This window comes from Microbacterium sp. NPDC055988, assembly GCF_042269505.1.
Classification (GTDB): Bacteria; Actinomycetota; Actinomycetes; order Actinomycetales; family Microbacteriaceae; genus Microbacterium.
Genome location: NZ_JBHJXY010000001.1, coordinates 1,355,708 through 1,412,356 on the forward strand (window position 1 = coordinate 1,355,708; position 56,649 = coordinate 1,412,356).

The 56,649-nt window shown below is 69.9% G+C and carries 51 protein-coding genes (2 of these 51 only partly in view); 32 read left to right on the forward strand and 19 right to left on the reverse strand.

Going from position 1 to position 56,649, the window contains the following annotated elements; genetic code table 11:
- Window positions 1-695, reverse strand: partial view of a Gfo/Idh/MocA family protein gene (locus ACFC14_RS06650; protein WP_376102033.1) — the 5' portion only. 319 nt of this gene lie to the left of the window's left edge; the window shows 695 of its 1,014 coding nt (coding positions 1-695); the start codon lies at window positions 693-695; the stop codon falls past the left edge of the window.
- Window positions 692-1,888: an ROK family protein gene (locus ACFC14_RS06655; protein WP_376102035.1), complete on the reverse strand. Its 1,197-nt coding sequence runs from the start codon at window positions 1,886-1,888 to the stop codon at window positions 692-694. Before ACFC14_RS06655 ends, ACFC14_RS06650 begins: the two co-directional genes overlap by 4 nt.
- A 189-nt stretch (window positions 1,889-2,077) precedes the next feature.
- On the opposite strand from ACFC14_RS06655, the gene ACFC14_RS06660 reads away from it, so the two are divergent.
- The 8 genes from ACFC14_RS06660 (at window position 2,078) to ACFC14_RS06695 (ending at window position 11,587) form a co-directional block, all read left to right on the forward strand.
- The gene (locus tag ACFC14_RS06660; RefSeq protein ID WP_376102036.1) at window positions 2,078-3,319 is read left to right on the forward strand and encodes an ABC transporter substrate-binding protein; all 1,242 of its coding nucleotides are present in this window, start codon (window positions 2,078-2,080) and stop codon (window positions 3,317-3,319) included.
- A gap of 75 nt (window positions 3,320-3,394) precedes the next feature.
- Window positions 3,395-4,300: a carbohydrate ABC transporter permease gene (locus tag ACFC14_RS06665; RefSeq protein WP_136041780.1), complete on the forward strand. Its 906-nt coding sequence runs from the start codon at window positions 3,395-3,397 to the stop codon at window positions 4,298-4,300.
- On the forward strand, window positions 4,297-5,214 hold the full coding sequence (locus ACFC14_RS06670; protein WP_376102038.1) for a carbohydrate ABC transporter permease: 918 nt from the start codon (window positions 4,297-4,299) through the stop codon (window positions 5,212-5,214). Before ACFC14_RS06665 ends, ACFC14_RS06670 begins: the two co-directional genes overlap by 4 nt.
- Window positions 5,215-5,233: 19 nt before the next feature.
- A complete protein-coding gene (locus tag ACFC14_RS06675; RefSeq protein WP_376102040.1) occupies window positions 5,234-6,268 on the forward strand; it encodes an NAD-dependent epimerase/dehydratase family protein in 1,035 nt (344 codons plus the stop codon).
- A complete protein-coding gene (locus ACFC14_RS06680) occupies window positions 6,268-7,353 on the forward strand; it encodes a dihydrodipicolinate synthase family protein (RefSeq protein ID WP_376102042.1) in 1,086 nt (361 codons plus the stop codon). The genes ACFC14_RS06675 and ACFC14_RS06680 overlap by 1 nt, the downstream gene beginning before the upstream one ends.
- A complete protein-coding gene (locus ACFC14_RS06685; protein ID WP_376102044.1) occupies window positions 7,350-8,363 on the forward strand; it encodes a hydroxyacid dehydrogenase in 1,014 nt (337 codons plus the stop codon). Before ACFC14_RS06680 ends, ACFC14_RS06685 begins: the two co-directional genes overlap by 4 nt.
- Before the next feature lie 37 nt (window positions 8,364-8,400).
- Complete coding sequence (locus tag ACFC14_RS06690; protein ID WP_376102046.1) at window positions 8,401-9,324, forward strand: GNAT family N-acetyltransferase; 924 nt, start codon at window positions 8,401-8,403, stop codon at window positions 9,322-9,324.
- Window positions 9,325-9,433: 109 nt separating this feature from the next.
- Window positions 9,434-11,587 carry a peptidase C14 gene (locus ACFC14_RS06695; RefSeq protein ID WP_376102048.1) on the forward strand — a complete coding sequence of 718 codons (2,154 nt, stop codon included), beginning with the start codon at window positions 9,434-9,436 and terminating at the stop codon, window positions 11,585-11,587.
- A gap of 397 nt (window positions 11,588-11,984) precedes the next feature.
- Here ACFC14_RS06695 and ACFC14_RS06700 read toward each other — a convergent pair whose 3' ends face one another.
- The 3 genes from ACFC14_RS06700 to ACFC14_RS06710 all read right to left on the reverse strand — a co-directional run bounded on the left by ACFC14_RS06700 (window position 11,985) and on the right by ACFC14_RS06710 (window position 15,413).
- On the reverse strand, window positions 11,985-13,427 hold the full coding sequence (locus ACFC14_RS06700) for an APC family permease (protein ID WP_376102051.1): 1,443 nt from the start codon (window positions 13,425-13,427) through the stop codon (window positions 11,985-11,987).
- A gap of 427 nt (window positions 13,428-13,854) precedes the next feature.
- Window positions 13,855-14,697, reverse strand: coding sequence for an SDR family NAD(P)-dependent oxidoreductase (locus tag ACFC14_RS06705; protein ID WP_376102054.1), 843 nt, complete (start codon window positions 14,695-14,697; stop codon window positions 13,855-13,857).
- An 8-nt stretch (window positions 14,698-14,705) separates the two neighbouring features.
- Window positions 14,706-15,413: a GntR family transcriptional regulator gene (locus ACFC14_RS06710; RefSeq protein WP_376102057.1), complete on the reverse strand. Its 708-nt coding sequence runs from the start codon at window positions 15,411-15,413 to the stop codon at window positions 14,706-14,708.
- 168 nt (window positions 15,414-15,581) lie between these two features.
- Between ACFC14_RS06710 and ACFC14_RS06715 the strand changes: the two genes are divergently transcribed.
- The 8 genes from ACFC14_RS06715 to ACFC14_RS06750 are packed head-to-tail and all read left to right on the forward strand — an operon-like array spanning window position 15,582 to window position 26,221.
- Complete coding sequence (locus ACFC14_RS06715) at window positions 15,582-17,120, forward strand: ABC transporter substrate-binding protein (protein ID WP_376102059.1); 1,539 nt, start codon at window positions 15,582-15,584, stop codon at window positions 17,118-17,120.
- A 1-nt stretch (window position 17,121) separates the two neighbouring features.
- Complete coding sequence (locus ACFC14_RS06720; protein WP_376102062.1) at window positions 17,122-18,084, forward strand: ABC transporter permease; 963 nt, start codon at window positions 17,122-17,124, stop codon at window positions 18,082-18,084.
- The gene (locus tag ACFC14_RS06725) at window positions 18,077-18,925 is read left to right on the forward strand and encodes an ABC transporter permease (RefSeq protein ID WP_376102064.1); all 849 of its coding nucleotides are present in this window, start codon (window positions 18,077-18,079) and stop codon (window positions 18,923-18,925) included. Before ACFC14_RS06720 ends, ACFC14_RS06725 begins: the two co-directional genes overlap by 8 nt.
- Entirely contained in the window at window positions 18,922-20,670 is a 1,749-nt protein-coding gene (locus ACFC14_RS06730; RefSeq protein ID WP_376102067.1) for an ABC transporter ATP-binding protein, read from the forward strand. Before ACFC14_RS06725 ends, ACFC14_RS06730 begins: the two co-directional genes overlap by 4 nt.
- Window positions 20,671-20,683: 13 nt before the next feature.
- Window positions 20,684-22,903 carry a peptidase C14 gene (locus tag ACFC14_RS06735; protein WP_376102070.1) on the forward strand — a complete coding sequence of 740 codons (2,220 nt, stop codon included), beginning with the start codon at window positions 20,684-20,686 and terminating at the stop codon, window positions 22,901-22,903.
- Between the two features lie 43 nt (window positions 22,904-22,946).
- Window positions 22,947-24,338, forward strand: a complete 1,392-nt coding sequence (locus ACFC14_RS06740) for a hypothetical protein (RefSeq protein WP_376102072.1) — start codon at window positions 22,947-22,949, stop codon at window positions 24,336-24,338.
- Window positions 24,339-24,392: 54 nt separating this feature from the next.
- The gene (locus ACFC14_RS06745) at window positions 24,393-25,148 is read left to right on the forward strand and encodes an SDR family NAD(P)-dependent oxidoreductase (RefSeq protein ID WP_376102075.1); all 756 of its coding nucleotides are present in this window, start codon (window positions 24,393-24,395) and stop codon (window positions 25,146-25,148) included.
- Window positions 25,145-26,221, forward strand: a complete 1,077-nt coding sequence (locus ACFC14_RS06750; RefSeq protein ID WP_376102078.1) for an enolase C-terminal domain-like protein — start codon at window positions 25,145-25,147, stop codon at window positions 26,219-26,221. Before ACFC14_RS06745 ends, ACFC14_RS06750 begins: the two co-directional genes overlap by 4 nt.
- A gap of 120 nt (window positions 26,222-26,341) precedes the next feature.
- Here the strand turns inward: ACFC14_RS06750 and ACFC14_RS06755 are convergent, their stop codons facing one another.
- The gene (locus ACFC14_RS06755) at window positions 26,342-27,172 is read right to left on the reverse strand and encodes a zinc-ribbon domain-containing protein (protein ID WP_376102081.1); all 831 of its coding nucleotides are present in this window, start codon (window positions 27,170-27,172) and stop codon (window positions 26,342-26,344) included.
- Window positions 27,173-27,274: 102 nt separating this feature from the next.
- On the opposite strand from ACFC14_RS06755, the gene dinB reads away from it, so the two are divergent.
- Window positions 27,275-28,471, forward strand: a complete 1,197-nt coding sequence (dinB, locus tag ACFC14_RS06760; protein ID WP_376102084.1) for a DNA polymerase IV — start codon at window positions 27,275-27,277, stop codon at window positions 28,469-28,471.
- 302 nt (window positions 28,472-28,773) lie between these two features.
- Here the strand turns inward: dinB and ACFC14_RS06765 are convergent, their stop codons facing one another.
- Both ACFC14_RS06765 and ACFC14_RS06770 read right to left on the reverse strand, forming a co-directional pair.
- Complete coding sequence (locus ACFC14_RS06765) at window positions 28,774-29,133, reverse strand: nuclear transport factor 2 family protein (protein ID WP_376102087.1); 360 nt, start codon at window positions 29,131-29,133, stop codon at window positions 28,774-28,776.
- The gene (locus ACFC14_RS06770; protein WP_376102090.1) at window positions 29,126-29,875 is read right to left on the reverse strand and encodes an SDR family NAD(P)-dependent oxidoreductase; all 750 of its coding nucleotides are present in this window, start codon (window positions 29,873-29,875) and stop codon (window positions 29,126-29,128) included. Before ACFC14_RS06770 ends, ACFC14_RS06765 begins: the two co-directional genes overlap by 8 nt.
- 223 nt (window positions 29,876-30,098) lie before the next feature.
- Here ACFC14_RS06770 and ACFC14_RS06775 point away from each other — a divergent pair, with 223 nt between their 5' ends.
- Complete coding sequence (locus tag ACFC14_RS06775) at window positions 30,099-31,073, forward strand: C-terminal binding protein (protein ID WP_376102093.1); 975 nt, start codon at window positions 30,099-30,101, stop codon at window positions 31,071-31,073.
- Window positions 31,074-31,086: 13 nt separating this feature from the next.
- Window positions 31,087-31,941: a fumarylacetoacetate hydrolase family protein gene (locus ACFC14_RS06780; RefSeq protein WP_376102096.1), complete on the forward strand. Its 855-nt coding sequence runs from the start codon at window positions 31,087-31,089 to the stop codon at window positions 31,939-31,941.
- 223 nt (window positions 31,942-32,164) lie between these two features.
- Here the strand turns inward: ACFC14_RS06780 and ACFC14_RS06785 are convergent, their stop codons facing one another.
- The 5 genes from ACFC14_RS06785 to ACFC14_RS06805 form a co-directional block, all read right to left on the reverse strand.
- Window positions 32,165-33,013, reverse strand: a complete 849-nt coding sequence (locus ACFC14_RS06785; RefSeq protein ID WP_376102098.1) for an SMP-30/gluconolactonase/LRE family protein — start codon at window positions 33,011-33,013, stop codon at window positions 32,165-32,167.
- Window positions 33,010-33,873: a hypothetical protein gene (locus ACFC14_RS06790; protein ID WP_376102101.1), complete on the reverse strand. Its 864-nt coding sequence runs from the start codon at window positions 33,871-33,873 to the stop codon at window positions 33,010-33,012. Before ACFC14_RS06790 ends, ACFC14_RS06785 begins: the two co-directional genes overlap by 4 nt.
- Window positions 33,874-33,940: 67 nt before the next feature.
- On the reverse strand, window positions 33,941-35,179 hold the full coding sequence (gene manD, locus ACFC14_RS06795; protein WP_376102104.1) for a D-mannonate dehydratase ManD: 1,239 nt from the start codon (window positions 35,177-35,179) through the stop codon (window positions 33,941-33,943).
- A complete protein-coding gene (locus ACFC14_RS06800; protein WP_376102106.1) occupies window positions 35,176-36,393 on the reverse strand; it encodes an N-acetylglucosamine-6-phosphate deacetylase in 1,218 nt (405 codons plus the stop codon). The genes manD and ACFC14_RS06800 overlap by 4 nt, the downstream gene beginning before the upstream one ends.
- On the reverse strand, window positions 36,390-37,172 hold the full coding sequence (locus tag ACFC14_RS06805; RefSeq protein ID WP_376102109.1) for a 6-phosphogluconolactonase: 783 nt from the start codon (window positions 37,170-37,172) through the stop codon (window positions 36,390-36,392). The genes ACFC14_RS06800 and ACFC14_RS06805 overlap by 4 nt, the downstream gene beginning before the upstream one ends.
- A 138-nt stretch (window positions 37,173-37,310) precedes the next feature.
- Between ACFC14_RS06805 and ACFC14_RS06810 the strand changes: the two genes are divergently transcribed.
- From ACFC14_RS06810 to ACFC14_RS06840, 7 genes are all read left to right on the forward strand, one after another.
- Window positions 37,311-38,327, forward strand: coding sequence for a LacI family DNA-binding transcriptional regulator (locus ACFC14_RS06810; RefSeq protein ID WP_376102112.1), 1,017 nt, complete (start codon window positions 37,311-37,313; stop codon window positions 38,325-38,327).
- Window positions 38,328-38,360: 33 nt separating this feature from the next.
- Complete coding sequence (locus ACFC14_RS06815; RefSeq protein ID WP_376102115.1) at window positions 38,361-39,362, forward strand: Gfo/Idh/MocA family protein; 1,002 nt, start codon at window positions 38,361-38,363, stop codon at window positions 39,360-39,362.
- Between the two features lie 66 nt (window positions 39,363-39,428).
- On the forward strand, window positions 39,429-40,460 hold the full coding sequence (locus ACFC14_RS06820; protein ID WP_376102117.1) for a Gfo/Idh/MocA family protein: 1,032 nt from the start codon (window positions 39,429-39,431) through the stop codon (window positions 40,458-40,460).
- A 15-nt stretch (window positions 40,461-40,475) separates the two neighbouring features.
- Window positions 40,476-41,339, forward strand: a complete 864-nt coding sequence (locus ACFC14_RS06825) for a Gfo/Idh/MocA family protein (protein WP_376102119.1) — start codon at window positions 40,476-40,478, stop codon at window positions 41,337-41,339.
- A 234-nt stretch (window positions 41,340-41,573) separates the two neighbouring features.
- Window positions 41,574-42,851, forward strand: a complete 1,278-nt coding sequence (locus ACFC14_RS06830; protein ID WP_376102122.1) for an extracellular solute-binding protein — start codon at window positions 41,574-41,576, stop codon at window positions 42,849-42,851.
- Entirely contained in the window at window positions 42,851-43,831 is a 981-nt protein-coding gene (locus tag ACFC14_RS06835) for a carbohydrate ABC transporter permease (protein WP_376102124.1), read from the forward strand. The genes ACFC14_RS06830 and ACFC14_RS06835 overlap by 1 nt, the downstream gene beginning before the upstream one ends.
- Window positions 43,828-44,733, forward strand: coding sequence for a carbohydrate ABC transporter permease (locus ACFC14_RS06840; protein WP_376102127.1), 906 nt, complete (start codon window positions 43,828-43,830; stop codon window positions 44,731-44,733). Before ACFC14_RS06835 ends, ACFC14_RS06840 begins: the two co-directional genes overlap by 4 nt.
- A gap of 85 nt (window positions 44,734-44,818) precedes the next feature.
- On the opposite strand, the gene ACFC14_RS06845 is transcribed toward ACFC14_RS06840, so the two are convergent.
- The 3 genes from ACFC14_RS06845 to ACFC14_RS06855 all read right to left on the reverse strand — a co-directional run bounded on the left by ACFC14_RS06845 (window position 44,819) and on the right by ACFC14_RS06855 (window position 49,203).
- A complete protein-coding gene (locus ACFC14_RS06845) occupies window positions 44,819-46,237 on the reverse strand; it encodes a mannitol dehydrogenase family protein (RefSeq protein WP_376102130.1) in 1,419 nt (472 codons plus the stop codon).
- Between the two features lie 105 nt (window positions 46,238-46,342).
- Window positions 46,343-47,989 (reverse strand): integrase, encoded by a 1,647-nt coding sequence (locus ACFC14_RS06850; RefSeq protein WP_376102132.1) that lies wholly within the window; start codon window positions 47,987-47,989, stop codon window positions 46,343-46,345.
- A 92-nt stretch (window positions 47,990-48,081) separates the two neighbouring features.
- Entirely contained in the window at window positions 48,082-49,203 is a 1,122-nt protein-coding gene (locus ACFC14_RS06855; protein WP_376102135.1) for a GntR family transcriptional regulator, read from the reverse strand.
- A gap of 311 nt (window positions 49,204-49,514) precedes the next feature.
- Between ACFC14_RS06855 and ACFC14_RS06860 the strand changes: the two genes are divergently transcribed.
- The 6 genes from ACFC14_RS06860 (at window position 49,515) to ACFC14_RS06885 (ending at window position 55,392) form a co-directional block, all read left to right on the forward strand.
- Window positions 49,515-51,173 carry a hypothetical protein gene (locus ACFC14_RS06860; RefSeq protein ID WP_376102138.1) on the forward strand — a complete coding sequence of 553 codons (1,659 nt, stop codon included), beginning with the start codon at window positions 49,515-49,517 and terminating at the stop codon, window positions 51,171-51,173.
- 138 nt (window positions 51,174-51,311) lie between these two features.
- Complete coding sequence (gene phnD, locus ACFC14_RS06865) at window positions 51,312-52,256, forward strand: phosphate/phosphite/phosphonate ABC transporter substrate-binding protein (protein WP_376102141.1); 945 nt, start codon at window positions 51,312-51,314, stop codon at window positions 52,254-52,256.
- Window positions 52,253-53,164, forward strand: a complete 912-nt coding sequence (locus ACFC14_RS06870) for a phosphonate ABC transporter ATP-binding protein (protein ID WP_376102144.1) — start codon at window positions 52,253-52,255, stop codon at window positions 53,162-53,164. Before phnD ends, ACFC14_RS06870 begins: the two co-directional genes overlap by 4 nt.
- Window positions 53,148-53,999 carry a phosphonate ABC transporter, permease protein PhnE gene (gene phnE, locus ACFC14_RS06875; protein WP_376102147.1) on the forward strand — a complete coding sequence of 284 codons (852 nt, stop codon included), beginning with the start codon at window positions 53,148-53,150 and terminating at the stop codon, window positions 53,997-53,999. Before ACFC14_RS06870 ends, phnE begins: the two co-directional genes overlap by 17 nt.
- Window positions 53,996-54,763: a tyrosine-protein phosphatase gene (locus tag ACFC14_RS06880; protein WP_376102150.1), complete on the forward strand. Its 768-nt coding sequence runs from the start codon at window positions 53,996-53,998 to the stop codon at window positions 54,761-54,763. The genes phnE and ACFC14_RS06880 overlap by 4 nt, the downstream gene beginning before the upstream one ends.
- Entirely contained in the window at window positions 54,760-55,392 is a 633-nt protein-coding gene (locus tag ACFC14_RS06885) for a TetR/AcrR family transcriptional regulator C-terminal ligand-binding domain-containing protein (RefSeq protein WP_376102153.1), read from the forward strand. Before ACFC14_RS06880 ends, ACFC14_RS06885 begins: the two co-directional genes overlap by 4 nt.
- Here the strand turns inward: ACFC14_RS06885 and ACFC14_RS06890 are convergent.
- The 3 genes from ACFC14_RS06890 to ACFC14_RS06900 form a co-directional block, all read right to left on the reverse strand.
- Window positions 55,379-55,816: a VOC family protein gene (locus ACFC14_RS06890; RefSeq protein ID WP_376102155.1), complete on the reverse strand. Its 438-nt coding sequence runs from the start codon at window positions 55,814-55,816 to the stop codon at window positions 55,379-55,381. The two genes, ACFC14_RS06885 and ACFC14_RS06890, sit on opposite strands and share 14 nt — an antisense overlap.
- A gap of 199 nt (window positions 55,817-56,015) precedes the next feature.
- On the reverse strand, window positions 56,016-56,360 hold the full coding sequence (locus ACFC14_RS06895; RefSeq protein ID WP_136041807.1) for a TraR/DksA C4-type zinc finger protein: 345 nt from the start codon (window positions 56,358-56,360) through the stop codon (window positions 56,016-56,018).
- A 112-nt stretch (window positions 56,361-56,472) separates the two neighbouring features.
- On the reverse strand, window positions 56,473-56,649 hold the 3' portion of the coding sequence (locus ACFC14_RS06900; RefSeq protein WP_376102158.1) for an MMPL family transporter. Its footprint extends 2,370 nt past the window's final position; 177 of the gene's 2,547 nt are visible here — the last part of the coding sequence; its start codon lies off the right edge, out of view; the stop codon is at window positions 56,473-56,475.

Consider the following 56,649-nt stretch of genomic DNA (forward strand, 5'->3'; position numbering starts at 1 on the left):
CGGAAAGGCATCCCCGGGGCGACCCAGCTGGCGTGCAGGTGGCTGATCACGCCGCTGCGGTGGGTCAGCACGACGTGCGCGGTGACGGGTGCGGGAACCCGGTCGTCGACGGTCGGCGGATTCTGCACCGCGAAGACCGTGGCCACGGGGCCAGCGAACCAGACCGCCTGATCGATGTCGTGGATCATGAGGTCGCGGATGACCCCGCCGCCCGTGCTCTCGGAGAAGAACCAGGGCGTCTGTGGTGCGGAGCCGGCGCGGCTGAACCGCTGCACTGCGAGCGTGCCGATGCGTCCGGCGTCGATGCCGGCCTTGATCTGCGCGTACTCGCCCATGTACCGGACGACGTGGGCGGGGAAGAGCCGCACGCCGGCATCCTCTGCGGCTCGGGCGACCGTCGCCGCGGCCTCGGCGGTGGCGGCCAGCGGCTTCTCGCAGATGACGTCCCGTCCGCGCCGGATGGCCCGCAGCGCGAAGTCGGCATGGGTGCTGCTGGGGGTCACGATGTCGACGATGTCGACCAGCTCGATGAGCGTGTCGACGTCGGGGACGAGCGCGAAACCGTACTCCTCGGCGATCTCCTCGGCGCCCGCCAGAGAGGTGACGTACCCCTCGGCGCCCAGCGCCCGCCAGGCGTCGGCGTGCACGCGGGAGATGCCGCCGGCTCCGATGAGTCCGACCTTCAACGTGCTCACTGCTTCTCCTCGGTGTTCTCGGCGGTCGTGTTCTCGGCCGTAATCTCCGCCCCGACCGGTTCGACCGGCAGGGGGGTGATCGGCGGGGCCGGCATGTCGTCGATGCCGTAGATCTCGGCGGCGTGCCGCTGGAAGGCGTGCACGACCGCGCCGTGTGCGGCGGCCTCGGCGCCCAGTCGGGCTTCGGCGAGCGGCACCTGGAACGGCAGGCCGAGGTGACCGGGGAGCGCGGCCCGCAGCGGGTCGAGCAGCTGTTCGTGCGCGGCGGAGAGTCCGCCGCCGATGACGATCATCGCCGGGTCGACCGTCATCGTCAGGGTCGCGATGCCGTGGGCGAGCTCGTCGATGAAGCCGTCGAGCTCCTTCTGGGCGGCCGAATCCCCGCCGCGAGCCTTCGCGAAGACCTCGGCGGCGGTCGGGGCGGTGCGCCACGAGATCTGTCCGGTCTCGCTGTTGAGTCCGCGGAAGGCGAGGCGTCCGATGTCGCCGGCGGCGTTGTGGATGCCCCGCCGCGGGCGACCGCCGAGGATGAGCCCCATCGCGATGCGGTTGCCGACCGAGAGGTAGATGACGTCGTCGACGAGCTGGGCGACGCCGAGGTGGTGCTCCGCGACCGCAGCCAGACGCACGCCGTTGTCGACGGCGACGGGACAGTTGAACGCCTGCCGCAGCTGCGAGCCGATGTCGATGCCCGACCATTCGGGGATGACGACCGAGGTGGTCACCCGCCCCGTGTCGTCGACGATGCCGGGGAGTGAGACGCCGACCGCGCGCAGCTTCGATGTGGGGATCGCGACGTCGGACAGGGTGTGGCGCACGTCGTCGATGACCGCGGCGAGCTTGGAGGCGCCGTCGGGCTGCTCGGCGACGCCGGGGTAGCTGCGCTGCACGATCACGGCTCCGGCGAGGTCGGCCAGCACGACCCGCACGCTGGCGACGCCGATGTCGACGCCGACGACGGTGCCGGCGGCGGCATGGAACGAATAGCGCCGGGCGGGGCGACCGGCTCCGCCGCCGTTCTGCGCCGGGGCGTCGACGATCAGCCCGGAGTCGCCCAGGGCGGTCACGGCATTCTCGACCGAGGTGCGCGAGATCTCGAGGGAGCGGGAGAGGTCGTTGACGGTCGCGGGGCCCGCGTCGCGCAGCTGCAGAGCCGATCGCGCGACGATCGAGCGCGGACTGTTCACGGCCATGTGCTGCCCCCTCTTCTTCTCCGTCGTCGGGTGCGATCAAATTAGCACACCGAATTCTCAGATCAAGCTTTGTTGTTTTCGAACGGGAAACACGCCTGAAACAAGCGCCTGAGAACTTGTACTTGACGAATTATCCCATCCCAGTGTCATAATGAACCGTACTCAGCACGGTTCAAGCAAAGGAGCACCATGCGCGTCAGCAAGTTCATCGGCGTCGCCGCGGGAGTCGCGGCCGCCACCCTGTTGGCCGGATGTTCGGCCGGCGGAGGCAACACCGCAGAGGGTGAGCAGGACATCACGGTCTGGCTCTACCCGGTCATCGCCGACGAGGCGGTGCACAAGGACTTCTGGGACTCGACGATCGCCGACTTCGAGAAGAAGAACGAGAACATCAACGTCGACTACGAGATCTTCCCGTGGGCCAACCGCGACGAGGCTCTGCAGACGGCGATCGCGGCCGGCAAGGGTCCCGACGTCGTCTACCTCATCCCCGACCAGCTCGCGGCGTACCAGAAGTCGATCGCACCGCTCAACGACCTGCTGAGCGAAGAGCGCCAGGGCGACCTGCTGCCCAACGTGAAGACCTCGGTCACCCTCGACGGTGACATCCTCGGAGCGCCGCTGCTCACCAGTGCCCAGCCCCTCCTGTGCAACGCGGCCGCGTTCGAGGCCGCCGGCGTCACCGAGTACCCCGAGACGTGGGACGACATCGCCGAGATGGCCCCCAAGTTCACGGAGAAGGGCATGTACGCCCTCAACTACCCGGCATCCGCCGAGAACACCCTGAACCTCACCTACTACCCGCTGCTGTGGCAGGCCGGTGGCGAGGTCTACACGAAGGACGGCGACGTCGGCTTCGACAGCAAGGAAGGCGAGAAGGCGCTCACCTTCCTCACCGACCTGGCCGAGGCCGGAGCGCTCGACCCCGAGGCGCTCACCACCAACGTCCCGCTCGAGCAGACGGCCGTCGCTCAGGGCAAGGTCGCCTGCACGTGGAACAACGCGGTCCCCGAGGTCCTGCCCTTCTGGGGCGAGGAGAACGTCAAGGTCCTCGCACCGCTGACCGAGAAGGAGACCGTGGCCTACGGCACGGTCGGCTCGCTCTCGGTGCTCAAGGGCTCCAAGGCACAGGATGCCGCGGCGAAGTTCGCGGAGTACGCGACCGGCGCCGACGTCATCGAGCCGTACCTCAAGGCGGCCGGATTCTTCTCGGCGCTCAGCACCACCGAGCCGCTGTACGCGGATGACCCGCTGCTCGGCGAGGTCGAGAAGTACGTGCCCGACACCACGGTCGGCGAGCTCAACGCCTCGTCGCGTGCGCTCATGGGCGTGCTCGCGCCCGAGATCCAGGCCGCCCTCCTCGGGGACAAGTCCCCGGAGGACGCCCTGAAGGATGCCGCGACCGCCGCGGCACCGCTCACCAAGAAGTAAGCAGCATCCGGGGGCGTGCGGAGCCCGAACTCCGCACGCCCCCGTTCCCTTCACTCCCCACGTGAGGAATCACTGATGACGACGGCAACCACGGCGAAGAGGCCCGCAGGGCGGGTCGCACGGGTGCTCGCACGGCGAGAGGCGCGCATCGCGTTCCTGTTCGTGCTCCCTGCGTTCCTCCTCTTCATCGCCTTCCGCTTCGGCCCCAGCATCGTCGGCGTCGCCTTGAGCTTCTTCGACTACGACATCACCGGCGAGATCTCCTGGCGCGGGCTCGACCACTTCCAGCGCATGATCGCCGACCCGCTGTTCTGGCGGGCGATGGGCACCACGCTGATCTACACGGTGTTCGCTGTGCCGATCGCGCTCGTGCTCTCCACCGTGATGGCGCTCGGCGTGCGCCGCGCCTTCCGGGGCGCGCGCTTCTTCCGGTCGATCTTCTTCCTCCCCGTCATCACCTCGCTCGTGCTGGCGGGCTCGATCTTCGTCTGGATCTTCTCCGCCAACGGCCCCTGGTCGGCGCTGATGACCCCGCTGGGTCTCGGCGGATCCTGGCTGGGCAGCACCGTGCTCGTCATCCCGGCCATCGTCGTCGTGGGCGTCTGGTCGCGATTCGGCTACGGGATGATGATCCTCATCGCCGCGCTGCAGGACGTGCCGCGCGAGCTCGAAGAGGCGGCCCTGATGGACGGAGCAGGCGCCTGGCAGCGCTTCCGCTACGTCATCCTCCCGGTGCTGCGTCCGACCTTCTTCTTCCTCGCGGTGATCGAGACGACCGCCGCGTTCCAGGTGTTCGACGTCATCTACGTGATGACCCAGGGTGGACCCGCGAACGCCAGCTACTCGCTCGTCTACATGCTGTACGACCAGGGCTTCCGCTACTTCGACTACGGATACGCGGCCGCCATCGGTGTGGCCCTGTTCATCATGACCCTCGTCGTCGCGCTCATCCAGCGCCTGGTGATCGGAAAGCAGAAATGACCGCTCTGTTGCAGCCGCCGACCCAGCCGCCGACGCAGTCGCCGGTGATGCCGCCGAAGACGTCGACCAAGCAGCGCCGCGCGTACCGCGCACTCCAGCCCACCGGCTGGGGGATCGTCGGACGATGGATCTGGCTGAGCCTGGCCGGCATCCTCAGCTTCTTCCCCTTCTACGCGATGGTCGTGCTGAGCCTGAAGCCGGGCATGGTCGTCGAGCTCCCCGGGTCGCTTCTGCCCTTCCAGGACATCTCGTTCGAGGCCTACGAGCAGGTGCTCGCCGGGCAGAACATCCTCGGCTGGCTCGGCAACACGCTCATCTACTCGCTCGTCTCGGTCGTCGCGGTGCTGTTCCTCTCGGCGCTCGCGGGGTACGCCTTCGCCAAGAAGCGCTTCCGCGGCAAGGAGGTGATGTTCTGGTCGTTCCTCGCGATGGTGATGGTCCCGTTCCACGTCACCCTCATCCCGACGTTCATCCTCATGGCGAACCTCGGCGGCGTCGACACGTACTGGGGCCTGATCCTGCCGTCGCTCGCCAACGCGCAGGCCGTGTTCCTGATGCGGCAGTTCATCTCGGGCCTCCCCGACGAGCTGTTCGAGGCCGCCCGCATCGACGGTGCGGGCGAGTTCCGCATCTTCCTGCGGATCGTGCTGCCGCTGTGCAAACCGATCCTCGCGACCCTCGGCATCTTCGTCTTCCTGTGGCACTGGAACGACTTCCTGTGGCCGCTCATCATCGCGAAGTCCAACGCGATGTTCACACTCACCGTCGGCATCTCGTCGCTGCAGCAGCAGAACGTCCCGCTGAGCACCATGCTCGCCGGATCCGTCGTGGCGCTGCTGCCCATCTTCCTCGCGTACCTCATCGCTCAGCGGTACGTGCAGGAGGGCGTGGCCGGTACGGGCATCAAGGGCTGAGAAGAAGGGAAAGCACCACATGACTCAGCACAGTTTCACTTCGGAAGCCGATCTCGAGGAGGCGCTCGCCACCCCGAGCGCCGGCCTGATCGACGACCTCTCGCGCGGGGCGGGCGACCTCGTGATCCTCGGTGCGGGCGGCAAGATGGGCCCGACCCTGGCGATGCTCGCGCGTCGAGGGATGGATGCCGCCGGCCGCAAGGACGACGCGGTCTACGCCGTCTCCCGCTTCGGCGACGCCGCGATCCGCGAGCGCCTCGAGACCGCCGGGGTGAAGGTCGTCTCGTTCGACCTGATCGAGAACGATGACTTCGCATCCCTGCCGGATGCCCCGAACGTGGTGTTCATGGTCGGCGCGAAGTTCGGAGCCGCGACCAACGCCTCCTGGGCGTGGGAGGTCAACGCCGCTCTGCCCGACCGCGTCGCCCGCCGCTACCGCGAGAGCGCCATCTCGGTGCTCTCCACCGGCAACATCTACCCGTTCCTCCCCGCCGCCTCGGGCGGAGCATCCGAAGAGGTGCAGCCCGCACCGATCGGCGAGTACGCGCAGTCGTGCCTCGGCCGGGAACGGGTGTTCGAGTTCGGCGCGCAGGAGCGCGGCACCAAGGTCGCGATCATCCGCCTGAACTACGCCGTCGATCTGCGCTACGGGGTGCTCGCCGACATCGGCAGTGCCGTGCACGCGGGGCAGCCGGTCTCGGTCGCGACCGCCAACGTCAACGTGATCTGGCAGGGCTACGCCAACGAGGTCGTGCTGCGCAGCCTCGTGCACGCCTCGACCGACCCGTTCACGATCAACCTCACCGGCCCCGAACTGCTGAGCGTCGAGTCGATCGCCCGCCGCTTCGGCACGCTGTTCGACCGGGAGGTCGAGATCGTCGACGAGCCGCAGCCGACCGCGCTGCTCAGCGACGCCCGCCGGTGCATGGCGCTGTTCGGCTACCCGGCGGTCTCGGCCGAGACCCTGATCGGCCTGCAGGCGGACTGGATCGAGAAGGAGCTGCCGATGATCGCCAAGCCGACCAAGTGGGCCGTGCGGGACGGGAAGTTCTGATGACGGAGTCCGCCGCACGCACCGCGACCGTGCCGTCACTGCGCCCCGAGGCCGCCGCCACGCTCGCGCGCGGAGCGGTCATCCCGGCGCATCCGCTCGCGCTCACCGCCGACCGTGCGCTCGACGAGCGTCGTCAGCGCGCGCTCTCCCGGTACTACCTTGATGCCGGTGCCGGCGGCCTCGCCGTCGGCGTGCACACGACCCAGTTCGAGATCCGCGATCCGGAGCACGCGCTGTTCGAGCCGGTGCTCGCGCTCGCGGCTGAGGAGATGGATGCCCGCGGCGACGCGAGCCTCGTGCGCATCGCCGGAGTGGCCGGCGACACCGCCCAGGCGGTGGCCGAGGCGGAGCTCGCCCGCTCGCTCGGCTACGACGCCGTGCTGGTGAGTCCCCGCGTCGCGGGCGCCGACGAGCGTGCCCTGCTCGAACGCGCCCGCGCCGTCGGCGAGGTGCTGCCGCTTGTCGGCTTCTACCTGCAGACCGCGATCGGCGGGCCCGTGCTCGACCGCGACTTCTGGCGCGAGTTCGCGTCGATCCCCGCCGTCGTCGCCGTCAAGGCCGCGCCCTTCGACCGGTACCGCACGCTGGAGCTCGTGCGCGGCGTCGCCGCCTCGGGTCGCGCCGACGAGATCGCGCTCTACACGGGCAACGACGACGCGATCGTCGCCGACCTGCTCTCCGAGTTCCACGTGGAGTCGCCGTCGGGTCCGCGCACGCTGCGCTTCGTCGGCGGACTGCTCGGCCAGTGGGCGGTCGGCACACGTGCTGCCGTCGCGCTCCTCGAACGCGCCCAGCGGGCGATGGCCGGCGACGCGGAGGCCTACCGCGAACTCGGTCTCGTCGCCTCCGACATGGTCGACGTCAACCAGGCGGTGTTCGACCCGGGCAACGACTTCCACGGGGTGATCGCCGGCGTGCACGAGATGCTCCGCCAGCAGGGACTGCTCGACGGCATCTGGTGCCTCGACCCCGCAGAGGGGCTCTCGCCCGGGCAGGCCGAGGAGATCGCGCGGGTGCGCCACGCGTACCCCGACCTGAATGACGACGCCTTTATCGCCGAGAACCTCGAGGCCTGGCTGGCATGAGTGCTGGTACGGGTGCGCCGGCCGTGGTCGCGGTCGTCTCCGCGGAACTCTTCGCGGAGTTCTTCTCAGCGGAGGATGCGGAGCGGCTGCGCGTGGTGGCCGCTCGTCTCGGGGGTTCTTTCGTCCGCGTGGATCGGTTGGCCGATGCGGAACTCGCCGAGGCGCGCATCGTCATCACGAGCTGGGGCGTCGGCCCGTTCGACGCGGCGGTGCTCGCATCGCTGCCGAAGCTCGAGCTGATCGCGCACACCGGCGCCACGATCAAGCCCTTCGCGACCGATGCGCTGTTCGACCGAGGCGTCGTCGTGACCCAGGCGGGCGCGGGCATGGCGCGGCCGGTCGCCGAGGTGTCGCTGACGTTCACGCTCGCGCTGCTGCACCGGGTGCCCGAGATGCACAACGCCCTGCGCGCCGGCGACGGCTGGTACGACGCGGATGCCGTCGGCGTGCAGCGCGAGATCCTCGGCATGCCCATCGCCGTGATCGGGGCCTCCCGCACCGGACGCGCGTATCTCGAACTGATCCGAGCGCTCGGGGCCGAACCGCTGCTGGTCGACCCGACTCTCGATGCGGCGACCGCTGCCGTTCTCGGGGCCGAGCTGGTCACCCTCGACGAGGCGCTTCAGCGTGCGCAGATCGTCGCCGTGCACGCACCCACGCTGCCCGAGACCCATCACCTGATCGGTCGCCGTGAGCTCGCACTCATGCGCGACGGCGCGGGGCTCGTGAACACGGCGCGGTCGTGGCTGGTCGACGAGGCCGCGCTGATCGACGAGGTGCAGCGCGGTCGGCTCAGCGCCGCGATCGACGTGTTCGACGAGGAGCCGTTCGCCGTCGACAGCCCGTTCCGCACGCTGCCCGGAGTGCTGGTCACTCCGCACCGGGCGGCCGGCGCGAGCCAGGGGCGGCTGCGTCAGGGGCGGATCGTCGTCGACGAGGTCGAGGCCTTCGCCGCGGGGCGTCCGCTCGCGCACACCATCTCCCGCGACCAGCTGTCTTCGATGGCATGACCGGGTCGGCGGGATCCGCGGCCGTCGTGCGGGCATCATGAGCGCGGTGGCGATCCGTGCCGCCCGGGCCGAGGATCAGCCAGCACTCGCCGCGCTGTGGGCGACCGCGTTCACTCCGCCGCTCGCCCCCGACCAGTGGCTCGTCGACGACGAGCGGCTCGCGCACACGCTGGTGGCCGAAGACGGCGACGGTCTGTGCGGGTCGATCTACGGACTGCCCAAGAGGCTGCGGGAATCCGACGGCGGGATCGCCGAGGTGCACGCCATCGGCAGCGTCGCGGTCGCCGAGCGGGCCCGGGGTCAGGGGCTCGCTCGTCAGTTGGTCGCCGCGACGCTGCAGGCGGGGCGCGACGCCGACTGGGCGCTGCTGTTCACCGGAACCCCCGAGGTGTATCGCTCCAGCGGGTTCGAGACGTTCTCCATGGCGCGCACCCTGGCCGGACCCTGGCGTGCTCCCGCGCCCGCTCCCGTCGAGACCGATGCGCGCGTCGAGCGTGAGACCGTCGGGCTCGGGAGTCTCCGCCCGCTGCACGAGGTCTACGCACGTTCGCGCGAGGGCAGGGTCGTCCTCGCCCCGGTGCGCGGCGACCGCGATCGGGCGATGGCGGAGGTGCGGATGAGGGGCGCCACCCTGTATCGCCGGATGCAGGGATCGACGGTGGTCGGCTACGCGATCGCCGAGCGCCGCGGCGAGGTCGGCGTGCTCCTCGAGAGCGCCGTGCTTCCCGACGCCGACGCGGCGCGCGGCGACCTGCTCGCCGCGGTCGCTGCGGACTGGGCTTCGGCGGGTGTGACCTCGTGCGAGCTCGCCGTGCCCGCTCTGCCGGAAGACGACCTCGTGATGCGCGACTTCGCGCCCGAGGCCGTGCGGCAGGACGACCGCACCGGGATGATCCGCCCGCTCGGGCGTGCGGCCCGACTGCACGGCATCCGCCACTTCACGGCGGGCGACTACTTCTGAGCATCCGCTCGGAGCACGGCACTGGGGACTGGGGATCTATCGGATGATGCGGCTCGGCCGGACGGCCGGACGCCTGACCGCGGTGATGACGCCGCACGGAAGGATGAGCATGACCCCGCAGGAGATGACCCAGACCGAGACGGCCGCGCTGCGCAGCAGGCGCATGCTGCTCGCCGGGTTCGGCGCCGCCGCGATCGGCGGAGTGGCGGCCGTCGGCATGCCCGCGGCCGCACAGGCCGCAGGACCCGTGGCACCCCAGAGCTCGTCGGGTTCGGCGAACGTCGCCAACGGCGGCACCGCGACCGACCTCGCGAAGCGCAAGGGTAAAGACGGCGACCTCGTGCGCACGGTCGGCTACGCAGCGGCCGGAGACGGCGGCGACGGGCTGTACCGGTTCGTGAAGAAGGATGCCCCGGCGGCGAACGGGGGCACCGTGATCGCGGCCCCCAAGGGCGGTGCCTGGCTGCTCGTGCACGACGGGGTCGTCGACTTCCGTCTGTTCGGGGTGATGGACGCGAAGGTCAACGCCGACGACGCCCTCGACGCGATGGTGAACGATGCGAGCATCCACCGGATCGAGGCCCACAGCGACCTGAACTTCGTGCGCCGCCACAAGTTCTCGCGGTCGAACATCGCGTTCGACTTCGGCGGACACCTCATGACGACGGTCGGCATCGAGAACGCCGGCAAGGACGACCCCTTCGCCGCGGTCATGTTCTTCCGCGGAGAGGTGACGGATGCCGTGCACGAGGCGCGGCTGAATGAGGTGGTCCCCGACCTCGGCGACGTCTTCCCGGTCGCCGACTCCTCGTTCTTCGCGGTCGGCGACTGGTACGCCGCCGAGGTGAACGCGTTGGCCGGCCGCTGGGAGCGCGAGCTGCAGCGGCTCGTGCAGGTCACGCAGATCGTCGACGGCACGCACATCCGCATCAATTACAAGAACGGCTGGCCGCTCGGCAAGGAGCGCACGATGACGTGGCGCCGAGTGGTGCCGGTGCAGGACGTGACCGTGTCGAACCTGAAGTTCCTCGGCACGGGGAAGGACGAGTACACGGGCTCGCACCCGCTCGCCTTCGAGTACGCGGTGCGCTGCGACGTCGACCACATCGACGGCACGGGAACCTTCTGGCCGCTGATCCAGCGCCGGTGGAACACCTACTTCTCGACCGTCAGCTGCACGCTGAAGAACCCCACCTCGGTGACGTGGGGTGGCGCCGGCTACCTGACGCAGCAGATCTACTGCCTGTACGGGTACGTCGCCAACTGCCACACCGCCAACTCGCGGCACCTGAACGACTTCACCGCGAGCGCCTACTGCCTCGTCGAGAACTGCCACGGCGACGGCGACGACCAGGGTCCGTTCGTCACGCACGGCCAGTACGAGCACGACCTCACCTACACCGGCAACTCCGGGCTGATGACGTTCGCGAACTCGGGGGCGGCCTGGGGATCGGCGGCCAAGCGCATCACGGTGCGCAAGCACGTGTGCTCGTGGTTCGTCGCCCGCGTGCGCATCACCGACCTCACCCTCGAAGACGTGCAGGTGATCGGCAAGCCCTCGCTCGCCGGCTCCGGGATGCTGTGGATCAACGCCGACGGCGCGCAGCTGCGGGGGTGCACGGCATCCGACACGCTCGTGATCACGCAGGCGTCGGACAACTCCGGTCGCCCGACCGTGATCGCCGACTCGCACTTCACGTTCGTCGCGCCGGGCGAGCTCACCAACGCCACCGTGAAGACCCCGGTCACTTTCGTCGACACCGTGCTCGACCGGGTCGGCGGTATGAAGATCGCGGGCTCGGGGGCGGTCACGTTCCGAGGCTCGACATTGAACGCGGCGGATGACGCGGCGCCGATCGTGTCGTCGTCGGCGCAACTCCGGTTCGAGGGGTCGACGCTGCGCAACGCCCGCATCGCGGGGGCCCGGGCGGAGCGCCAGGTGGTCGAGATCGCGGGATCGGATGTGTCGATCAAGGGCGGAACCGGTGTCTCCCGGACAGGCGACGGCGAGCTGCACCTGACGTTGTCGGACAGCAGCTTCCGCGCCGAGGGGTCGTCCACCCACGTCGCGGTCACGAAGGGTACGACGCACTACCGCGCGGTCGGCAACCGGTTCGAGGGCGGCGCGCTGGAGCTGGCGGATGCCGCGTTCGGCGGCTCTTCGACCCTGCTGCACACCGGCAACGTCGAGTCGGGCGTCACCCGCGCGGCCTTCCCCGCCGAGGGCGACCGCGTGGTCGACACCGCCAACGTCGTGGTCTGAGTCGCAGAGCGCCGGCGCGCGCCGCTGCCTCACCTGTCGCCCCTGCCCCCGCTGTCGCCCCTGCCCCCGTCCCCCGCTGTCGCCGAGTGCACGGGTTGTACTCGAGTGCACGGCTTCTCGACGTGAAGAGGCCGTGCACTCGACACGAAGCCGTGCACTCGGCGCAGGGTGCAGGGGCGAGGGGCGCGCCACCGGTTGTCGGCGCGGGGAGGAAGCCGGGGTGCCTGCCCCGCGAGTGCACGGGTTTCTCGCGAGTGCACGGCTTCTCGACGTGAAGAAGCCGTGCACTCGGCGCGAAGCCGTGCACTCGGCGCAGGGGCGCAGGGGCGCAGGCGCGCAGGGGCGCAGGCGCGCAGGGGCGCAGGGGTGAACGGGGCGAGGAGGGAGTGACCGGGCGTCAGCGCGGGCGGCGGGGGCTGTCGGGGTTCATCAGCGAGTGGCGGCGACCGTAGGCGAAGTACACGACGAGCCCGATCACGAGCCAGACGCCGAAGCGCAGCCAGGTCTCCCAGTGCAGCTGCGAGATGAGGAACAGCGAGAAGCCGACGCCGACGATCGGCACCACCGGCATGAACGGCAGCCGGAACGTGCGCGGGGCATCCGGCTTCGTGTAGCGGAACACGACGACGGCGATGCACACGACGACGAACGCCGCCAGGATGCCGATGTTCGTCAGGTCGGCGACGGCCCTGATCGGGAAGATGCCGGCAAAGAACGCGGACCCGATGCCGGCGATCCAGGTCACCCGCTGGGGCACACCGCGACCGTCGACCTTCGAGAACCAGCCGGGGAGCAGTCCGTCGCGGCTCATCGAGAACCACACGCGGGTCGCGCCGAGCAGGAACGTGAGCATGACCGTGAGGATCGAGAGCACCGCGAACACGGAGATGATCGATGCGATGACCGGCAGCCCGACGCTGGAGAACGCCGACGCGAAGCCGGCCTTCGGATCGATGTCCTGGTAGTTCTGCATGCCGGTGAGCACCAGTGTCGCGGCGACGTAGAGCAGCATGGCGATGACGAGCGACAGGATGATCGCCTTCGGCATGTGCTTGCGCCCGTCCTTCGCCTCTTCGGCCGCGGTGCTCATCGCGTCGTAGCCGAACACGGCGAAGAACACCGTCGCCGCCCCGGTGAAGACCGGGCCGAAGCCGGACGGCATGAACGGGCTGTAGTTGTCGGTGTTGATGTAGAAGATGCCGAGCCCCACGATGAACAGGATCAGCAGGATCTTGATCGCGACCGCCACCAGCTCGAATCGGCCGAAGGTCTTGGTGCCGCGGCTGAGGAGGAACGTCACGAGCAGGCAGATCAGGATCGCCGGGATGTTGACGACGCCGCCCGGCTGGTCGAACGTCTCGGTGACCGCGGTCGGCAGGTGCACGCCGAACCCGGAGAGGAACGCGTCGAGGTAACCGGAGATCCCGATCGCCACCACGGCCACGATGGCCACGTACTCCAGGAGCAGATCCCAGCCGATGAACCAGCCGGTGATCTCGCCGAGCGCGACGTAGCCGTAGCTGTACGCCGATCCGGCTCGGGGGATCATCCCCGCGAACTCCGCGTACGAGAGGGCGGCGGCCGCCGACGCCAGTCCGGCGATGAGGAACGAGATGACGACCGCGGGTCCGACGCCGGGGTTCGTGGCGTCGCCGTGCGCGACGAGGCCGGCGAGTGAGAAGATCCCGACTCCGACGATGCCGCCGACGCCGATCGCGGTGAGCTGCCACAGCCCGAGGGATTTGAAGAGACCGCTGCTCTCCGCCTCTTCGTTCAGATCGCCGACGGGCTTGCGCCGCCAGACGGAGTACGCCGGATTCTTCGGATTCGTGCGGGGCATCCTTGCCTCCCTGGTGTCCGCGCGCCCCGGGTGGGGGCGGCGTGCGAATGGCTGAGCTGTTTGAGCGGTAACACGTTACGCCCGCCTCGGTCGCTCCTCAATCAGACTTCTGGCCAGTTCCGGCGCCTGTGCGTGCGTCCATCCGTTCGGCCACCGCTGTCGCCCCCCCACCGCCGCCGGCACCGCCGCCGCCGCTACCGCTACCGCTACCGCTGCCGCCCCCGCTACCGCCGAGTGCACGGGATGTTCGCGAGTGCACGGGATGATCCCGAGACGGAGCCGTGCACTCGGCGGGAAGCCGTGCACTCGGCGAGGGAGGGGGCGAGGGGGCGGGGCGAGGCGAAGGAGGAGGCGCGAGGGAGGGAGGGACGGGAGGGAGGGACGGGAGGGAGGGACGGGAGGGAGGGACGGGAGGGACGGAGGGGGCTCAGCGCGCGGGGATGCCGACGAGCTCGGCGCTGCGCTGCCAGAGAGCCTCGGCGAGATCGGCGTCGTGCACCTGCGGATTGACCTTCGCGGTGAGCTGGCGCTCGTCATAGTAGGCGCCGGAGAGCCACGTCTCTCCCGGAGTGCCCTCGATGAACCAGCGGAGGGTGTCGCCGCCCTTGTCGGCCCCGATCAGCAGGAGGTGCTTGAGGGGCGTGCGGTAGAGCAGGCGCATGACGCTCGACGAGTCGGACGCGAAGTTCGTCTGCACGGTGCCGGGATGGAACGCGACCGCGCTGAGCCCCTCGGCATGGAACTTCGTGTGCAGGCTCTTCGCGAACAGCACGTTGGCCAGCTTCGCGTCGCCGTACGCCTTGTTGGGGCTGAAGCGGCGGGTGTTGTCGAGGTCGTCGACGTCGATGTGCCCGAAGAGGCGGTGGGCGATGCTCGAGGTGTTGATGACCGCCGCGCCGGATGCCCGCAGCTCCGGCAGCAGCAGGTTCGTGAGCAGGAACGGTGCGAGATGGTTGACCTGCATCGTCTTCTCGAAGCCGTCGACGGTCGGCGTCCGATCCCCGAAGATGCCGCCGGCATTGTTGGCCAACACGTGGATGCCGTCATCGCCGACGGCATCCGAGATCTTCTCCGCCAGGGCCCGCACGTCGTCGAGGCGGGCGAAGTCGGCGGTGAACCATTCCGCCCCGGCCTCCTCCGCGATCGCGCGGGTCTTCTCGATGGACCGGCCGATCAGGATGAGCCGGTGCGGTGACGGCGCGAGTTGGCGGGCGGCCGCAGCTCCGATCCCGTCGGATGCTCCGGTGAGGACGATCGTCTTCTGAGGCACGGGTCGCGTCACTCGGCCGTCGGGGTGATGCGGCGAACCGCCCGCGTCACGTGCTCGGCGATCACCGCCTGCGCCCGTTCGGGGTCTCCGCTGGCGATGGCGTCGACGATCTGCTGGTGGCTGTGCACGTGCTCCTCCTGCTCGGCAGGGTCGAGCGCCGCGTTCGCCGCATGCAGGAAGCCGGTGATGCGGCCGCGCAACTGCCCGCTCAGCTCGTCGAGGAAGCGATGCTCGGCGAGGTCGGCGAGGGTCTCGTGGAACAAGCGGTCCTGGCGCAGCACCTCGTCGATGTCGCCGGGTGCCGCATCCGACATCGCCTGGATGATGGCCCCGAGTCGGGCGGCGGATTCTTCGTTCCACCGTTCCTGCACACGGATGGCCATGAACTGCTCGAGCACGATGCGCAGGCTCGAGATCTCTTCCAGATCCTGCGCACTCAACTGCGCGACGCGGGCGCCACGGCGGGGCTCGCGGGTGATCAGACGCTCTTCGGCGAGGCGGGTCAGGGCTTCACGCACCGGGATGTGACTCACGCCGAGGCGGTCGGCGAGCTTGCGCTCGACGAGGCGCTCCCCGGGGGCGAGCTCGCCGGAGTGGATGGCAGCGCGCAGCTCGTCCGTGACCTGTTCGGCGATGTTCTGATCCGAGACGCTGCGCACCGTGGCTCTCCTGTCTGTACCGGAACCCGCGAGCGGCTCGCGGCCGAGTTCCTGCATCGACCGATGCTATGGCAGATTCGCCGTCTCGCCGGGATACGGCTCCGGGCGGCGTAACGAGAACGTAATCGCATCCCCACGATTCACACTAGACGAAGTGTCCATTTTGCTACATGCTATAGCGAAACCCTTCCACCCGAACGCATCACCCGACACTTGGAGGCACCCATGTCGCGTCGTCGTGTATTGCTCGGCGGAGCAGCGTTGCTCACCGCCGCGCTCATCACCGCTGGCTGTAGCAGCACCCCGTCGAACTCCGACGGCCAGGCGCAGGACGGCGGCATCCTGACCGTCGCCGCGGCGCAAGGCATTCCGCAGCTCAACCCGGCCATCCGCACATTCGCCTGGGAGGAGGTGCTGTTCCCCCTCCTCTGGAACGGTCTGACCAAGACCGACGAGTCCGGCGAGATCGTCGGCGACCTTGCCGAGAAGTGGGAGGCCTCGCCGGACCAGAAGACCTGGACCTTCACCCTGCGCGACGGCGTCACGTTCTCGAACGGCGACCCGTTCACGGCCGAGGACGCGGTCGCATCGTTCGACTACTACCTCGATCCCGAGACCGCCACCCAGGAGAAGAACAAGATCGACATGGTCACGGATGTCACGGCATCCGACGACAAGACCGTCGTCATCACCCTCTCCGAGCCGATCGCCACCTTCGCCGCCGGCATCGTGTGGGTCAAGATGCTCGACGTCGACGCGCTCGACACGATCGACAAGGAGCCGATCGGCACCGGGCCGTACATCGTCGACGCCTTTACCCCCGACGACAGCCTGACCCTCGTGCCGAACCCCGAGTACTTCGGCGAGGCGCCCGCCCTCGACGAGATCACGATCGTCAAGGCCGCCGAGTCCACCGCCGCCGTCACGGGCCTGCGCTCGGGCGACATCGACGTGCTCTGGTCCGTGCCGCAGGGTGACGTCGCCGGCCTCGAAGGCGGCGGTGACATCGCGCTCGTCAAGCCCGACAACCCTAGCCAGTGGCCGTCGTGGGAGGTCGACACGCAGTCGGCTCCGTTCAACGACGTGCGCGCACGCCAGGCGCTCGCCTACGCGACCGACCGCGAGGCGATCCTCGAAGCGGCGTATTACGGGCAGGGCACGGTCTCACCCACGAACAATGCGCTCGGCGAGGTCAACCCGTGGTTCGGCGGCGACCTGACCGACTACTCGTACGACCTCGACAAGGCGAAGGAGCTCTTCGCCGAGGCCGGTATCACCGAGGGCAGCACCCTCACCTGGTGGGGCATCGCCGGGCAGTATCCGGAGTGGAACACGAGCGGCGAGATCCTGCAGGCGAGCCTGAAGGAGATCGGCATCACGCTCAAAATCGACAACAACGACATCGGCACCTGGGTCGACTCCTTCTACCCGGCGGGCAAGAGCTTCCCCGGGTACATCGTGCCGAACTTCCAGTCCACGCCCCCGGAGCCCGCGTACTCGCTGAACTTCTATCTCGAGGGTCGCTGCGAGTGCAACTGGGTCGACCCCGACTTCCAGACCGCCTTCGCCGACGCCGTGGCCGAGCCGGATGAGGCCGCACGCGCCGAGAAGTGGGGCACGGTGCAGACGATCATCAACGAGCAGGTCCCGCTGATCGTGCCGCTGCAGTCCACGGTCGTGACGGCGACCAGCACGAAGGTCGACGGTGTGTGGGTCGAGGGCGGCGGACAGCTGCACCTCGAGAACGCGCAGCTCAAGGGCTGACGTGGCTCTGTCCATCCTTCGGCGGGTGGCGATCAGCATCGCGATGCTGATCGCCACCTCGCTTCTCGTGTTCGTCGTGCTCCGGCTGCTGCCGGGCGACCCTGTGATCACCCGCCTCGGCTCGACGCCGGGCGTGGATGCCGAGATGCTCCAGCGCCTCCGCGAGGAGGCCGGTCTCGACGCGCCGATCATCGAGCAGTACCTGCGCTGGATCGGCGGCGTCTTCGCCGGCGACTTCGGGCAGTCGTACTTCAACCAGTACTCGGTGTCCGAGCTCATCGCACAGCGGCTTCCCGCCACGCTCGAGCTCACGCTGATCGGCATCCTGCTGGCCGTGCTCATCGCGACGCCGGCCGCCGTGATCGCCTCGCTGCGTCCTCTCGGCGTCGTCGACCGCACCCTCACCGCGATCTCGACCGCCGGCATGGCGCTGCCGCAGTTCCTGATCGGCATCGTGCTGATCGTGATCTTCGCCGTGCAGCTCAAGGTGCTGCCCGCCCGCGGGTACACGCCGTTCAGTGAGGACCCCGGTGACAACCTCGTGCGGATGATCCTCCCCGCCTTCACGCTCGCCTTCGCCGCAGCGCCGCTGCTCATGCGGTTCCTGCGGGCATCCATGGTCGAGGTGCTCGACGCCCCGTACATCCGCACCGCCCGCGGCAAGGGGCAGTCGGCGAGTGGCGTGGTGATCGGGCATGCACTGCGCAACGCGCTGATCCCCGGGCTCACGATGCTCGGCCTCATCGTCGGCTACACGCTCGGTGGCGTCGTGATCGTGGAGTACGTGTTCGGCGTCCCCGGGCTCGGCTCGCTCGCGATCGACGCGGTCTTCAAGCGCGACTACGCCGTGCTGCAGTCGGTCGTGCTGCTGATCTCCGCGATGTTCATCCTCACCACGCTCATCGTCGACCTCCTCTACGGCGTGCTCGACCCGCGTCTTCGTGCAAGGAGCAGCCGTGGCTGACACCCTCACCCTCGCCCTGCGATCGGCCCGGCCGCGGCGCCGTCTCGCCCTCGCGTCGTGGATCCCGCTCGCCCTCCTCGCCGTGATCGTGCTGGCCTGCGTGCTCGCACCGCTCCTCGCGCCGTACGATCCCTCGGCGCAGTCGCCCGATCGGTTCGCCGGGCCCTCAGCCGTGCACCTGTTCGGCACCGACGAGCTCGGCCGCGACCTGTTCAGCCGCGTGCTCTACGGAGGGCAGCTGACGATCTTCATCGCGGGCGGCGCGACCCTGGTTGCCATGGTGCTGGGCATCGCCTGGGGGATGGCGGCCGCTTTCGCCCGCGGCATCCTCGACGAGATCCTCATGCGCCTCGCCGACACGGTGATGGCGATCCCGCAGATCCTGTTCGCACTCGTGTTCATCTCGGCGTTCGGCGCCGACCCGGTCAAGCTCGCCGTGATCATCGGAATCCTGCTCACGCCGACCACCGCGCGCCTCGTACGCTCCTCGGTGCTCAGTGAGCTGCAAGAGGACTACTTCACCGCCGCCGTGGCTTTCGGATCGAAGCGCAGCCGCCTGCTGTTCGCCGAGGTGCTGCCGAACGCCCGCGGGCCGATCGTGGTGCAGGCGGCCATCAACGCCGCCAACGCGATCCTGCTCGAGGCGTCGATGAGCTTCGTCGGGCTGGGCATCGCGCCGCCCGAGGCGACCTGGGGCACCCTCGTGCAGCAGGGCTACCAGAAGATGTACCAGTCGATCGGTTACGTACTGTTCCCCGCGCTGTTCATCTTCGTCACCATCTGGCTGCTCAACGTGCTCGCCGATCAGTTCGGCGGCGATCGGAAGGGGAAGGGCCGATGACGGATGCCACGCCCGTCCTGCAGGTGCAGGACCTCACCGTTTCCTACGGCGACGCGATGCCGGTCAAGGGCATCTCGTTCTCGGTGCGTCCCGGTGAGCGGATCGGCCTGGTCGGCGAATCCGGTTCCGGCAAGTCGCTCACCGCGCTGTCGATCATGCGCCTCAATGACGGCGCGAAGCTCGGCGGCAGCATCCGTCTGCGCGATCGGGAGCTGCTCACGCTCAGCAAGCGCGAGATGACACGGGTGCGCGGCGGTGAGATCGCGATGGTCTACCAGGACCCGATGTCGTCGCTCAACCCCGTGCGCACGATCGGGCATCAGCTCGTGGAGGCGATCCGGCTGCACGACCGGGTGTCGAAAGAGGCGGCCCGCGCCAGGGCCGTCGAGCTGCTGACCGAGGTCGGCGTGCCGCTCCCCGAGGAGCGCCTCGCGCAGTACCCGCACGAGTTCTCCGGCGGCATGCGGCAGCGCGTCATGATCGCGATGGCCATGTCGTCGCGGCCCGCCGTGCTCATCGCCGACGAGCCCACGACGGCGCTCGACGTCACCACGCAGTCGCGCATCATCGACCTTCTCGACCGTCTGGCCGATGAGCACGGCACCGCGGTCGTGCTCATCACGCACGACCTCGGCGTCGCGGCCGGCTTCTGCGAGCGCATCCACGTGATGCGGCACGGGCGGGTGATCGAGGAAGCCCCGGTCGACAAGCTCTACGCCGAACCGGAGCACCCGTACACGAAGGCGCTGCTCGGCGCCGTGGTCGATCTCACGATCGACGTGCACGAGCCGATCCGCACCGCGGCCGAGGTCCTCGAACGCGGCACCGAGCCGGTAGTCGAGGCGGGCTCGATCAGTGCGGTCGACCGTGCGCGCGAGTCGGGTGACGTGCTGGTCGACGTGCAGGGCGTGTCGAAAGTGTTCACGCTGGGCTCCGGCCGCCGCGTGACCGCGGTCGACGACGTGTCGTTCCAGATACGTCGTGGCGAGACGGTGGGACTCGTGGGGGAGTCGGGCTCGGGCAAGTCCACGGTGTCGAAGGCGGTGCTCGCACTCGGCGGGATCGATGCCGGGTCCGTGGTGTTCGACGGTCATCGCCCGCATGAGATGCGCGGCGAAGAGCTGCGGCAGCTTCGGCGGCGGATGCAGATGGTGTTCCAGGATCCGTTCTCCGCTCTGAACCGGCGCCAGACCGTCGCCCAGATCATCGAGGCGCCGCTGCTCGCGCACGGCATCGGCAATCGGGCGACGCGTGCCGAAAAGGTGCGCGAGGCCATGCACCGGGTGCGCCTCGACGAGGAGTTCGCCCACCGGCTGCCCCGCTCGATGTCGGGCGGCCAGTGTCAACGTGTGTCCATCGCACGCTCGCTCGTGCTCGAGCCGGAGTTTCTCGTGCTCGACGAGTCGGTGTCGGCGCTCGATGTGTCGATCCAGGCGCAGGTGCTCAACCTGCTGCGCGAGCTGCAGGCAGAGCTCGGACTCACGTACCTCTTCATCAGCCACGACCTCGCGGTCATCCGGTACATGTCGTCGACCGTGGCGGTGATGCAGCAGGGCCGGATCGTCGAGATCGGCGCCCGCGACGCGCTGTTCGCGAACCCACAGCACGAGTACACGCGAGGGCTCATGGCTGCGATCCCGGTGGCCGACCCGGTGCTGGAGCGCCGGCGTCGTGCCGAAGCTGCGGCGCTCTGGCAGGCCCAGGGCGCGGTGACGGGCGCCGTTCCGGCCGGAACCATCCGATGACGAAGGAGTTGTCATGACCGACAGATCAACCGCCGTGGCGGATCCGCACGCGGAGACCACCTCGCCGGAGGGAAGCGTGCGCTCCACCGGTCGCCGCGCCCTCATGGCCGGGCTCGGCGCGGTCGCGCTCGGGGCTGCCGGTTCCCTCGCCGCCACGACACCCGCGCAGGCCGCGCCCGTCGCCATGGGGGCGAAAGACATCACCCGGGCGGAATCCGTCGCCGAGCTGTCGCGGCTGCGGGCGAGGGACGGTGAGGTGGCGATCGTCGCCGGCTACCGGACACCGGGCGACGCGGGGCTGCTCGTCTACGTGGGCAGCGAGAACGCGAACCTCAAGCCCAACGGTGGCACGGTGATCGCCGGCAAGCGGGGCACCACCTGGCTGCTGCAGCACGACGGCACCGTCGACTTCCGGGTCTTCGGCATCACGGGGCCCAAGACGGCGGCAGACGATGCGCTCGCCGCGATGGTGAACGATCCCCGCGTCGCCCGGATCGAAGCGCACACGGACCTGCTGTTCCAGCGGCGGCACCGCTTCACGCGGTCCCACCTCGAGATCGACTTCGGCGGTCATGTCATCGCGACGGAGGGTATCGAGCCGAACACCCATGACAATCCGTTCGGTGCGGTGATGTTCTTCACCGGGGTGTCGCGAGACGTCGTCGTCGAGCATCCGCTGGCAGAGGCCTGGCCCGAGCTGACGGATGCCGTCGCCGTGCCCGATGCGGCGAAGTTCCCGGTGGACTCCTGGTGGGCGGTGCAGTGCGACCCGGTCGCCGGAGGCGGAGCCGATGAGCGCGAGATCCAGCGATTCGTCCAGGTGACACAGCAGATCGACGGGACGCACATCCGGATCGACTACCTCAACGGGTGGCCGCTGGACAAGGGCCGCAAGCTCACGTGGCGGCAGATGGATCCCGTCTCCGGAGTGCGCATCTCGAACATGCGGTTCCTCGGCGCGGGCCCCTTCGACGGACCCACCGACGGCTCGTTCCCCGACGCCCGCGAGCTGACCGGATCGCATCCGATCGCCTTCGAGTACGCGATCGGATGCGATGTCGCCGATGTGCACGCGAGCCGCACCTGGTGGCCGGTCGTGATGCGGCGGTGGAACACCCACTTCACGACCGAACGCTGCTCGGTCGAGAACCCGCCCACGGTGTTCTATGGGGGTGCGGGGTACCTCACGCAGCAGATCTACTGCCTCTACGGGCGGGTGAGTGACTGCACGTCGTCGAACGCGCGGCACCTCAACGACCTGACCGCCAGCGCATACTGCATCGTCGAGAACTGCCACGGTGACGGCGACGATCAGGGCGGGAATCCCTTCACCACCCACGGTCAGTACGAGCACGACCTCACCTTCATCGGCAACTCGGGGCTGATGGACATCGCCAACTCCGGCGCGCAGTGGGGCACCTCCGCCAAGCGGATCACGGTGCGCGATCACGTCTGCTCGTGGTTCGTCGCCGGCACCAAGATCAGCGATCTGACGCTCGAGAACGTCCGGGTGATCGGACGGTCGACGTTCGACCCGCAGGCGACCATGACGATCAACGCCGACGGCGCCCAGCTGCGCGGATGCACCGCCGGGCTGCTGGCCATCGGGCAGCGGTCGGCCCGATCGTCACGGCCGACGACGATCGAGGACTGCACCTTCGCGCTCCCCAAAGACCAGGTGCTCATCCAGACCCCGGTCACCGTTCCCGTGAGCTTCGTGCGCTGCACGATCACCGGAATCGACGGAATGAAAGCGCGTGGCGCCGGAGCCGTGGAGTTCGTCGACTGCCGCCTGAGCGGTCCCGCGAAGGGTGCCGCGGCCGAGCTCGGTGCGTCGCGGGTCACCATCCGGGGCGGCACGGTGCGCGATGTCCTGCTCACGGCGACCGCGGTGCGCGACCAGGTCATCGCGATGGACGGTGTCGAGCTCAGCACCGAGCGCGGCGAGGGAGCCATGCTGTCCCGCGCCGTCGGCCCCGGGGTCGTCACCTGGCGGCTGAGCGGCCTCACCTCGGCTGCCGAGAAGGGCGCGACGCACGTCGACATCGGCACGGGCGTCAACCACGCACGCGTCACCGGCAGCCAGTTCGTCGGCGGACGGCTGCGGCTGGCCGACGGCTTCTCAGAGCCCTCCACGCTGCTGTTCAGCGACGACGTCGTGCGCGGTGTCGAGGCGGGCCTTCCCGAGGCCGGTGACCGCGTGCTGATCGCCGACGTGCTGACGATCGCGTGAGCGGCGGCATCATGGAGCACATGGAGCACATGGAGGACTTCGAGTGAACGACACGGCATCGCCCACCCATCTCGGCGACCGCATCCGCATCCCTCGTACGCGCGCGCGCATCGGTGTCGCCCGGCGCGACATCACGCCGCCCGTCGGCATCCGGGCGAAGAACTGGGGTCCCGCCGACTGGGAGCGCTCCGAGGGGGCGCATCGCCCGTTCGAGTTGACCGCGCTCGCCGTGATCGGCGGTGACGAGCGCCCGCGACTGCTGCTCGCGGTGGACGGCACCTGGTGGCGTCGGGTGGCCGACGAGCAGGGTGTGCGCCGGGCGATCCTGGCCGGCCTCGGACTCGACCCCGACCAGCTGATGCTCTCGCTCTCGCACACCCACGCCGGCGCCGTGCTCTGCGCCGCCGATGCGCACCTGCCCGGCGGCGAGCTGATCCCGGGGTACCTCGAGGCGCTTGCGGCCGCGGGCATCGCCGCCGGGCGCGAGGCGCTCGACGGCGCGGTCCCGGGGCTCATCGAGTGGACCACCGGGCGCTGCACCCTCGCGGCCGACCGCGAGCTCGACGTCGACGGTCGAGCGCTGGTGGGGTACAACCCGGCCGGCACCGCCGACGACACCGTCATGATCGGCCGCCTCAGCGTCGACGGCGCGGTGCGCGGCACGCTCGTCAACTACGCCTGCCACCCGACGACGCTCGCCTGGCAGAGCCGGGAGGTGTCGCCGGACTACGTCGGCGCGATGCGCGAGATCGTCGAGGCCGCCACGGACGCGCCGTGTCTGTTCGTGCAAGGCGCCTCGGGCGAGCTGGCCCCGCGCGAGCAGTACACCGGCGACGTCACGGTCGCCGACCGCCACGGACGCTCCCTCGGGCACGCGGTGCTCGCGGCCCTCGACTCGCTGCCGGTGCCCGGGGAGGAGCTGACGCTCGAGGGCGTGGTGGAGTCCGGTGCTCCGTTGGCGGTCTGGGCGGGGCAGGCTGCTCGGGGTGGGGAAGGGGCGGCCGGTTCGGTGACATCGGTCGAGCTGCCGCTGCGTGTCCTGCCGACGCTCGACGAACTGGCCGAGGAGTGGAAGGACATCGACCCGCGGTCGCGCGAGGAACGGCTCGGTCGCGCGCGCAACCTGCGTGACGGATACATCGACGGCCCGACGGTGCCGCATCCGGTCTGGGCCTGGCGGCTCGGGGATGCCGTGATCGTCGGGCACCCCGGCGAGGCGTACTCGCGCTTGCAGACGACGTTGCGGGCCCGATTCCCGGAGACGCCGATCGTCGTGATGAACCTCACCAACGGTCCCGGCTTCGTGTACCTGCCGACGCGGGACGCGTATGAGCGCGGGGCGTATCAGGCGTGGCAGACGCCGCTCGCTCCCGGCGCGCTCGACCTGCTCGAGGAACATGCCGCGGCAGTCGTCGCGGATCTGCTCGACCGCTGAGCCGCCCCTCCGACTACACTTGCTATAGCAAATCTCGAACCCCTGAGGAGAGCAATGACCGCGCCCGTCGCCATCGTCACCGGAGGATCCGCCGGCATCGGCTGGGAGATCGGCCAGCGCCTCGCCGCCGACGGCTACACGGTCGTCGCCGCCGACCGCGTGCCCGGACTCACCGCAGCCGACAACCCCCACGGCATCCTGTGGCGCGAGCTCGACGTGACCGACCACGCTGGCGTCGACCGGGTGTTCGGCGAGATCGAGGCCGAACTCGGACCCATCGAGGTGCTCGTCAACAACGCCGGCATCCAGCGCCATCGCGGCATCGAAGACCTCAGCTGGGACGAGTGGTCGGCGGTGGTCGACGTGAATCTGCACGGCGTCTTCTCGGCACTGCAGGCCGCAGGGAAGCGGATGCTGGAGCGCGGCGAGGGCCGCATCGTGAACATCTCGTCGATCTCCTCCCGTGGGTCGGCGGGGCGCGCGCCGTACGCCACCACGAAGGCCGCGGTGATCGGCCTGACCTCGACCGCCGGCGCCGAGTGGGCCTCGCGCGGTGTGCGGGTGAACGCGGTGGCCCCCGGCTACGTCGACACGGGTGTGTTCCGCCAGGGCGTCGAGGCGGGCACCCTCAGCCTCGACACGATCCTGTCGCGCATCCCCGCGAAGCGTCTGGCCGAGGCGAGCGAGATCGCCGCGGCGGTCAGCTTCCTCGTCTCCGACCAGTCGCGGTACATGAACGGTCAGACTCTGTACGTCGACGGTGGCTTCATGGTCGACTACGGCGTGCCCTTGGCAAAGAAGCCCGAATGAGCGCGATCGCCCGCATCGACACGGCCACGGCCGTGCTGCCCCTGCCCGCACCGCTGCAGCTGGGTGCGATGACCGTGACCCGCCGCGAGTACAGCGCGGCGCGGGCGTCCGCCGCCGACGGCACGACCGGGGTGGCGTACTGCCTGTCTCGCGAGGCGCCGATGGCCGAGATCGTCGACCGGCTCGTCGCCGCGCACGCAGTCGGTGCGGATGCCGACGACCCCGCGTCGACGTGGGAGCGGATGCTGCGCGGCAGTGCCATCGTCGGTCGGGTGGGTCTGGTGCGACGCGCGATCGGCCTGGTCGACATCGCGCTGTGGGACATCGCCGCCCGGCGGGCGGGCGTGCCGCTGTGGAAGATGCTCGGCACCGGAGACGCTCCGCGGGACTCGATCCTCGTCGCCGCATATCCGTCGCCTGATCGGGCTCCGCGCGAGGTCGCCGACGAGGTGCTCGCGCAGGCCGACGGCTGGACGAACGTGAAGATCTCGCGCATTCCCGATCCGGCATATATGCGCGAGCTGCTCGCCCTGCTGAACGCCGAGCTGCCCTCCGCGACCGGTCTGATCGTCGATGTCGGGTTCGGTTGGCCGGACGCCGATGCCGCCCTGGCTGAGATCGCGCAGTGGGGCGACCCGCAACTCGCCTGGCTCGAAGACCCGCTGCTTCCCGAAGACGCCGCGGGCGTCGCACGCATCCGTCGGGAGTCGGGGCTGGCCGTCTCTGTCGGCGATGAGGTCACCGACCCTGCCGCGCTGAAGGCGCTGGTCGAGGTCGGCGAGGTGGATGCGCTGCGGATCGACGTGGTGGCGATCGGCGGTGTGACCCCGGCGCGCGAGCTGATCGCCTGGGCGGCCGAGCGCGGCGTGCCGGTCTCGGGGCACGTCTATCCCGAAGTCACCGCCCACCTCGGCATCGGCGTCGAGACCTTCGCGCGCGGCATCAACCCCTATGACCCGGCGCCGTCGTTCGTGCGCGGCGGGCCGTCGTTCGAGGGGCGGATCCGGCCGACGGATGCTTCGGGCCTCGGGTTCGCGCTCGATCCGGGCGTGTTCCGGTTCGGGAAGGACTGAGGGGGCCGTCGCGCCGCACGTCGCACGTTCTGAAGGAGAACTCGCGGAATGAAGGCCGTTCTGCGCTCTCGGCTCCTTCATTTCGAGAGTTCTCCTTCGCGATGGGTGGCCGCGCGCGCCTCAGCGCAGATACGCGTCCACGAGGAGCGCGCCGCGGATCGCCCGCAGCTCGTCGATGATGCGGGCGACGCTCTTCCCACTCACCGACGACAGCGCGAGATCGTGCGGCCCGAGAAGCTCGAGCTTCCCGGTGCGGATGCGGATGACCTCCCACCCGGCGGCGCGGAGGGCGCGGTCTTTGCGCAGATCGGCATCCTGTCTCTTGCCGACGTGCTCCAGACCATGACGGCCGACCGTGTCGTACTCGAGCGCGACCCGCAGCTCCGGGAACACGATGTCGGGCCATACCTCGATGTGGCGGAAGAACGGGCGCGACACCTTCACCGCGTTCACGGCCGCGTCGAACTCGATCTGCGCCGCGAGTTCGGCGCGCAGGCGTCCTTCCGCCGCGGATGCCGGCCGCGGCGCGCACTCGCTCACGAACGCGGTGCCGGTGGGGAGGTCGGGAGTCTTCGTGCAGAGTGCGGGTGCGGGGCGACGGGGTTTGCGCGGGATGGCGCGTGCTTCGCCGAGCACGACCGGTTGCGGGCGGGCCAGCGCGGAGCACTCCGGGCACCACGCGGAGCGGCGCCGCACCTGTCTCGGACGCTCGCGCTGCTCGGCCGGGGTGGCGGCGAACCGATGCCCGAGCGGGCACTCCCAGCACAGGAGCACGTCGGCGGCGAGGGGGATCTGCGACAGGGCGATGCCGTGGTTGAGCTCCGGGTGGTACTGGCGGATCAGCTCCGGGTACGCCGCCCACCCGGCGCGGTAGGTGCCCACCTCATACGGAACGGCGCGACCGCGGGAGAACTGCCGTCGCGCCCACCACTGCTTCACCGGTTCCGGCACGCGCCGACCATATCCGCGAGCACGGACATCGCCTGATCGGCCGTGAGGTCGCGTCGGATGTCCCCGGTCCGTGCGACGATCCGCACGTCGACGGGAGAACGGATGCGTGGGGAAGCCACGGTGCTGCACGCCGACCTCGATGCGTTCTACGCCTCGGTCGAGCAGCGTGATGCGCCCGAACTGCGCGGTCGTCCCGTGATCGTGGGCGGCGGGGTCGTGCTGGCCGCGAGCTACGAGGCGAAGGCGCGCGGTGTCCGCACGGCGATGGGCGGCCGACAGGCGCGTGAACTCTGCCCCGACGCCGTCGTCGTCCCTCCGCGCATGGACGCCTATTCCGCCGCGAGCAAAGACGTGTTCGCGATCTTCCGCGACACCACCCCGCTCGTCGAGGGCCTCTCGATCGACGAGGCGTTCCTCGAGGTCGGGGGTCTGCGACGCATCGCCGGCACGCCGGAGCAGATCGCGGCGCGGCTACGGGAACGTGTGCGCGCGGAGGCTGGGCTGGCGATCTCGGTGGGGGTCGCGCGCACCAAGTTCCTCGCCAAGGTCGCCAGCGCCGTGAGCAAACCCGACGGTCTGCTGGTCGTCGAGCCCGAGCGCGAGGAGGAGTTCCTGCTGCCGCTTCCGATCGAACGGCTGTGGGGTGTGGGGGCCGTGACGGCCGAGAAGCTCCACCGGTACGGCATCCGCACCGTCGGTGAGCTCGCCGAGCTCGAAGCCGCGACGGCCGAGCGGATGCTGGGCAAGGCGACAGGTGCCCATGTGCACGCCCTGGCTCGGCTGCGGGATCCGCGACCGGTCGACGCCACCCGGCGGCGGGGATCCATCGGCTCGCAGCGTGCGCTCGGCAGCCGTCCCCGCTCCGCCGAGGAACTCGACCTCATCCTCACGCAGATCGTCGACCGGCTCGCCCGGCGACTCCGCGACGGCGACCGCGTCTGCCGCACCGTCGTGCTGCGCCTGCGCTTCGGCGACTTCACGAAGGCCACCCGCTCCCGCTCGCTGCGAGCGCCCACCGACCGCACCGCCATCGTGCTCACCGTGGCCCGCGCCCTGCTCGCCGCGGCGCAAGCCGACATCACCGCGCGGGGCATCACCCTGATCGGCATCTCGCTGTCGCAGCTCGACCGTGCAGGGAACGTGCAACCCGAGCTGCCGATCGACTGGGGCGATGAGGCGCGTCTCGACTCCGTGCTCGACACGCTGCGCGACCGGTACGGCTCGACCTCGGTCTCGCGTGCGGCACAGCTGGGTCGCGACCCGGGGTGGTCGTCGCCGATACTGCCCGAGCACGAATGAGCCGCGCCGGGCCTCGCGTGTGCTGTAGTTGCGAGCGCGCGTTCGGCAGCTGCGACGGAGCGTTCGGCCGCTGCGCCTGCACGTTCGGCCGCTGCGACCGCGCGTTCGGCCGCTGTGACCGCACGTTCTGAAGGAGATCACACGCTATGAAGGAGTCCTTTCGCGATTGGCTCCTTCATTTCGCGAGATCTCCTTCATGTCGGGAGGGCTCCTTCACGGGGAGAGGGCTCCTTCGCGTCGGGAGGGCTCTGTCGCCCACCGCGCGGATGTCTACCGCCGAATGTGACGCGGCATCCCCGACCTCAGGCCTTGAGCATCGAGGCGCGCGAGATCAGTCCGTCGACCACGTCGAAGGTCGCGATGGTCTCGGTGGCGACGCCGGCGTTGACGACCTGCTCCTGCGCGACGACCCACCGGCTGCCGAACAGCACGCTCGTCTCGATCACGCACGACAGCTCGGGGTTCTGCAGCCGCGGCTCGTAGAACGCGCGGATCGCGACCGACCCCACCACGGGTTCGGGGGCGACACCGGTGATCACGGCATCCGGTGCATAGGTTGCCACGAAGGCGTCGAGGTCGTGCGCGTTGAACGCGTCGAGCTGCGCCTGCACGGTGTCCAGGGCAGAGCGGTCGAGGGCAGAGCGGGAGGTGCGGTCAGTCAATGCGAACGCCTCCGTTGACGTCGTAGGTGGCCCCGGTGATGAAGCGAGCGCGCTCCGATGCGAGCGATGTGATGATCCAGGCCACGTCTTCCGGCTGCCCGAACGCCCCCAGCGGGATGCCGGCTTCGAGCTTCTCGCGGCCCGCGCTCTGCAACTGGTCGGTGATCGCGCTCTTGACCGGACCGGGGGTGACGGCGTTCACGCGGATGCCCTCGGATGCGAGGTGCCGGGCGAAGCTGCGCGTGATGGCGAGGATCGCTCCCTTGCTCGCGGCGTAGTGGATGCCGGTCTGCAACGCTCCGACCTGGCCGGCGATCGAGGCGATGTTGATCACGGAGCGATCCCCCTCGGCGGCCCGGAGCAGCGGAAGGGCGCCGCGGGTCAGGAAGAACGTGCCGCGGGCGTTGGTCTCGAGGACCATGTCCCACTCATCGAAGTCGATGTCGTCATAGGGGGTGTACGGGCAGACGCCGCCGTTGTTGATCAACACGTGCAGCGAGCCCCAGGCGGCCGTGATCTCGGCGACCAGCGCGTCGATCGACTCGCGTTCGCGCAGGTCGAGCCGCGAGACGTGCACCTCGGGCGACCCGGCAGCACGGCATTCCTCGGCGATGCGGAGGGCTTCGGCCTCTCGCCCCGCATACGTGATCCAGAGGGCGGTGCCCTCACGGGCGAGGTCGAGGGCGGCGGCGGTTCCGATGCCGGAACTGGCCCCCGTGATCAGAGCGCGGCGGGTAGTCATGCGTTCGATGCTATAGCAAAATGCGGGTGCGGCGCCGAGGCCAAAACGGAGACGAACGAGGGCGACTGCGGCGCGCCGAGCCTCGACGCGCGGGTGCCGCATCGGTTCGTCTGCGTCTTCGCCCCGGTGGCCTCGACCCGAGCGACCCCCACCGCCCCGCCCCACGGCGCCAGCACATCGCAGCGCTGTACATCCATTTGCTAGATGCTATAGCATCGCTCTCATGACTGAGCCCTTCATCCTCGTCAGCGACTGCGACCTGCCAGGAACCGTCATCGAAGACACCCTCCGCCAGGCGGGGCTGCGTGCCTATCGCGCCGCATCCGGCAGCCTCGAAGACATCGCCGCAGCCGGTTCCGACGCCGAGGGGCTCGTCGTGCAGTGGGCGCAGATCACCGGCGAGGTGATGGACCGGATGCCGAACCTGCGCATCATCAGCCGCGTCGGCATCGGCTACGACATGGTCGACGTCGAGGCCGCCACCGCTCGCGGCATCGCGGTCGCGAACACCCCCAGCTACTGCATCGAAGAGGTCGCCGCGCACACGATCGCGATGATCATGACGCAGGCCCGCGGCCTCCCCGCCTACGACCGCGCCGTGCGCGCCGGCACCTGGAAGGCCGTCGACGCCCGTCCCCTCGCCGTGCGCCCCTCGGCCACCACCGTCTCGGTGCTCGGCTTCGGTCGCATCGGTTCGATGGTCGCCCGCGGATGCCGCGCGCTGGGCTTCCGGGTGCTCGTCGCCGACCCGTACGCCCCCGCCGACGCCGTGCGGGAGGCCGGCTGCGAGCTCGTCGAGATCCAGGATGCCGTGGCTCGGGCCGACATCCTCACCCTGCACGTGCCGCTCACCGACGAGACCCGGCACCTGATCGATGCCGCGGCCATCGCGACCATGAAGCCGGGGGCCGTCGTCGTCAACACCTGCCGCGGCCCGCTCATCGACGAGGAGGCGCTCGCGGCCTCCCTCCGCGCCGGGCACCTGGGCGCCGCCGCCCTCGACGTCTTCGCGGGCGAACCCCTCGCCGCCGACTCCCCGCTCCGCGACCTCGAGCAGGTGCTGCTGACCCCGCACGCCGCCTGGTTCTCTCCCGAGGCGCTGGCGGATCTCCCCGTCCACGCGGCCGAGAACATCATCCGGTACCTCGCCGGCGAGTCCGTGCCGATCGTCAACCCGACCTACGCCGCCGCGCGCTGACCGAAGGATCATCATGGAACTGCTGCGACTGGGCGCCCCCGGCCAGGAACGCCCGTACGTCCGTGAGGCCGGCGTCGTCTACGACCTCGCCCCTCTCACCGCCGAGATCGACGGCGCCTTCCTCGCGTCCGACGGCATCGGGCGCGTCCGCGCGGCACTGAGCCGCGGCGAGCTGCCCACGGCGGAGGTCGAGGGGCTGCGCATCGGCGCCCCGGTCGCTCGTCCGACCGCGGTGGTCTGCATCGGCCAGAACTACGCCGCGCACGCGGCCGAGTCCGGGTCGCTGCCGCCTGAGCATCCGGTGATCTTCTTCAAGCATCCGAACACCGTCGTCGGCCCGAACGACGTCGTGCTGCTGCCGCCGGGCGCCGAGAAGGTCGACTGGGAGGTCGAGCTGGCGATCGTGATCGGCAAGACGGCCCGGTACCTGTCGTCGCCGGATGCTGCGCGCGAGGTGATCGCCGGCTACACGATCTCGAACGACGTGTCGGAGCGGGCGTACCAGCTCGACGTCTCGGGCGGCCAGTGGTCGAAGGGCAAGTGCTCCGAGACGTTCAACCCGCTCGGACCCGCGCTCGTCCCCGCCGACGAGGTGGACCCGCAGGCGTTGCGGCTGCGCTCGTTCGTGAACGGCGAGCCGCGTCAGGACTCCTCGACCGCCGACATGATCTTCCCCGTGCTGCAGATCGTGCACGAGCTGAGCCAGTACCTCGTGCTCGAACCCGGCGACGTGATCAACACCGGCACCCCGCAGGGTGTCGCGCTCTCCGGCCGCTTCCCGTACCTGCAGGACGGCGACGAGATGACGATCGAGATCGAGGGCCTCGGCCGCCAACACCAGCGCACCGAGCGGGTGCGTCTGGGCTGACCGCCAACCCCACCCGGCGGCCTGTGTCCGGGGCACGGTTCCTTTTGCTGAGTGCACCGTGCCTCGGGCAGAGGTCGTCGGGGGGTCCGTCGGTGTCGCGGAGGGATGTCCCGGGTCAGGCGATCCGGCGAAATCAGGCGGATTCGCTGCGAACGAGCCTGTTTTCGTGGACTCGCCTGATTCGGCGGGGCCGAAAGAGCGCGCAGTCCGCGGCGCACCCGTCTCAGCCGGCGAACAGTGCGACCGGCAACCCACGCACGCCGGGCCGCACCGCGAACATCGAACCCGCTTCCGTGCCGTGGTCGACCGGGAGTCCCTGCGCCGAGGTCGTGATGTAGAGCGTGCCGAGGTCGTCTCCGCCGAACGTGCAGGCAGACACCTGCGGCACGGGAAGGTCGATCGTCTGCACGAGGGCCCCGCTCGCGTCGTAGCCGTGCACGGCGCTGCCGCCCCAGAGGGCGACCCAGACGCTGCCGTCCGCGGCGACCGTCAACCCGTCCGGCGATCCCTGCTCCTCGGGGATCGAGACGAACGCCCGCCGTCCGCGCAGCTCGCCCTCGGCCACGTCGAGTACGTCGATGCGGTGCGTGGCGGTGTCGACGTAGTAGGCGCGGCGGCCGTCGGGCGAGAATCCGATGCCGTTCGAGATCGTGGCCCGGGGCAGCACGGTCGAGGTGCCGAGCTCCGCGTCGACGCGCAGCACGAACCCCCCGTCCGGTGCGGCGTCGTAGGCCATCGACCCGGCCAGCAGGCGGCCGCGCGTGTCGCAGCATCCGTCGTTCATGCGCACACGCGGGTCGTCGCCCAGGTTCGCCGCCGCGCGGGTCTCGCCGTCGACGTCATCCGCGAGGTAGAGCGTGCGGGCGCCCACGGCCACCAGCCCGCCGTTCGTGCGCGGACGAGCGAAGGCCAGGTACTCGTCGTCGATGTGCTGGCGGGTCACCCCGTCGGAGCGCATCGTGAGCAGATCGCCGGCCTCGCCGTCGACCCACCGCAGTCCACCCCAGCCGGACCACCACACGGGACCTTCGGCGTGGTGGGCGACGGGACCGGTGACGTTCTCCGGGGTCATGCTTCTTCTCTCGGCTGTGTGCGTGGGGGTGCCGGGCGGAGCGGGTCGACGATCGGCATCCGCTCGGGTTCCGATGCGGTTCCGGGCGCGGAGTCGGCTGCGGATGCCGGAGCGGTGGCTGCCCCCGCCGGAAGCTCCCGCGCCACCTGCTTCTCGAGCACCGTGACGGCGTCGTCGGAGAGCAGGATGAGGCCGTCGAGCTCTTCGCGCACCCGCTTGTAGGCCACGTTGCGCTCGGCCTGCGTGGCCGATTCGTCGACCGCGACCTTGAGCAGCTGCTGCGCCCGTTCGAGGCGCTTGCGCTCCGGCTCGGTGAACGTCGAGTCGCGCAGCCGCCGCGCATCCTTCTCGGCGATCTCGAACGCGACCGCGTAGTCGCCCACCGCCTGCAGGTATTCGGTGATCTGCTGCTCCGACACCTTGGCCTCGGCAGATGCCGGACGCAGCGCATCCGCGGTCTTCTTGGCGCGCAGGAACGCGGCGGTCAGCGGCTGACGACCATCGCTCATGGCGGGGAAGGCGATGAGCTTCGCGACGTCGAGTTCGTAGTCGAGCCAGCGCGCGGTGATCTCGTCGTGCTCGGCGAACAGTCGCGCGACGAGGTCGTTCGGGGCGACGGATGCCGTGGTGTCGACCACCGAGGGTCCGCGGCGCTTGGCCTGCTGGGTGAGTGCGCGCGCTTCGATCTCGGCGGTCTTCAGCTGCGCCTTCATGCGCAGGGTCTCCAGGCGGCGCTCATGACGACGCTTGGAGCCCTGCTCCCATGCCTTCGCGGCACCGCCGGCCATCCCCATGATGGGGAAGATGAGCCACCAGTAGTTGCCCGCGAAGTTCCAGAAGCCCTGGATGAACTCGTCCATGATGCGTTCAGCCTACTGCGCGGGGTGGTCGCCCCCGAGGGGTATCCCGGGCGCGACCACCGCGCGTTCACCAGTCGTGGACGGTGCCGTCGAGGAGGCGGTTATAGGGGAGGTAGGCCTGCTCGTACGGGTACTTGCCCGCTTCGTCGAGGTCGAGCTCGACGCCGAGGCCGGGGTTGTTGCCGGGGTGGAGGTAGCCGTCGGTCCAGGTGAACGACTGCTGGAACACCTGGTCGGTGCGGGAGCCGTGCTGCATGTACTCCTGGATGCCGAAGTTGTGGATCGCGAGCCCGAGGTGCATCGCGGCGGCCATCCCGACCGGGGAGATGTCGGTGGGCCCGTGCATGCCCGACTTGATCTGGTACATGGCGGCGTAGTCGAGGGTCTTCTTCAGTGCGGTGATGCCGCCCATGTGGGTGACGGCCCCGCGGACGTAGTCGATGAGCTGGTCGCGGATGATGTCCTTGAAGTCCCACACCGTGTTGAAGATCTCGCCGATCGCGAGCGGGGTGGTGGTGTGCTGGCGCACCAGGCGCAGTGCCTCCTGGTTCTCTGCGGGGGTGCAGTCCTCGAGCCAGAACAGGTCATACGGCTCGAGGTCCTTGCCGAGCCGCGCGGCCTGGATGGGCGTCATCCGGTGGTGGCCGTCGTGCAGCAGGGGGATGTCGGGGCCGAACTCGTTGCGCACCGCTTCGAACACGCCGGGGAGGTGGTTCAGGTATGCGCGGGTGTCCCAGTCCTCTTCCACCGGCTTCGCGCCGCGGCGGGCCGGTTCATGGTCGTACCGGACCGATGCGTCGCCGACGTCGGCGCCCTGCGCGGCGATGCCGTAGATCGCCTTGAGCGTCGGCACCCCGGTCTGCACCCGGATCGCCTTGTAGCCCTGCTCCTGGTGTGCGCGGATCGAGTCGAAAAGCTCGGGCAGCTCCTTGCCCGACGCATGCCCGTACGCCATCAGTCCGTTTCGCGACGTCCCACCGAGCAGCTGGTACACCGGGAGACCGGCGACCTTGCCCTTGATGTCCCACAGGGCCATGTCGACCGCCGCGATCGCCGCCATCGTCACCGGACCCCGCCGCCAATACGCACTGCGGTACAGGAACTGCCATGTGTCTTCGATGCGCGACTCGTCCGCGCCGATCAACAGCGGCACCACATGCTCGGTCAGATACGCGACGACCGCGAGCTCACGCCCGTTCAACGTCGCATCCCCCAGCCCCGTCACCCCGTCGGCGGTCGTGATCTTGAGCGTGACGAAGTTGCGGTCGGGGCTCGTGACGATCACGTCAGCGCGGTCGATGGTCATCGGCGTCCTCCTGTGGCGGTGCGGGTGTCGGTGGTGCGGGCGTCGGTGGCGTCGGCATCGTCGAAGGACTCGATGGCGGGCTCGCCGGCGACGAGAACCTGTCGCGGTGTGATCGCGCGGTCGCCAGGTGCCCAGTCGAAGAGCAGCACGTCGGCGCGGGCTCCGACCCTCCAGTGCGGTCCGTCGTCGAGGACGGATGCGGGGGCGGCGCTCGCCAGCCGCAGCGCCGCCGACAGCGAGCCCGTGAGGCGCGCGACGGTCGCGACACCGACGTCGAGGGTCTGCACGGATCCCGCGAGGAACCCGGTCGACACGTGCCGCAGCGCTCCGTCGTCGGCGAGGTGCACTCCGCCACCGACGGTCGAGACGCCGTTCTCCCGCAGGGCGCTGGGCGTGGCGACGGCGTCGCTCACGAGGAAGATGCCGTGGTCGCGCTTGGCGGCGATCATGGTCGCGAGCGTCGCATCGGGAAGGTGGTGGCCGTCGGCGATGACTCCGGCGGCGAGCCGGCGCTCGGCGAGCTGCGTCCAGAGATAGTTCGGATGCCGGGGGAGCACCGCGTGCGCACCGTTGCCGAGGTGCGTGGAGAGGGTGGCGCCGGCATCGACGACCGCAGCGATCTCGGCATCCGTCGCGTGAGTGTGCCCGACGGCGACCCGCACGCCGTGGGCGACGAGGAACCGTGTGGCCTCGACCGATCCCGGATGGTGCGGAGACAGGGTCACGACGCGGAGCAGGCCGGGCGCCGCGTCGAGCCAGCTCTGCAGCTCGGCGATGGCCGGAGGGCGGATGTGTGCGAGCGGGTGCACTCCGCGGGGGCCGTCCTGCTCCGACAGGCTCGGACCCTCGACGTGGATGCCGGCGACCGCGCGCGAGGTCGCGGTGGAGGTGCGCACGGCCTGGTCGATCGCACGGATGCGGGCGAGCATCTCGGCGGGGGAGGCGGTGATGACGGTCGGCAGGAACCGCGTGACGCCATGGGCGGCGAGAGACCGTGCCATCGCCGAGATGTGGTCCGGCGAGGGCTCGGCCGCATTGGCATCGCCGTCGAGGTGGCCGTTGACCTGCAGGTCGATCAGCCCGGGGCCGATCCAGGGGGCGTCGTGGCCGGGGTCGGGTGTCGAGGTGAGCGCGCTGATCCGCCCGTGCTCGACGACGACCTCGAGCCCGCCCAGGCCGAGGGCATCGCGACCGTGCAACGTGCGGGCCGTCATCGTGCCGCCTGGGCGGCCACGACCGGTACCGGGTGCAGCAGCGATGCCGCGTCGCGGTCGACGTGCACCTCGCAGCGCGAGTGCCGCCGCAGCACGGTGCACGGCCAGTGCGCGCTGATCGGCTCCTCGACCAGGGCGCGCACGGCCTCGGCCTTGCGGGCATCGGGCACGGCGCACACGAGGTGGGCGCCGCTCATCAGCGCCGGGATCGTCAGCGTCAGTGCGTGGGTGGGCACGGCCTCGAGCGTATCGAAGCAGTCGTCGTCGACCTGCTGCACGCGGCTGGCGAGGTCGAGCTGCACCACTCGCACGGGGCACGGGTCGCCGAGGTCGGCGTCGGGCGGATCGTTGAACGCGATGTGGCCGTTCACGCCGATGCCGAGGCACACCAGGTCGATGGGTGCTTCGGCGAGCAGGGCCGCGTACTCCTCGGTCGCCGCCTGGGCGCCGAGCTCGGTGCGCATGGGGTGGAACGCGGCGGGCTGCACCGCGTCGACGAGGTGGGTGCGCAGCCAGTTACCGAAGCGCTGCGGTGCCGCGGGATCGAGATCGAGGTATTCGTCCATGTGCAGGATCGTGATGCGGTCCCACGGCACGTCGGGCTCCGCTGTGAGAGCTCGGTACACGTCGAGCTGGCTGGGGGCGGCGGCGGCGATCATCCGAGCGGTGCCGCGGGCGGCCACGGCTTCGCGCAGGGTGCGCGCCGCCGATCGCGCGGCGGCAGCGCCCATCGCGGCGCGGTCGGGGTGGGCATGCAGGGCGAACGTCGTCGTGCTCATGATTCGCAAGATTAATGCAACCGCTTGCAAAGTCAAGTCCCCGATCATGATCCGTTCCACGCTCTCGCCGCCCCGAGGAGCGGCTTTCCGGGACCTCGCACGCGCGCTGTCGCGGTGCACGGGCTTAGTGTGTGTGACGTGACAGGCAACAGGAAGACGGCATCGACGTCGGTGACGATCGGCGACATCGCCCGCGTGGCCGGCGTCTCACGGTCGACGGTGTCCCGCGCGTTCAGCCGCCCCGAGCTGCTGAACCCCGAGACGGTGCGACGCGTCAAGGCCGCGGCCGACGAGCTCGGCTACGTCGTGAACCACGCCGCGCGAGCGCTCTCCACCGGCCGCTTCGGCAACGTCGCCGTGGTCGTCCCCGACATCGCCAACCCGTTCTTCCCGCCTCTCGTGCGGCGCGTGCAGACACTGGCCGACGCCGCCGGATATGCGGTGTTCCTGGGCGACTCCGACGAGATCGCCGACCGCGAGGCCAACCTCACCTCGCGCCTCAGCGCCCAGGTCGAGGGCTTCGTCCTGGCCTCCCCGCGCCTCGACGAGGAGCGCATCCGCGAGCTCGACGCCTCGCGGCCCGTGGTGCTCGTCAACCGCGACATCGACGGCCTGGCGCGGGTGCTGATCGATCCGAGCGGCGGCCTCGACGAGGCTGTCGCGCACCTGCATCGCCTCGGCCACACCCGCGTGGTTTACCTGTCGGGGCCGCGCGAGTCGTGGTCGGACCAGCAGCGTCGTGCAGCCCTCGCTCGGGCCGCCGAGCGCGCGGGCCTCGAGGTCATCGTGCAGGAGCTGGGGCGCCCCAGTTCGGCAGGCGGACGCGATGCCGTCGGCGGCATCCTCGCCTCCGAGGCGACCGCCGTGATCGCCTTCGACGACGTGGTCGCGCAGGGGGTCATGGCGGGGCTCGCACTGCGCGGCATCGACGTTCCCCGCGACATCAGCGTGATCGGATGCGACGACACCCTGGCCTCCGGCACGCATCCGGCGCTCACCACGATCTCCGCGGCATCGGCGGCGGCGGGTGATGCCGCGGCCGAGCTGCTGCTCGGCGTGCTCGCCAGCGGTGAGCGGTCGGACGCCCGCGTGACGATCGCGACGCACCTGGTCGTCCGGGCCACGACGGAGGCAGCGCGCACGATCGGTGGTTGACCGTGCAACCGGTCGCATGATTTACTGTCGCCCATGCCTCGGATCGCGATCATCGGTGCCGCCCATCCGCACGTCGACTACGTGCTCGACGAGCTGACCCGCGCCGACCGCGCTGCATTCGAACTCGTCGGCGTGCAGGACTCCGACCCCGCGGTCGCCGCTCGTCACGCCGCCCGCTTCGGGGTGCCGGCCTTCGACCGCGCCGAGGATCTGCTCGCCGAGGGCGTCGACGTCGCCGTGATCGCCGGGGTCTACGGAGCGCGCGGAGCAGACGTCATCGCCGCCCTCCGCTCCGGTGCCCACGTGCTGGCCGACAAGCCGCTGTGCACCTCGCTCGCCGAGCTCGACGAGATCGAGACGGCGGCCGCAGAGTCCGGCCGTACCGTGAACCTGCTGCTCGAGAAGCGCGGCTACCCCGAGACCCTCGCCGCCCTCGAGGTCGTGCGCGCCGGTGAGCTCGGCGACATCGTCGGCATCACCTCGTCGGGTCCGCACAAGCTCAACCGCGACCAGCGCCCCGCGTGGTTCTTCGAGCCGGTGCAGTACGGCGGCATCCTCACCGACCTGTCGGTGCACGACCTCGACGCCGCGCTGCTGTTCGCGCCGGCCGACGAGGGTGTGATCCGCGGAGCCGTCTCGGCCCCGCTCGACGGCGCCGCGGGATTCGCACGCTACGGCGCCGCCACGCTCACCACGCCGACCGCCGTCGTCTCCGCCGAGGTGAGCTGGCTCACCCCGCAGGCCTCCGACGTGCACGGCGACTATCGCCTGCGCCTGGTGGGCACCCGCGGTAGCGCCGAGATCTTCTGGGCCCGCGGTCGGGTCGAAGTCACCACCGACGATCAGCCGACCCGCACGCTCGATCTGCCGCCGGGACGACGCCCTGCCGAAGAGGCGCTCGACGCCTTCGCAGACGGACGCACCCCCGAGGTCGGCACCCGGGACTCGCTCGCGGCGACCCGGCTCGCCCTCCTCGCCCAGGCCTCAGCCGACCAGGGCGGCACGGCGCTCGCCTGGTCGCGCCGGGCTGACTGAATCACGCTCTGAACCCGCCGCCTGACCCGACACCTGCGGCATCCACCCCCCACGACAGGAGACATCATGACCGAACCGCTGCGCATCGCGATCGTCGGCGCCGGGGTGATCGGCGCCGTCCACGCGCGTCTCGTCGCTGCCCTCGGCGACGCCGGCGTGCTCGCCACGATCGTCGACGTCGACGACGCACGGGGTCGCGCGCTCGCGGAGCAGCACGGCGTCCCGTTCCACGCGTCGGCCGCCGAGGCATACCGCGCCGAGAGCGTCGACCTCGCCGCGATCTGCCTGCCCAGTGCCTTCCACGCCGACGCGGTGATCGAGGCCCTCGGCGCCGGGGTGGACGTGATCGTCGAGAAGCCGATCGACGTCACACTCGAATCCGCCGATCGGGTGCGGGCGGCCGAGGCGGCCTCCGGTCGCACGGTCTCCGTCATCAGCCAGCGCCGCTTCCAGCCGGTCGCCTCGTTCATCCGTCGCTCCATCGACGAGGGTGCGCTCGGACGCGTGACCTCGGGTGTCGTCGAGTCGGCGTTCTTCCGCCCGCAGGAGTACTACGAGTCCGGCGACTGGCGGGGCACGGCGGCGATCGATGGCGGTGGTGCGCTCATGAACCAGGGCATCCACGCGCTGGACCTGCTGCTGTGGATGCTCGGCACCCCGGTGTCGGTGAGCGCGAAGACCGGTCGCCTCGCGCACGAGGGCATCGAGGTCGAGGATGTCGCCGGCGCCACGATCGAGTTCGAGAGCGGCGCCATCGGCCTGCTGCTCGCCAGTACGGCGGCGTACCCGGGGCTTCCGGTGCGCCTCGCCGTGCACGGCTCGCAGGGCACCGCCGTGATGGAGAACGACGGTCTCGCGTTCTTCGCCTCGGCCACCGCGCCGCAGCCCGATGCCGACACGCTCGTCGAGCACGACGTGCCGGAGGGGTGGAGCGACGTCGACATGGCGCATCGCCGGCAGTACCTCGACGTCGTGCAGGCGATCCGCAGCGGGCGCCGCCCCGCCATCACCACAGACGACGGCCGCCGGGCGCTGCAGGTGGTGCTCGCCGTATACGAGTCCGCCCGCACCAGTCGTCCCGTCGACCTCCACGAGTGAAAGAGGATGAGAGACATGGAAACGAAGAACGTCGCGATCGTCGGCATCGAGAACAGCCACGCCGAGGAGATCATCCGGTACCTCAACGTGGAGCGGCCGGACGACGTGCCGGTGCGTGTGGTGGCACTCGTCGCGGGCGAGGATGCCCGCACGCGTGAGCTCGCGGAGCTCGGCGGCATCGAGCGGATCGTCGCCGAGTCGGGCGACCTGCTCGGCAGCATCGACGCGCTGATCGTCACCTCGCGCGACGGGGCGCTGCATCGCGCGCACGCCGTGCCGTTCCTCGAGGCGGGCACGCCGGTCTGGGTCGACAAGCCGCTCGCGGCCGGTGTCGCCGATGCGCAGGAGATCGTCGCGGCGGCCGAGCGCGGCGGTACGGCGCTCACCTCATCGTCGGCGCTGCGCTGGGTGGCCGACACGGATGCCGTCGCCGAGGGCCTCGGGTCGATCGGCGAGCTGCAGGCGGTCACCGTGACGGGGCCCGCGGATGCGGCGAGCCCCTACAGCGGCATCTTCTTCTACGGCATCCACATCGCCGACGTGGCGCAGCGCCTGGTGCCGGGGGAGCCCGAGGACATCGACGTGCAGAGTCTTCCCGGAGGTGTCGTGGCGCGCTACCGCGTCGGCGGCGTGCTCGTCACGCTCGAGTTCATCCGGCCGGACGGCGACGGCCAGGTGCCGTTCCGGGCGACGGCCGTGGGCGGCCACGGAGTCATCAGTCGCGACATCGTGCTCGGCGCCGACTACGTGCAGCCCGGCGTGGATGCGTTCGCCCGCATGCTCGCGACCGGTGCAGCCCCGATCCCCACGGCGCAGCTGCTTGCACCGATCACCGTGCTGGAGACCGTCGCCAGAGCCACCGCCGCGATCGCCGTCTGACCCTCTGCAACGCGGTGCAGGAATCGCTCCGTCACAAGGCGTGATCGCTGCGTCGAGCGACGCATCAGCACCGATTTTTCCCAGGTAAGCAAACAGAAACACAACCGTTACACCCTCTTCAGCGAAGAAGCTATTGTAATGCAACCGTTTGCACGTTAGCGTGAGAAACGGTTGAACCACCCGTTCATCGGGCTCCTCTCGGGGCCCGTCGAGGAAGACCATGGAGGAACGAGAATGGCACGACGCACTGTGATCGCAGCGGCCGCTTCACTGGCCGCGGTGCTGGCCGTCACCGGCTGCAGTTCAGGCACCGGCAACGACGGAGGCGACGCCGAGAGCGGAGACCTCCGCGTGTGGCTCATGCAGGATTCCGTGTCCGAGGATGCGGTCGCGTGGCTCGAAGACGAGTTCGCCGCCCAGAACCCCGGCTCCACGCTGACGGTGGAGATGCAGCCCTGGGATGACATCGTCTCCCGGCTCCAGACCTCGCTCGCGAGCGAGTCCGAGACCCCCGACATCGTCGAGATCGGCAACACCAAGACCGCGACCTTCGCGAACGTGGGCGCGCTCGCCGACATCTCCGACCTGTACGACGAGGTCGACGGCGACGACCTGATCCCCAGCTTCGTCGACCAGGCGACACTCGACGGCAAGACCTACGCCTACCCGCTCTACGCGGGCACCAGCGTCGTGTTCTACCGCACCGACCTGCTCGAGAAGGCGGGCATCGAGGCGCCCGAGACGCTCGACGACCTGGTCGCCGCAGCCGCCACGGTGCAGCAGGCGAACCCCGACGGCGTCGAGGGCTTCAAGGGCATCTACTTCCCCGTCGTCGACGTGCACGGCCTGGAGGGCTGGCTGTTCTCGCACGGCGCGAACTACGCCGAGGAGAAGGACGGCGCGTGGGTCAGCGGGCTCGACACCCCCGAGGCCAAGGCCGCACTCGAGCAGATGCAGACCATCTGGCAGAACTCGGCCCTCGGCGCGCTCGACGCGAAGGAGACCGCCGGCAACCCGTGGGTGCCGTACAACAACGGCGAGGTCGCCATGTTCTCCTACCGCGTCTTCGCGCAGGACAGCATCTCGCCCGAGCTCGCCGACGTCACGGGAGTGATGGCGCTTCCCCCGGTCGAGGCCGGCGGCGAGAGCCACCAGTTCCTCGGCGGATCCAACGTCGGCATCGCGGCGAAGTCGTCGCAGCAGGCGCTGGCGAAGAAGGCCATGAAGCTCATCCTGAGCGAGGACTTCATGACCCAGCTCGCCGAGGACTCCGGCTGGGTGCCCGGCAACACGACGTTCGCGTCGGCCATCCCCGACGGCATCGTCGACGCCGAGCTGCAGCAGCAGATCGCCGAGACGAGCGCCCTCACCCCTGCGGCCCCGAACTGGGCGATCGTGGAGGGCAACAACATCCCGGTCGACCTGTACTCGGCGATCGCCAAGGGTGAGGACATCGACGACGTGGTCACGCGCATCGGCGCGAAGATCGAATCGACCCTCAACGGCGACTGATGATGGCCACTCCCGTGATCGATGTCGAGGCCGCCCCCGAGGCGGCCCCGCAGCAGCCCGCTCCCCGCACGCGCCCGCGTCGCGTGCGGGGAGCGCTGCTCCCGTACCTCCTGATCGCGCCGCTCCTCGCGGCCGTGCTGATCGCCCTCGGCTGGCCGCTGCTGCAGCAGTTCGTGATGTCGCTGCAGAAGTTCGGCCTGGCGCAGCAGTTCGGCCAGGAGCCCGAATGGGTGGGCCTGGCGAACTACGGCAGGATCCTGACCGACCCGAACATGTGGGTCGTCTTCTTCCGCTCCGTGCTCTTCTGCGCCGTGTGCGCCTCGCTGTCGATGGTGATCGGGATGCTGATCGCGCTGCTGCTGACGAAGGTGAGCAGCTGGGCGCGCATCGCCCTGCAGGTGACGCTGCTGCTCGTGTGGGCGACTCCGGCGCTGGTGACCATGGTCATCTGGCAGTGGCTGTTCGACGCCCGCTACGGCCTGGTGAACTGGATCCTCGCGCGTATCGGATTCCCCGACATGGCCGGGTTCCCGTGGACCTCCACCCCGATGGGTGTGTTCACGATCGCCGCGATCACCGTGATCTGGGGCAGTCTGCCGCTGATCGTGTTCATGATCTACTCCGCCCTCACCCAGGTTCCCACCGAGGTGCTCGAGGCGGCGGAGCTCGACGGCGCAGGTCCGTGGACGCGCTTCCGGCACGTCACGATGCCCCTCATCACCCCGGCGGTCATGATCGTCGGACTCCTGCAGATCGTCTGGGACCTGCGCGTGTTCACGCAGATCTACGTGCTGCAGCAGGCGGGCGTCTCGATCGAGGAGACCAACCTCCTCGGCACCTACATCTACCGGATCGGCATCGGGCAGGGCGAGTACGGCGACGCATCGGCACTCGCGACGATCGTGCTCATCCTCACGCTGCTGCTCACCTGGAAGTACATCGCGAAGATGTTCGCCCAGCAGAAGGAGGTCTCGGAATGAGCGTCCCGACCATGACCAGGACCACCGACATCCCCGCCGTCGTGCCGCCGCGCTCGCGCCGGACCATCGGCAGTCGCAACGACACCCGGCGGCGCACCTGGAACGGCGTCGCGGTGGCCGCGGCCCTGCTCCTCGTGTTCCCGATCTACTGGATGGTGAACACCGCGCTCTCCGACAACGAGGAGCTGTTCTCGCGCACGCCGCGGTTCTTCCCGTTCCCGCTGAGCTTCGACAGCTTCGCGGGCATCCTCGCCGACAGCGGCTTCTGGTCGGCACTCGGAATGAGTGCGGGCGTGACGGCGATCGTGGTCGTGGTCGCCGTGCTGTTCGGCTTCTTCGCGGCCATCGCGGTGAGCCGCTTCCGCTTCAAGGGCGGCGGGCTCATCATCCTGCTCGTGCTCATCGTGCAGATGATCCCGACCGAGGCGCTGTTCATCTCGCAGTTCCGCATGCTCGACGGCTGGCACCTGCTCAACACGGTCGGCGGCCTGTCCCTCCTCTACATCGGCACGGTCGTCCCGTTCACGGTGTGGCTGCTGCGCGGGTTCATCCACGGCATCCCCGCCGAGCTCGAAGAGGCGGCGATGGTCGACGGATGCAGCCGGTTCGGGGCGTTCATGCGGGTCACTCTGCCGCTGCTCGGACCGGGCATCGTCACGGCATCCGTCTTCGCGTTCCTGCAGGCCTGGAACGAGTACACCCTGGCACTCGTCGTGATGACGAAGCCGGGCAACGCCACCCTGCCGCTGTGGCTGCAGACCTTCAGCAGCGAGCTGTCGGCCACCGACTGGGCCGGCATCATGGCGGGCGCCACCCTGATCTCGGTGCCGGTGGTCATCCTGTTCCTCTTCGTCCAGGGTCGCCTGGGCGCCGGCATGATGGCCGGTGCCGTGAAGGGCTGATGCCTCAGGCGCCGAAGAGCGCCGGTCCCTCGGGATCGGCGCTCTTCGTGCGTGCGGGGGGGGGGGGGGCGGGGTGCGGCGTGGATCAGCGGGCGCGGTCGGCGAGCATCCCGAGCACGGCGGGGTCGGCGGCGAGATCGGGCGCGAGCAGGTCGAGCAGGGCGCGATGCGGATCCGCATCCGTCGCGCGTGCGGTCAGTTCGTCTGCGGCGACGTCGTCGAGGGGCCGCCCCGCCTCCACCTCGGAGATCACGAACCGCGTCCAGGCCGCGATCGCGGCGAGGCCGGCTTCCCCGGTCTCGCCGTCGGCGCGGACGCGGCGCACCGGCTCGACGATGCGGGCGCGAAGCTTGAGACTCCCGTCTGCGGCGATCTGGCGCAGGCGATGGACGATCGCGGGGTTCGCGAACCTTTCGAGCAGGGCGGCCCGGTAGGCGGGAAGGTCGAGGTCGATGCCGGCGCTGTCGGCGGAGGCATCGAGGCGTCGCTGGGCGAGATCCCACAGGTCATGCACGAGCGCGGCGCACTCCGGATCGGCGATGGCCTCGGCGACGGTCTCGTGTCCGCGCAGGATGCCGTCGGAGGCGAGGAGGGAGTGCGCGCCGTTGAGCATCCAGAGCTTGCGCTGCTCGAACGGTTCGATGTCGTTCACGATCGAGGCCCCGGCATCCTCCCAGCGCGGGCGATCGGCGCGGATGCGTCCGCTCAGGATCCAGCTGTGGAACGGCTCGGTCACCACCAGAGCCTCGTCGCGGATGCCTTCGCGCGCCGCGACCGCATCGATGTCGTCTGCCGTGGTGCGCGGGGTGATGCGGTCGACCGAGGTGCTGACCACGTCGACCTGCGCGTCGATCCAGGCGCCGAGGGCAGGGGAGGTGAGCGAGGCGAGGTCGCCGAGCACGGCCCGGAGCATCGACCCGTTGTCGTCGAGGTTGTCGCACGGGATCAGGGTGATCGTGCCCTCCGGGAGGGCCCGGCGTCGGGCGTCGAGCGCCCAGAGCAGGCGAGCGGGCATCGTGCGCAGCACGCCGTTGTCGATGGCGCCCGGTGCGTCGCGATGGGAGGGAGCGCGATCGGATAGGGCGCCGGCGAGGGAGCAGATGTCGGCGACGATGTCGGGGTCGGTGACGTCGAGGCGCCCGTCCGCTCCGCGTCGATAGCCCTTCTCGGTCACCGTGAGCGTGACGACCGTGACCTCGGGTCGGGCGAGATAGTCGCGCAGCTTCTCGGTGTCGCCGCCGTCGTGTGCGGCCACGATGCTCTGGACGGTCTCGAGGTGGTCGCCGTCGGGGCCGCGCGTGAGCAGTGTGTACACGTCGTCCTGGCGTGCAAGGGTCGTCGCGGCCTCCGGTGAGCGGCCCGTGAAGGCGGCGATGCCCCACTCGCGGTCGGGATCGGCGTGGGCGGTGTACCAGGCCTGGTGTGCGCGATGGAAGGCGCCGAGCCCGAGGTGCACGATGCGGACGGGGGCGCGCGGTAGGGTGCGGCGCGGACTGTGGGGCACGGGAATCCTCGGGTCGATCGTCGAACCCGGGGTCGGGCCTGATTTTCAACCTATGACGTACGGCGCGATCATGCAAGCGGTTGCAGAATCGGGGTGTCGGAAGCTCTACTCGAGAAGATTGTCGACTTCAGGTCCTCCCGGTGTGCCGACCAGAGTGAGACTCAGTTGGGCACGCTCGGCGAGCTGGAGCGCGCTCTCCGAGCGGGCGATGCGCGCGTGTGTGATCCGGTCGAGGCCGGCACCGACAAGTGGAGCGCAGGTTCGAAGCGTCGCACCGCGGGCGAGTGTGTCTGTCGAGCCGCCGTGCATCACGATGTTCCGTTGGCGGTAGAGCCGACGCATCGCGCTGCGCACATGCGCCTCCACATCTTGCAGGGTGTGCCGTTTGGCCGCCATCAGGCGAATCATCCGAGACTCCGCGGCGCGATCTGAGGCGGATCGAAGCGAGAGGGACTGCCCGCCGGCCAGGGCGGCGGCGATGATCGAGCTTCGTTCCTGGTTGGATGACGCTGCGGCCAGCCGAGTGCTGACGGTGTCAGGCGCGGCGGGTGAGTGCTGGTACGACAGCGCGGTGAGATCGGCGCGGGGCCAGGAGCATGCGACGAGCGAGGCCAACCGATCGGCGGCTACGGCGCCGCGTCCGACCTTGGAATCCTCCGGGTCCTGCGAGGACACAAGGAGTGCCTCGACTGCCGCCCACCCCGACGCGATGGCAGGGCCTGGAGAACCGAGATTGAGGACAGAGGCCAGCTCAAGGGCGTCATCGAGGTCCGTTCGGTCGTTAACGTCGTAGAGCCGCGATTCGGCGACGAGCGAAAGGACGAATGCTCCACGACTCGTCCGTTCGAGCTTGAACGGATGGCTCGATCCCGACACCCAGATCGAACCATGTGGCTCGGGGGCTTCTCCGCGGCCGCGCGCCAGTGTCGCACGCGAAGTCAGACGGTCGATGCGTTCGGTCGCGAGCAACGCTGCGGCCAAAGGATCGCGGGCCCGGACCCGATATTCGAAACCGCCGACCTGGCGGACTCCGGACGGGTTGCTGCCGTTGTTCACGAGCCACTCCCGTACGAGGGCGGCAGGACGCCAGGTCGGTTCCAGGGTCGTCAGCGGTGTCTTTGCCCGGGGAACTGAATGGAACGGGACGATGACGCTGTAGTCCTCCTCTGGCTTGGTGGCCAGGTTTGCCGCCGAGACGAGAAGTGCGTCGAGCGTGGACCGGTCTCGGATGTGCTGCTGCGCCCATCTCCGGAGGAAGGGAAGGCTGTAACCCAAGTCCAGAAGGTGTGCGCCGACGGCACGAGCGAATCGCTCGACCGATGGTCGCTTGCCGCTTCGGAGCAGTTCCAGCCAGCGATCGATGTATCCAGTAGTCGCCATCTCCGAAAGCTCCCGGAGTCTGCGGACATGACGGGTGCCATCCTGGAGGGAGCTGCGAAGTGTCTCCGTCAGGTGCCTGCGGAGTGCGGCTTCGCCGAGAGCGGGATCGCGCCCGGCAATACGCTCGGCATCTTTTGCGAGCCAGGTCACTGCGCCGTCGCTGAGCACCTTTCGACTGCGCCATTCCGCTGCTTCGATCACTTCGTCGAGGACGAGGCAGGTCCCCACATCCCACAAGCGCCGTTGCCACGGCGACGTTGCCTGAAAGAAGTCGAGGAGCCGGGCGCCGACCAGGTCCGCATATGGCGACGAACCGAAGGCCTCCAGGGCCGGAACTGTGCTTGCGCCCGAGGCGGCTGCGGCGTTGCTCATGCTCCGATGATGTCGTAAACTACTGACAGGCGTTCAGCGCCGAAAGACTAAAAGTGGAGAACCGCCTTCGGGCCGTACTCCACTTTCTTTCGTTAACCCGCCCCCGCCCCCGCCCCCGCCCTCGCGCTCGCGCTCAGCAGACGTTTCGCCGTGGAGGCCCGCTCCCGCACGACCGGCTGCAGCAGCATCCGTACCGGGGTGCGATCCCCGCCCCGGCCCAGCTGGCGCAGCAGCGTTGCCGCGGCGAGGCGTCCGACCTCGCGCTTCGGCGGCGAGACGGCCGTGAGGGGGAGCGGGGCGTCCGCGGCCTCCTCGTCGTCGAAGGCGACGAGTGCGAGGTCGTCGGGAATCGAGAGTCCCACCCTCCTCAGGTGAGGGAGGAGCGCCGTCGCTTCACGATCGCCGAGGCAGACGACGCCGTCGAGTCCCGCTGCGAGCGCGCGGTGCGCGTAGTCCGCGAGGGCCGCCTCGTCCCACGACTCCCGACGCACCACCGTGGCACGGAGGTCGGCGAGGGTGAGGTCTTCGATCGCGCGATGGTAGCCGCGCACCGCGGCGTCGGCTGTCGCGGTGTCTCGTCGTCCGAGGAATCCGATGCGCCGACGGCCCTGTCGCGCCAGGTGCCGCACGGCCGCGTACCCGCCGGCGACGACATCGGTGCACACTGCCGAGAGCCCGTCGTCCGGTGGGGAATCCACCGGCATCCGCTCCATCAGCACCACCGGGATCGGCAGGGCGCGCAACAGGTCGAGCCGTGCGGAGGGGTCGGTCAGGTGCAGCGTGGGCGTGATCAGCAGACCGTCGCATCCGGCGGCGAGGATCTCTCGGATGCGGCGGATCTCGAGGGCGTCGTCGTATTCGCTCGACACGATGCGCAGGATCGCGCCCGCGGCCTGCACCACGTCCGTGATCCCGTCGACGACCGCGGGGAAGTAGTAGCTGCGCGACGGGACGATCACCCCGATCAGCGGAGTCTTCCCGGCCCAGCGCGCCGAGACATAGGTGCCGGATCCCTGGCGACGGACCACCACTCCGTCGTCGACGAGCATCCCCACCGCCCGCCGCACGGTGTTGATGCCGACCGCGTGCGTCGCCGCCAGGGTCGCCTCCGGAGGCAGGCGCTCGCCCCGGGACCACTCGCCGGCGGCGATGCGGTCGCGGAGCTGCTGCGCCAGACTCACGAACAGCGGCTGGGTGTTCGGAAAAGCTCCCATGTCGCCCTCCTCGGCCCGTGGACGCCCGTGAGACTCTGCAGTGCAACCGTATTCATTCGGGCCCGGTTCGGCAAGGTGTCTGGCGCTCGCGGCGCGTGCTGCGGGGAATCGCGCTTCCCTCGGCCGCATCCGCGTGAAATGGCCGACGCACGTGCGATCGGCCGAGCGGAGTGCAGGGCCGACGCCGCCGCGGCCCTGATTCCTTCCTCCAGTCATTCCCCTTCGCGGACGTTCCGTTGACCGCCGGATGCCCGCGCGACACGGTGGCAGTCACGACGACTCCGCACTCGGCGGAGCGGAAGGAGACACCGATGAGACGCACACGCTGGCTGTCGGCGCTGGTCGCCGCGAGCCTTCTCACCGGAGGGGTGGTCGCCGCCGGCGGCGCCGCCTCTGCGGAGACCGTCACGACCGAGCTCGCGATCACCTCGCCCGTCGACGGCGGGACCGTCAGCGGATCGACGCTCACGGTGGAGGGGACGTTCGCGAACACCTCCGAGCTCGTCCTCGTCGTGGGTGCCCAGGAGGTGATCCCGATCCCGGTCACCGGCACGGCCGGCACGTGGAGCATCGACGTCGACATCGCCGACCGCGACGGGCGACTCGACCTCGCCGTGCGCGCCCTCGACCTCACCACCCTCTACACGACCTGGTCGGAGTTCCTCGCGGTCGAGGTCGACAACCCCGCCGCATCCCGCCCCGTGGTCACGGTCGTCTCGCCGACCGAGGGCGCGTATGCCGGCTCCTCGCTCGACGTCGTCGTCGACGTGGCCTCCGACCGCGCGCTGTCCGCCGTCGAGGTGCGGGTGAACGGCGGCGCCTGGCAGGCTGCCGCGGCGCAGGGCGGATGCGAGTACACAGCATCGTTCCCGGTCTCGGGATCGGAGTTCGCGAGCATCGAGGCCCGCGCGACCGACGTGTCGGGACACACGTCCGAGGCGCCGACCACGTACGTCGCGCTCGGTGGAGCCACCGCCGAGACCCCGGTGGTCTACGACCAGGACCGCGCGATGTGGATCTGGGAGCGTGCCTCGTACGAGGCCGTGTTCGATACGGATGCCCGCGACCGCCTCGGCGCGGTGATGGACGACACCACCACCTTCGGCTCCGACCCGATCCGCACCATCTACCTCGGCGTCGACCGCCAGGCCACGACCGACATGCTGCGCGACTCGCGTGACGAGGTCGCGGCGTTCGTGGAGTGGGCCCGCGCCCGCGGCTACCACGTGCAGGCCACCGTCGCCGGAGGGACGCGTCCGCCGTACCTGGGCGCCCTGGAGCAGTTCGAGCACTTCGCGATCGACGAGTTCGAGAAGGTCCTCGACTACAACCTCGCCGTGCCGGAGTCCGCCCGGTTCGACGGCATCAACGTCGACATCGAGCCGTACATCCTCAGCGACTGGAAGCTGCCCGACAACGGCGGACTCCCGAACCGCTGGCTCGAGATCCTCGATACCCTCATCGATCGCCGCGACGCGTCGGGGCTTCCGGTGCTCGTCGGCCCCGCGATCCCGCGGTGGTTGGACTCCTCGGCCTGCTGCACCTCGATCACCTGGAACGGGCAGACGAAGGCGCTCAGCGACCATATCCAGGACATGACCGACTACATCGCGATCATGGACTACCGGGACACGGCCGACGGCAGCGCGGGAATCATCGCCCAGGCGCAGCACGAGATCGACTACGCGAACCAGATCGGCAAGCCGAACTCGGTCGTGGTCGGCATCGAGACCAAGGACCTCTCCGGCACGGGTGACCCCGAGACGGTGACGTTCTGGGAGGAGGGACGCACCTACCTCGAGGGCGAGCTCGACAAGACGTATGCCTCGTTCCAGGATGACGCCTCGTTCGGCGGCATCGCCATGCACCACTACGACGACCTGCTGATGCTGCCGTCGGCGTGGGACGACACTCCGCCCGTGTACTACCCGGTTCCGGGTGCGGGACCCGGGGGCCCGGCGCTGCCGTAGCATCCGCTCCGCTGCGGGGCAGTCCCTTCGGGGGCTGCCCCGCTTCGGCTGTCCGGCGACACCGTCCGTTCACCCGACGTTCCATTCGGAGTACGGCGGTCTCGTAATTGCCCGTCACCTTCGGGGGTTGGAATACCGATGTTCTCGGAATTCCGAGGACTCTCCTCCCGAAAGGTCATCATGCGCCGCTTCACCCTGCCCGTCGTCGGCCTCCTGGGCGTGGCCGCCCTCGCCCTCACCGGATGCCAGAGCCCGACCGCCGAGGCGGCCCCGGCCGATCCCGACGCCCCCATCACGATCGCCACCCTTCCCGTCGGCGACGATCCCACCGCCGAGAATCCGATCGAGGTGTTCGCCGAGCTGTTCGAAGCCGCGACCGGCCGCGACGTCGAGGTCACCGACGTGCCCGACTACCTCAGCGTCGTCGAGGCGATCCGCGCCGACCACGTCGACATCGGCATCATGAGCGGCTTCCCCTCCGCGCTCGCCGTCAACACCGGAGAGGTCGATGCACTGGTCGCCTTCGAGGGCGACGGCAAGCCGGTCTCGACCTGCGTCGTGCTCGAGGACTCGCCCATCCAGACCGTCGAAGACCTCGAGGGCAAGACCGTGGCGTTCGCCGATCAGGCCTCCAGCTCGGGCTACTTCATGCCCGTGTACATGCTGCACGAGGCCGGGCTCGAGCAGGGCACCGACTACGAGGCCATCTTTGCCGGCGGACACGAGGGCAGCTTCGCCGCGCTGGAGCAGGGGCAGGTGGATGCGGCGTGCACCGCGGTCATGCTCACCGAGCTCGGTGCCCCGATGTTCCCGTTCGCGGACGGCGAGTGGCGCGCGGTGGGCGAGAGCCCGGCGATGGACATCCAGGGTGCCGTGCTCGGTCGTCAGTCGCTGGATGCCGAGACCCGCAAGGTGATCCAGGACGGCATCGCGGAGGTGTTCTCCCCCGAGAACGCCGAGCGTCTGGGCGCATTCGGCGCGTTCGCCGCCTCTCCGCAGACGGCCGACCCCGACGGATCGGACTTCGAGTCCTTCGCCGAGATCGCCGCTGTCGCCGGAGTCGAGCTCAAGGACCTCAAGTGACCGTGCTGATCCACCGCCGAAACGGAGACGAAGCGGCTCCGGGTGGGCGTGTTGCCGACCGACCCGCCGCGCCCGGCACGGATGGTCTGGGTTTCGGCACTGAGGCCCCCGCGGTGCGCACCCCCACCGCCGAGCTGCGCCAGGCGCTCCCCCTCGTGACGGTGCGCGGCCTGCAGGTGGCGTACGACGAGAACACGGTGCTCGACGGCGTCGACCTCGACCTGTTCCCGGGCGAGATGGTGGCTCTGCTCGGGGCCTCCGGTTCCGGCAAGTCGACCCTGATGCGCAGTCTGACCGGGTTCGCGCCGATCTCGGCGGGCACGGTGCGGGTCGCCGGGCACGACGTCACCAACCTCGCCCGGGGCGAGCTGCGCACGCTGCGCTCCGAGGTCGGGCAGGTGTTCCAGCAGTTCAACCTGATCCCGCGGCTCAGCGTCATGACCAACGTGCTCACGGGCGCACTGCACGGCGCGGGGCCGATCAACCTCGCCGGCGGCTTCTCGACCGCGCACCGCCGCCGGGCGCTCGAGCTGCTCGATCGGGTCGGCATCGCGCACAAGGCATCCGCCCCCGCGCGCTCGCTCTCGGGCGGGCAGCAGCAGCGGGTGGCGATCGCCCGGGCACTGATGCAGCAGCCGAAGGTGATCCTGGCCGATGAGCCGGTGGCCTCGCTCGACCCGAAGCTCGCGGGCTCGGTGCTCGAACTGCTGCGCGAGATCGCGACGCAGGACGGCATCCCCGTGCTGGTGAGCCTGCACGTGCTGCCGCTGGCTCTGGCGCACAGCGACCGGATCGCGGGACTCCGGCACGGCGAGATGCTCGTCTCGGGCGTGACCTCGCAGCTGGATGCCGCCACCCTCAGCCCGCTCTACGACGACGAGGAGGACGGCGATGACCACGACCACTGAACCGCGGGCCGACCGCGCCGACCGCGCCGACCGCCCCACGCTCGATCCGGCCGAGCGCGCCCGGCTCGAGAGTGCCTTCCGCGTGCCGCGTGCCCGCTTCCTGATCGGCCTGCCGGTCGCGTTCCTGCTGCTGCTCTGGTCGTTCAACGGCGCCGAGTTCAACTTCGTCAAGCTCGGCGAGGGCGCGGTCAACATGGGCGAGTTCCTCTCGCGTCTGTTCCCGCCCGACTTCTCGAAGATCGGCACCATCCTGGCGCTGCTGCTCGAGACCTTCCAGATGGCCGTCGTCGGCACCGTGCTCGGTGCGGTGCTGTCGCTCATCGTCGCGTTCGGGGCCACATCCACCCTCGCGCCGAAGTGGCTGTACTACCCGACGCGCTGGATCATGAACATCATCCGCTCGGTGCCCGACCTGGTGTTCGCGCTCATGTTCGTCTCGGCCGTCGGGCTCGGACCCTTCGCCGGCATCCTCGCCATGACGCTCGGCTCCATCGGCTCGATCGGCAAGATCTTCGCCGAGGCGATGGAGCAGGTCGACCGCGGACCCGTCGTCGCGATGGAGGCCGTCGGTGCCTCGAAGCGCCAGGTGATCCAGTACGGCATCCTCCCGCAGGCCGCGCCCCTGCTCACCTCGTACACGCTGCTGCTGTTCGAGGGGAACGTGCGCGGTGCGACCATCCTCGGCCTCGTCGGCGCCGGCGGCATCGGCCTCGAGCTGACCACCGCCATGCGCATGTACGACTACGGCCACCTCAGCGCCATCATCATCTGCATCATCGTGCTCGTCACGGTGATCGACCAGGGCAGTGCCCTCATCCGAAGGAGAATCACATGACCATCATCGACACCGACCTCGTCCTCAGCGCACCGGTCAACCTGCGCGACCTCGGCGGCATCGCGATCGACGGCGGCGTGCTCCGCGAAGGGGTCGCCATCCGCACGGACGACCTCGCCTATGTCACCGAGCAGGTCGCGGACGAGCTCGTCGCGGGCGGGCTCACCGCGATCATCGACCTTCGGTCGCCGCTCGAGGTCTCGGTCACCGGCCGTGGACCGCTGGGCGAGCATCCGGTCGCGTACCACCACCTGCCCCTGATCGCGGATGTCGGGGAGTCGATGGACCGCGAGAAGCCCGCCCTCACGCACGAGGCCATGGGCCTGATGTACCGGCGCATGGTCGATGGGGCGGCGCCGCAGCTCGTGATCGCACTCAACGTCATCGCCTACACGCCGGGAGCTGCGGCCTTCCACTGCGCGGCGGGGCGCGACCGCACCGGAGTGCTCGCGGCAATGCTGCTGCTCGCCCTGGGAGCGCACGACGACGACATCGTCACCGACTATGCCCGCACGGGCGACAACATGGTCGCGATCATGGCGCGCACCGCACCCGTGATGGGGGCGATGTGGAAGGCGCTCGGCTTCGACGCCGACGCGCTCGGAAAGACCTCGTCGCTGCTCGAGGGCTCGATGGACGTGTCGATGCGCAGCCTGCTCGACACCCTCCGTGCGCAGCACGGCGACCCGCTGACCCCGCTGCGCGCCGCCGGGCTCTCGGATGCCACGATCGCCCGTTTGCGCGAGCGGGCGCTCGCCGCGTGACGGTTCTGACGGCGGATGCCGGGGCCGCGGTTCGCCGCCGCCCCGGTCGTCCGCGCGACGAAGACCTCGACGGGCAGATCGTCGCGGCGACGCTCGCGATCATCGACGCCGGCGACGAGGTGACGGTGTCGCGCGTGGTCGCCAGCAGCGGGGTGAGCCGGGCGGCCCTGTATCGACGCTGGCCGTCGCTCACGCTGCTGATCGCTGCGGCGCTCGACGTCGGCCGCGAGGTGCCGCCCGAGTACCCGGCGGATGCCGACCTGCACGAGATCCTGCTCGCGGGGCTCGGGCTCGGTGCCGAGGGAGTCGCCCCCTCAGCACCCGGATACTCCGAAGAGCGGTTCCGGCAGCGCATCCGTCTGGTGATGGCCGACCGCGCTCTGCAGAAGACGTATTGGGAGTCGCACGTGTCGCGGCGCCGGGTGCCGTTGCAGAACGCGCTCCGAGTGGGGATGGCGCGGGGCGAGCTGCGGCCCGACCTCGACGTCGAAGCCTGCTTCGACGCGATCGCCGGGGTGGCCTACTACCAGCTCGTGGTTCGCGGCGACCGGGTCAGCGACCCCGCTGTGGTCGAGCGGATGCGGGCCGCGATCGAGGTGATCTGGCGCGGGATGGTCAGCCCTTCGTGAGGTCCTGCGCGAACATCACGAGGATGCCGCTGGGGCCGCGGAGATACGTGAGTTTGTAGACGTCCTGGTAGTTCGCGACGCCGCGCAGCGGGTGGTAGCCGTGCCGGGCGGCGATCGCGAGCGACTCGTCGATGTCGTCGACCGAGAAGGCGATCCGGTGCATGCCGATCTCGTTGGGAAGGGTCGGCTCCGTCTCGATCGCGTCGGGGTGGATGTACTCGAACAGCTCGATCTGGCCGCGCCCGTCGGGTGTCTGCAGGACGGCGATCTTGGCGTGGTTGCCGTCGAGTCCGACCGCGGTCGACGCCCACTCCCCGCTGACCTCGTCGCGACCGAGCACCGTGAGGCCGATGTCGGTGAAGAAGGAGATGGTCGCCTCGAGGTCGCGCACGGCGATCCCGACGTTCTCGAGTGTGATGGGCATGGGAGGGATGCTACTCGCGCGCACCCGCCGTGTCCCCGGGCTTTCCGCACAACTTCGGATCCTGGAACCGACGCGCCGACGTAATGCCCTTCGTGATCGGCGTGTCGCTCGCGATCTCCGAAGTTGTGCGTGCGGGGACGGACGGGCGGGGGAGCCGGGATGGCGCGGAGATGACGGGAGCGGGGACGGGGAGGCGGGGTCAGTGCCCGAGCTTCTCGGCGCAGGCGACGCAGTACTCGGCGAAGGGGCGCGCCTGGAGCCGGCCCGCGGGGATCGGCCGGCCGCAGTTCGCGCAGACGCCGTAGGTGCCGGCATCCACCCGGGCCAGCGCGTCGTCGACCTGGCGGAGCTCGGATGCCGCGGCCTCGGCGAGCCCGGTGAGCCGTGACCACTCCGACGACAGGGTGACGCCCTCGGGGTCGTGCTCGTCGTCGTCGTTCGAGCTCTCACGGTCGTGGGTGAGCTCGTCGAGGGTCGCGGCCGTCGCCTGCACCCTCGCCTCGGCCTGGGCGCGCAGTGCGAGCAGGCGTTCCCGGGCGGTCATGCCCTCACTCTAGGCACGGGCACCGACTCCCGGGCTCGCCCGGCGCATTTTCCCGTCGAGGTCGCAGGATCCACGCGAAAAACTGCGACCTCGGCGCGAATCTGCGGCGCTCTCAGGACGAGTGCCGTGCCGTCGGCACCGAATCGGTGGTCGTCGGAACGGCCACGGCCTTCATGCCGGGGTGATCGCGCTCGAGCGCCGCGCCCTCCATGTCGACGTTGGGCAGGATGCGGTCGAGCCAGCGCGGCAGCCACCAGGCCGAGCGGCCGAGGAGGTGCATGAGCGCGGG

Excerpts from the sequence above, each read along its gene's own strand:
- ACFC14_RS06790 (WP_376102101.1), bottom strand. The coding sequence starts at position 33,873 with ATGGACGAGTTCATCCAGGGCTTCTGGAACTTCGCGGGCAACTACTGG.
- ACFC14_RS06890 (WP_376102155.1), bottom strand. The coding sequence starts at position 55,816 with ATGCCCATCACACTCGAGAACGTCGGGATCGCCGTGCGCGACCTCGAG.
- ACFC14_RS06840 (WP_376102127.1), top strand. The coding sequence starts at position 43,828 with ATGAGCGTCCCGACCATGACCAGGACCACCGACATCCCCGCCGTCGTG.
- ACFC14_RS06825 (WP_376102119.1), top strand. The coding sequence starts at position 40,476 with ATGGAAACGAAGAACGTCGCGATCGTCGGCATCGAGAACAGCCACGCC.
- ACFC14_RS06750 (WP_376102078.1), top strand. The coding sequence starts at position 25,145 with ATGAGCGCGATCGCCCGCATCGACACGGCCACGGCCGTGCTGCCCCTG.
- ACFC14_RS06860 (WP_376102138.1), top strand. The coding sequence starts at position 49,515 with ATGAGACGCACACGCTGGCTGTCGGCGCTGGTCGCCGCGAGCCTTCTC.
- ACFC14_RS06665 (WP_136041780.1), top strand. The coding sequence starts at position 3,395 with ATGACGACGGCAACCACGGCGAAGAGGCCCGCAGGGCGGGTCGCACGG.
- ACFC14_RS06855 (WP_376102135.1), bottom strand. The coding sequence starts at position 49,203 with ATGGGAGCTTTTCCGAACACCCAGCCGCTGTTCGTGAGTCTGGCGCAG.
- ACFC14_RS06670 (WP_376102038.1), top strand. The coding sequence starts at position 4,297 with ATGACCGCTCTGTTGCAGCCGCCGACCCAGCCGCCGACGCAGTCGCCG.
- ACFC14_RS06830 (WP_376102122.1), top strand. The coding sequence starts at position 41,574 with ATGGCACGACGCACTGTGATCGCAGCGGCCGCTTCACTGGCCGCGGTG.
- ACFC14_RS06680 (WP_376102042.1), top strand. The coding sequence starts at position 6,268 with ATGACGGAGTCCGCCGCACGCACCGCGACCGTGCCGTCACTGCGCCCC.
- ACFC14_RS06835 (WP_376102124.1), top strand. The coding sequence starts at position 42,851 with ATGATGGCCACTCCCGTGATCGATGTCGAGGCCGCCCCCGAGGCGGCC.
- phnE (WP_376102147.1), top strand. The coding sequence starts at position 53,148 with ATGACCACGACCACTGAACCGCGGGCCGACCGCGCCGACCGCGCCGAC.
- ACFC14_RS06805 (WP_376102109.1), bottom strand. The coding sequence starts at position 37,172 with ATGAGCACGACGACGTTCGCCCTGCATGCCCACCCCGACCGCGCCGCG.
- ACFC14_RS06880 (WP_376102150.1), top strand. The coding sequence starts at position 53,996 with ATGACCATCATCGACACCGACCTCGTCCTCAGCGCACCGGTCAACCTG.
- ACFC14_RS06710 (WP_376102057.1), bottom strand. The coding sequence starts at position 15,413 with ATGCAGGAACTCGGCCGCGAGCCGCTCGCGGGTTCCGGTACAGACAGG.
- ACFC14_RS06745 (WP_376102075.1), top strand. The coding sequence starts at position 24,393 with ATGACCGCGCCCGTCGCCATCGTCACCGGAGGATCCGCCGGCATCGGC.
- ACFC14_RS06800 (WP_376102106.1), bottom strand. The coding sequence starts at position 36,393 with ATGACGGCCCGCACGTTGCACGGTCGCGATGCCCTCGGCCTGGGCGGG.
- ACFC14_RS06700 (WP_376102051.1), bottom strand. The coding sequence starts at position 13,427 with ATGCCCCGCACGAATCCGAAGAATCCGGCGTACTCCGTCTGGCGGCGC.
- ACFC14_RS06850 (WP_376102132.1), bottom strand. The coding sequence starts at position 47,989 with ATGAGCAACGCCGCAGCCGCCTCGGGCGCAAGCACAGTTCCGGCCCTG.
- ACFC14_RS06735 (WP_376102070.1), top strand. The coding sequence starts at position 20,684 with ATGACCGACAGATCAACCGCCGTGGCGGATCCGCACGCGGAGACCACC.
- ACFC14_RS06770 (WP_376102090.1), bottom strand. The coding sequence starts at position 29,875 with ATGACTACCCGCCGCGCTCTGATCACGGGGGCCAGTTCCGGCATCGGA.
- ACFC14_RS06895 (WP_136041807.1), bottom strand. The coding sequence starts at position 56,360 with ATGACCGCCCGGGAACGCCTGCTCGCACTGCGCGCCCAGGCCGAGGCG.
- ACFC14_RS06695 (WP_376102048.1), top strand. The coding sequence starts at position 9,434 with ATGACCCCGCAGGAGATGACCCAGACCGAGACGGCCGCGCTGCGCAGC.
- ACFC14_RS06815 (WP_376102115.1), top strand. The coding sequence starts at position 38,361 with ATGCCTCGGATCGCGATCATCGGTGCCGCCCATCCGCACGTCGACTAC.
- ACFC14_RS06655 (WP_376102035.1), bottom strand. The coding sequence starts at position 1,888 with ATGGCCGTGAACAGTCCGCGCTCGATCGTCGCGCGATCGGCTCTGCAG.
- dinB (WP_376102084.1), top strand. The coding sequence starts at position 27,275 with ATGCGTGGGGAAGCCACGGTGCTGCACGCCGACCTCGATGCGTTCTAC.
- ACFC14_RS06685 (WP_376102044.1), top strand. The coding sequence starts at position 7,350 with ATGAGTGCTGGTACGGGTGCGCCGGCCGTGGTCGCGGTCGTCTCCGCG.
- phnD (WP_376102141.1), top strand. The coding sequence starts at position 51,312 with ATGTTCTCGGAATTCCGAGGACTCTCCTCCCGAAAGGTCATCATGCGC.
- ACFC14_RS06775 (WP_376102093.1), top strand. The coding sequence starts at position 30,099 with ATGACTGAGCCCTTCATCCTCGTCAGCGACTGCGACCTGCCAGGAACC.
- ACFC14_RS06690 (WP_376102046.1), top strand. The coding sequence starts at position 8,401 with ATGAGCGCGGTGGCGATCCGTGCCGCCCGGGCCGAGGATCAGCCAGCA.
- ACFC14_RS06675 (WP_376102040.1), top strand. The coding sequence starts at position 5,234 with ATGACTCAGCACAGTTTCACTTCGGAAGCCGATCTCGAGGAGGCGCTC.
- ACFC14_RS06715 (WP_376102059.1), top strand. The coding sequence starts at position 15,582 with ATGTCGCGTCGTCGTGTATTGCTCGGCGGAGCAGCGTTGCTCACCGCC.
- ACFC14_RS06660 (WP_376102036.1), top strand. The coding sequence starts at position 2,078 with ATGCGCGTCAGCAAGTTCATCGGCGTCGCCGCGGGAGTCGCGGCCGCC.
- ACFC14_RS06730 (WP_376102067.1), top strand. The coding sequence starts at position 18,922 with ATGACGGATGCCACGCCCGTCCTGCAGGTGCAGGACCTCACCGTTTCC.
- ACFC14_RS06820 (WP_376102117.1), top strand. The coding sequence starts at position 39,429 with ATGACCGAACCGCTGCGCATCGCGATCGTCGGCGCCGGGGTGATCGGC.
- ACFC14_RS06780 (WP_376102096.1), top strand. The coding sequence starts at position 31,087 with ATGGAACTGCTGCGACTGGGCGCCCCCGGCCAGGAACGCCCGTACGTC.
- ACFC14_RS06785 (WP_376102098.1), bottom strand. The coding sequence starts at position 33,013 with ATGACCCCGGAGAACGTCACCGGTCCCGTCGCCCACCACGCCGAAGGT.
- manD (WP_376102104.1), bottom strand. The coding sequence starts at position 35,179 with ATGACCATCGACCGCGCTGACGTGATCGTCACGAGCCCCGACCGCAAC.